Origin of the sequence: Arthrobacter sp. NQ7, assembly GCF_029581595.2 — a bacterium.
Taxonomy (GTDB): Bacteria; Actinomycetota; Actinomycetes; order Actinomycetales; family Micrococcaceae; genus Arthrobacter; species Arthrobacter phenanthrenivorans_B.
Genome location: NZ_JARFXU020000004.1, coordinates 57,672 through 113,293 on the forward strand (window position 1 = coordinate 57,672; position 55,622 = coordinate 113,293).

Below are 55,622 nucleotides of genomic sequence, written 5' to 3' on the forward strand. Positions count from 1 at the left end.
GCCTTGGCCGTGGAGGCCGGAATCCCGACGTTCAGGTGGTGCTGGGCAAGCTCGGCCAGCTCATAGGTGCGCCGGTCGGGCTGGATGAGGTAGCCGGAGATGGAGGTGTCGTCCACCACGCCCTCGAGCTCCAGGCCCCGTACGGTCAAGGCCTTCAGCGCGGCCTTGAAGCCGTGCATCACCTTGGGCGACTCGGGGTCGCGCAGCCAGGCGGCCAGGACGTTCTCCGTCCCGGCGTCCTGGCCTGCGAGGTCGATGTAGACGGCGGCGTCTGCCCTGACGATCGCAATGGCGGCAGCGTCCTCGCCGATGCGGCCCGGCACGAGGTCGACGGCGACGGCGGACCGCTGTCCGGCACCGGCGGCCAGGAAGGCGGCGAGTTCGTCTGCAGTGGCAGGGGTGCCGTAGGCGGGGGTGTCGATGCTCTCACGCTCGGCGGCGGGGGTGTCGGCGTCGCCATAGAGGGCGAACAGCCGCCCGCGGATGGCCTTGAACTCGAGCTGGTCGAAGAGGTCTTCCATGGCAGCCTGGTCGGGCCGGGGCTGGTAGAGGTCCTCCAGGGTGACGGGGAGGTCAAGATCGGTGTGCAGCTGGTTCAGCCGCCGGTTCCGCTTGACGGCGTCGACGTTTTCGCGCAGGGCATCCCCCACTTTGCCGCCGATGGAGTCGAGGTGTTCCAGGACGCCTTCAAGGCCGCCGTACTGGTTGATCCATTTCGCTGCCGTCTTTGGCCCGACCCCGGGCACGCCGGGCAGGTTGTCAGCCGTTTCGCCCACCAGCGCGGCGAGGTCTGAGTAGCGGGACGGGCTGACGAAGTACTTGGCTTCGATGGCGGCGGCGTCCATGCGCGGGATGTCGCTGACACCCTTTTTGGGGTACAGCACGAAGACGTTGTCCGTGATGAGCTGGAAGGCGTCGCGGTCGCCGGAGACCAGCAATACCTCGAAGCCGGCTTTTTCGCCCATGGCGGCAAGCGTGGCCAGGATGTCGTCCGCCTCGTAGCCGGGCATCTTAATGGTCTTGATGCCCCAGGCCTCCATGACCTGCGCGATGAGGTCGATCTGGCCGCTCATTTCACGGGGCGTTTCGTTCCGGCCGCCCTTGTATTCGCTGTACTCGGTCTTGCGGTGGGTCGATTCGTCCGACACATCGAACGCCACCGCGATGTGGGTGGGCTGCTGCTCCTTGATGAGGTTGATCAGCATGGAGGTGAAGCCGTGGATGGCGTTGGTGTGCTGGCCGTTGGCGGTGGAGAACTTGTCCGCCGGGAGTGCGAAGAAGGCACGGAACGCCATGGAGTGGCCGTCAAGGACCAGCAGGCGCGGCTGGCCGGTGATGGGGATGACGGGGGCCTCGGTGGCTGAAACGGACCCACCGGCAGCGGGAGCGGCGGCCTTGGCAGCAGGTGCGGAGGCGGCGGATGAGTGCTGCACGGCAGCTTCCTCATCGATGGCCGGGGACGGGAAGGGGGCCGGTTTGGTTGTTTCACTCACAGGTGCCAGCCTAGTTGCCATGACTGACAATTTCACGCCGGGCGCTTTCACCGACGAGCTGGCTGCTGCCGGTATTCCAGACCACATGCACGGCTGGCTGGGCCGCTTCGGAGTGGGCGCGCTGGTGGTCAAAATGGGGATCCGCTTCCTGGAGATGAGCCCGGAACGCACCGTTGCCACCATGCCGGTGGAGGGCAACACACAGGTGGCCGGGATCCTTCACGGCGGCGCACACGTGGTCCTGGCCGAAACGCTGGGGTCCTTCTCGGCCGGGATGCACGCAGGCCCCGGACGGCACGCCGTCGGGATTGAGGTTAATGCCACACACCACCGGTCCATTGACAGCGGCACGGTGACCGGCACGTGCACCGCGATCCATCTGGGCCGGACACTGGCCACGCACGAAATCGTCATGACGGATGCGCAGGGGCGGCGCCTTTCCACCGCAAGGATCACCAACATGCTCCGGGACAACGCCTAGGGGCAGGCAGCCTCAGGTGCCGTTATCCCCTGCCGCAGGCAGAAGGTAGCGCAACTCAACAACGCCCCTGCCCAGGGTGCGGGATGCAGCCAGCTGGAGCGGCGGCGTCGGACCTTTAAGGGGAAGCAGCCGCTTGCCCTGGCCCAGCACCACCGGGATCATGGAGAGGATGACCTCGTCCAGCAGGCCCGCATCGGCGAACTGGGCGGCGAGGTTGCCGCCGCCCACCACCCAGATGTTCCTGCCGCCGGCGGAGCGCCGGAAATCGGCGATGAATTCGCCCACGTCGCCGCGGACGAAGGTGATGTCGGCGCCGTCGGGGGCCGGGTATTCGTGGTGGGTGAACACGTAGCTGGGCGTCCCGGCGTACGGCCATTTGCCGGGTTCGTGCTCCATCAGCCACGCATAGGTTTCCCCGCCCATGACAATGCAGCCCACGCCGGCCATGAAGCCGTTGTAACTGTCCTCGCCGCCTTCGAACCCGTCGAACTGCAGGAGCCAGTCCAAATCATCCGTGGGCGTGGCAATGAAGCCGTCCAGGGAGGCAGCGACGAAGTACTGGATGCGGGACATGGCCCCATCGTAGCCAACAGCACCACCCGGGCCAACGGCCGGGGTGGTGCTTCGGCGGAGCGCTACTTGGAGAAGTACGGGATAATCAGGTACAGGCCGATGAGGACGGCAATGCCGCACAGGCCAAAGCAGATGTAGGCGAAGGAACGCTTGAGTCCGGGAGACGTCTGCTCGGCATCAGCGGCGATGGCCGTAAAGCGGACGCCCAGCGCGTAAAGGGTTACCACCGTCGCTGCGGCTACCAGGGTGGCGCCCGCGACCGTCAGGAGTTCCAACCACTTCATCGCCGATTCTCCTTAGGCTTGTTGGTCTTGGCGTCTGCCTTGGCTTTTGCCTTGGCCTCTGCCCGTGCCCGGGCCATCGCCTTCTTCTTTGCGAACCGGACCGCCTGGCCGGCTTCCTCGACCTCGACGGCGTTCTGGTGGCTCACGGAGGACTTGCGCGAGTAGAAGAACATGAAGAGGACCGCGGCGCTGCCCGCGATGGCGGCGATGAGCACGCCCACGGCGCCGGTCTTGACGAGCAGGGCCGTCAGGGCTCCGACAACGCCGGCGGCCGGAAGGGTGAAGAGCCATCCCAGCGCGATCTTCCCCACCATGTTCCACCGGACGGTGGTCCCGCGGCGGCCCATGCCGGAGCCGATCACGGATCCGGAAGCCACCTGTGTGGTGGACAGGGCGAAGCCCAGGTGCGAGGAAGCAAGGATGGCGGACGCGGTGCTGGTCTCCGCCGCAAAGCCCTGGGCGGGCTTGACCTCGGTGAGGCCGGACCCCATGGTGCGGATGATGCGCCAGCCGCCGGCGTAGGTGCCGATGGCGATCGCCAGGGCGCAGGCCGTGATCACCCACAGCTGGGGACCGGAGCCGGGAGCCTGGCTTCCGGCGGCGATCAGGACCAGCGTGATGATGCCCATGGTCTTCTGGGCGTCGTTGGTGCCGTGCGCCAGGGCCACGAGGCTGGAGGTGAAGATCTGGCCGGTGCGGAAGCCGCCGCGCTTCTGCGTGAGCTTGGTGCCGGTCTCGGGATCATGCCGCGAGGTCAGGGCATAGGCCAGGCGCGTGCAGACGTAGGCGGCGAGGCCTGCGATCAGCGGCGCGAAGACGGCCGGGAGGATGACTTTCTGGAGCAGTGTCTCCAGGTTCACGGAGTTGAACCCCGCGCCGACCACGGCCGCGCCGATCAGGCCGCCGAAGAGCGCGTGGGACGAGCTGGAGGGCAGGCCCTTGAGCCAGGTGATCATGTTCCAGAGCACGGCGCCCATCAGCCCGGCAAAGATGATGTCCGGGGTGATCTGGACACCGCCGGAGCCTTCCCGGATGATTCCGCCGGACACCGTCTTGGCCACCTCGGTGGAAAGGAACGCGCCCACCAGGTTCAGCACGGCTGCCAGGGCCACCGCGGTCCTGGGCTTGATGGCACCCGTCGCGATGGGCGTAGCCATGGCGTTCGCGGTGTCGTGGAAGCCGTTCGTGAAGTCGAAAAATAGTGCCAGCGCGATGACCAGCGCCACCATGAAGGTGATATCCACCTGTTGCCCAATCTGCAGAGTCGACGTTCAGCAGTTTCTCTTACCAGGCTGCCGTGGACAGCATAGTTCACCAGCTGTTCGCTTGGAATGACTTGCGGCGATGGCGGGGCCGGCGGGAAACCTTATCGATCGTACGCGTCCCGGGCATGAGGTCAAAACACGGGCGGGGCCAGGAAAGCGCGGATCCGGTCAAGTTCCTCGGGGCTGATCCCGCGGCGCGGGTGCGGTGAAACGGTGAGGATGCGCCCGCCCAGGAACCGCGCCCACCGCTGCGCTTCCGCTTCGAACCCCAGCTGGTCGTCCACCCAGGCGACGGTATCCGGTCCGGTGTCTTCGATATCGTCCTGGATGGCGCGGAGTTTCCACCAGCCGCTTCCGCCGGCCGCACCGTCCGCCGCCAGGTAGGGCCAGCTGCTGCCGGCCAGGCCGACGGCGGGACACAGGTATTGCGGGGCCAGTTCCTCCCAGGAGGTGAGCCAGACACAGCGAAGCCCGGGCGTGCGGGCCAGCGAGTTGAGCCCGGCCACCAGTTCAGGAGCGAAGGAAACCGGCAGCAGTCCCGCCTGGGCACGACGCCAGCGGGACCCCCAGCCGGTGTGCCCTTCCGGGCTGAAGGGACAGACAACGCCGTCCACGTCCAGATAGAGCGTGTGCACCGCCCTGCGCCCTCCGGGAGCTTCAGCCCTGGTGGAACTGCGGTGGCCGCGGGCCCGTGTCCAGCTCCGGGGCGAGCTTCTCCTCAAGCGCCGCCAGGGTGGCGTCCGGCAGGACAATGAGCCCATCCAGCTCCCGCCGCGCCCGCTTGTACGCTGCCTGGCGTTCTGCCGGGGTGGCCGCCTCGTTTTCCGCGATCATCAGCAGTTTCCTTGCCGTGGCGAGCCGTTCGCGTTCCGGTCCGGTGAACTTGCTGTCCCTGATCCGCCTCGCTTCGCGCTCGGCAACGTCCAGTGCCACGGCGAAATTGTTGACTGCCTGCCGGTACGCGTCCAGTGCCGCCAAGGATCCCAGGTCCGCCGGCGAGGCGGGGCGCTGGCCGTCAGCTTCCCTTTTGGCCCGGAGGAAAGCCACGGTGAGTGGCTCGCGGACATCCGTCATCAGGGGAAAGTCGATGAGCTTGCCGACGTCGAGTTCGTACTCGAGCCACCGTCGGTTGGTCGCGTCGTGGGTGGCCATCAATGCCTGCACTTCGGCGGCGGAGGCCCTGTCGGCTTCGCGTGCCTGGTTTTTGGCCGTGTACAGTTCCACCCGGCGGCGGTGCCGCCGCTCACCGGCGCGCCGCCAGCCCCCTGCCCAGCGGCCGGCCAACGCCATCAGTGGAAACACCATCCACCATTTGTCGTACAGGAACTCCATCAAGGGCCTCACCCATCAATTTTCGCAGCCCAGGGGTCGGGCCTCAAGGGAGGGACAGGTGCCCGACGGCGGCCCGGGGCGGGTGCAGCGGCAGCCTGTTGCACCCGCCCCTGCTGCCGCGTCATTGCTCCCGTGTCATTGTGCCGGTGCGGCCTGGGCGGAGTTGACGTTGACCAGCCAGGCGACGCCGTAGCGGTCGGTACACATGCCGAAGACGTCACCCCACGGCGACTTCTCCATGGGGACGGTCACGTTTCCCCCGTCGGTGCTGAGCTTCCCGTAGTAGCCGCGCAGTTCGGCTTCATCGTCGCCGCTGAGGGAGATGGAGATGGATGAACCGGGGTGGTATTCCATGCTGTTCGGGGTGTCGGCGCCCATGAGCACCAGGCCCTGGGTGGTGGTCAGCATGCCATGCATGATCTTTCCGGCTTCCGCCGGGTCGTCACTTGCCTGGAAGTCGGCGAAGGTGCTCAATGTCAGCTCGCCGCCGAACACGGACTGGTAGAAGGTCATTGCCTCGCGGGCATTGTCCCGGAAGCTGATGTACGGATTGAGGATCGTGGGCATGACGGGATCTCCTTCACTGGGGCCGGAACTGGCCGGCCAGGACTGGGCAGACAACATCCTGCCCTATCCTGCTGCCGCCGGGTAGGGGACGCCTCCCCTGTTCATCCCGGGTTTCAGGGGACGAAACGGTAGCCGACGCCGGCCTCCGTCAGCAGGTGGCGGGGGTTGCCGGGATCCTCCTCCAGCTTCCTGCGCAACTGGGCCATGTAGACGCGGAGGTAGTTGGCTTCCTTTTGGTAGGAAGGCCCCCAGACGTCGGAGAGCAATTGCTGCTGCGAGATAAGCCGGTTGGGATGGCGGACCAGGATTTCCAGGATGTTCCATTCCGTCGGAGTGAGGCGGACGGGTTGTCCGGAGCGCAGCACCTGCCTGGCGGCGAGGTCCACGGTGAATCCGGCGGACGTGACCAGGGAGCGCGACTCAGGCTGCGGGACCCTGCGCAGCAGGGCACGCAGCCGCGCCAGCAGCTCATCGAGGCCGAAGGGCTTGGTGATGTAGTCGTCGGCACCTGCATCGAGGGCGCCCACCTTGTCCGGGGATCCATGCCGCGCGGAGAGGACCAGGACGGGCGCAGCGCTCCACCGCCGCAGGTCGCGCAGCACCTCCGTTCCGTCCATGTCCGGCAGGCCGAGGTCCAGGACCAGCAGATCCGGAGCCTGCCGGGAGGCAGCAGCAAGGGCTGATCCGCCATCCACCGCCGTGTCCACCGCGTAGCCGTGGGCAGTGAGCGTGATCCGGAGGGCTTTGAGCAGGTGCGGATCGTCGTCGATCACCAGGACCTTCGTCTGGGCCCCGCCGGCAGCCTGGACGCCATTGCCGCTCATGGCTGCATTCCGCCGGCGCCGGGGACGGGATGGGGAGCCGTGGCTGCCGCGGCCGGAACACCGGCGGACAGCGGCAGGCGGAGCACCATGGTAAGTCCGCCGCCTGGGGTCTCCCGGGCCGTGAGGGTGCCGCGCATCGACTCCATGAATCCCCTTGCGACTGACAGCCCCAGCCCTACCCCCGAGGACCGGGATACGTCGTCGAGCCGCTGGAACGGCCGGAACATCTCCACCACTTTGCGGGCCGGGATGCCCGGGCCGTGGTCGATGATCTGCAGCTCACCGCAGGGGTGCCCGTCAAGGATGCCACCGGACTGGCCGCCGGCCACGACCACCCGGGTCCCGGCTCCGTACTTCACGGCGTTCTCCAGGACGTTGGCCACCACTCTCTCCAACAGGCCGGGGTCCGCGTCCACCGGCGGCATGTTCGCCGGGAGTTCCACGCTGACCGCTCCGGCAGGCAGGCCCCGCAGTGCGGCATCCACCACCCCGGCCCAGCGGACGGGGCCCAACAGGGGTTCCACCGACTGCGCCGTGATGCGGGACATGTCCAGGAGATTGCCCACCAGCAGGTCCAGCCGGTCGCTGCAGGCATCGATGGTTTCCAGCAGGTCGCGCTGCTCGGCCGGGGTGTAGGAAACACCGTTTTGCAGGAGTCCCCCGGCAGCCAGTTTGATGCCGGCCAACGGCGTGCGCAGGTCATGGGAGACTGCCCGGAGGATGGCCGTCCGCATCGTGTTTCCTTCGGCCAGCCGAAGCATCTCGTTCCTGGCTGCTGCAAGCTGGCGGCGCTCCAGCTGGGCCTTGACGTGGACCGCGACGGCGGCAAGGAGCCGGCGCGCCCCGGCTGGCACGCCGGGACCCAGGAGCACCAGCGCCGTGTCCTCGTCCACCGGTTCGACCGTGATGTCCGGGGCCTCAATAGTCATTGGATTGGCCGGGGTGTCCGGGAGGCGGGTGATATCACCCGCTGCCGCCACCAGCTGCCAGCAATCCCCGTCCGGGTGGGGTCCGCCCCCGGCAGCTTTTCCAGCGTCCGGGGCAGTTCCGGTCACTTCAGGCCCGGCCGCAGCTTCACCGCCGGCGGAGATGGCGAGGGGTCCGGTCCGGCTGATGACGGCGGCTCCGGACGCGCCGAAAACGCCGGCCGCTTCAGCCAGCAGTCCCTTGAGGTTGTCCTCCTCCCGCGAGGCGGCCAGGGCAAGGTCGGCCAGGGTTGCTGCTTCGGCCCGGGCCGTGGCGGCCTCCTTCGAGCGCCGCGCGGAACGGTCCACGACCCCCGCCACTGCCACCGCGACGCCTGCGAAGACCGCCAGCGAGATGATGTCCTGAGGGTCACGGATGGCAAGGTTGTACAGCGGCGGGGTGGAGAAGTAATTGACCAGCAGGCTGCTCCACAGGGCGCCGGCGATGGCCGGCCACAGGCCTCCCACCAAGGCCACGGCCACGGCACCGGCGAGTTGCAGCAGCGCCGCCGTGGCAACACTGTGGTCAAAGGCAGCCAGCAGCAGCTGCACAACCGGCGGCAGGACCGCGGCGAGGGCAAACCCGGCCATGATCCTGCTCCGGCCCAGTCCGGTCCGCCGCCGTCCGGCCCCGGACCCCGGAGGCTGCGGCACCACCTGCACGTCGATATCTCCGGCCGCACGCACCACCCGGGCTTCGATGCTGCCGCCGGAAAGCAGCGCCGGCCGGCGCCGGCTTTGACCGACGAGGATGTGCGTGGCCCGGGACGCGCGGGCGTATTGGATCAGTGCGGCGGCAACATCGGTGGAGGACAGGGCATGGTAGCTGCCGCCAAGGTCCGCGACCTGCCGCCGCTGGGATTCGAGGGCGTGCGGCGACTCGCCGCGGGATCCTGAGGGCGTGTGGACATGGATGGCCAGCAGTTCGCCGCCGCCGGCCCGCTCCAGCAGCTTGGCGGCCCTGCGCACCAGGAGGTCTCCGTCGGCACTGCCATTGAGTCCGATCACGACGCGTTCCCTGGCCATGAGGCACATTCTTCCACCATCTCGCGGCGGGTGGCGCCAGCCCGCGGCGGCCCGTGTGCGTTGCCTCACAAGGGCGTTAAGGATGCATCAAGATCGCTTGTTCCACCCTCCTCCGCCACGGTCCCGGTGCTACTTTCGGCAGTGCCGCGGCGCCGTGCCCGGCCAGGAACGGAAGGCATCCGATGACGACCATGAGCAGGCCCCCCGCCGATCCCTCGGCACTCCCGCGGGACGGCAGGAGCGCCGTGCGGGACTGGCTGCTCTTTGGGCTGCAAGATGCCAAGGGCGCCCACCAGGGGCCCGGGGGCGTGGTTCCGGAGCGGCACCGGAAACAGCACTGGTGGCAGGTGATGTGCCTGACTGGCGTGGATTACTTCTCCACCCTGGGCTACCAGCCGGCCATTGCGGCGTTGGCGGCGGGGGCAATCTCACCGCTGGCCACGCTGGTCCTGGTGGCCGTGACACTGCTGGGGGCCCTGCCTGTCTACCGACGTGTTGCCGGCGAGAGTCCCCGCGGCGAAGGGTCGATCGCCATGCTCGAGCGGCTGCTGCCACGCTGGGGCGGCAAGCTGCTGGTACTGGTGCTGCTTGGCTTCGCCGCGACGGACTTCATGATCACCATGACCCTGTCCGCCGCTGATGCCACCGCCCACCTCATTGAGAACCCCTATGCCCCGGACTGGCTGCACGGCCAGAACGTCGCCGTCACCCTGGTGCTGCTTGGGCTGCTGGCCGCGGTCTTCCTGCGGGGCTTCAAGGAGGCCATCGGCGTCGCCGTCGTGCTGGTGGTCGCGTACCTTTCACTGAACGTCGTGGTGGTGGCCCGGGCGCTGGTGGAAGCGGTCAGCCATCCAGTGGCTGTCAGCAACTGGTGGGACGCGCTGACCACCAGCCACGGCAACCCGCTCATGGCCGTTGCGCTGGCGCTGCTCGTGTTCCCCCGGCTGGCACTTGGCCTGTCCGGCTTCGAAACCGGCGTGGCCGTGATGCCCCAGATCCGGGGCCGCGACGATGACACCGAAGCCCGCCCCGTGGGCCGCATCCAGGGGACGCGGCGGATGCTGACCACGGCGGCACTGATCATGAGTACGTTCCTGGTGACCAGCAGTTTCGCCACGGTGGTGCTGATCCCGGAGCAGGAGTTCCAGCCGGGTGGGGCCGCGAACGGCCGTGCCCTGGCTTTCCTGGCCCACTCCTACTTTGGCCCGGGCTTCGGCACGGTCTATGACCTGAGCACGGTCGCCATCCTGTGGTTCGCCGGCGCCTCGGCCATGGCGGGCCTGCTGAACCTGGTGCCGCGGTATCTGCCGCGGTACGGCATGGCACCGGCATGGGCCGAAGCCGTCCGGCCCCTGGTCCTGGTCTTCGCCCTGACGGGGTTCCTGGTCACCATCCTTTTCAAGGCCGACGTCGATGCCCAGGGCGGTGCGTACGCCACCGGCGTGCTGGTGCTGATGACATCCGCCGCGGTGGCGGTGACCCTGTCCGCGCGCCGGCTCAGGCAACGGCGGGCAGCAGGTTTTGGCGTCATTGCAGTCATCTTCATGTACACGACGGTGGCCAACATCTTCGAACGGCCGGAAGGTATCCGGATCGCAGGGTTCTTCATCCTGGGCATCATCACCATTTCCGTGCTGTCCCGGGTGCTGCGCTCCTTCGAACTGCACGCCACCCACGTCCGGCTGGACACCCAGGCGCTGGAATTCATGGCCTCCACCGTGTCCGGCCCGATCGGGATCATCGCGCATGAGCCCCTCCGGCAGACCGCCGAAGCGTACCGGCAGAAACTGGCCTCAGCCACGGAGGCCAGCCACTTCCCGGCCGACTTCACCCCGCTGTTCCTGGAAGTCACAGTGGGCGACTCCTCCGACTTCGAGACAGCGCTCGAGGTGCGTGGCGTCCTCCGGCACGGCTTTCCCGTGCTGGAAGTCCAGGGCCCGGTGGTGCCGAACACCATCGCCTCGGTTCTGCTGCATATCCGCGACGTCACCGGCCTGATGCCGCACATCTACTTCCGCTGGACCGAGGGCAACCCGGTCAGCAACCTGCTCCGCTTCCTGGTCCTGGGCGAAGGCGAGATCGCCCCGGTCACCCGCGAGATCCTGCGCGAAGCCGAACCTGAAGTCACGCGCAGGCCATGGGTGCACGTCGGCTGAACGGAAAGGGATCACCGGCCACAACCAACCGCCGCACACCTGAAACCGCCGCGCACCGCAAACATGGTGCAGCGGGGCCCCGGGAACGTAGGCTCGGGGGATGGCCCGATTCTTTGATGTCCATCCCCATGACCCGCAGCCCCGCGCCATCGCGCAGGCAGTGAAAATCATCCGCGACGGCGGCCTCATCGCCTACCCCACGGACTCCTGCTACGCCTTGGGGGCCCAGATGGGCAACCGGGAGGCACTGGACCGTATCAGGAGCATCCGGCACCTGGACGACAAGCACCATTTCACCCTGGTGTGCCGGGACTTCGCGCAGTTGGGGCAGTTCGTGAACATCGGCAATGACGTCTTCCGCAGCATCAAGGCCGTCACGCCGGGCAGCTACACCTTCATCCTGCCCGCCACCCGCGAGGTTCCCAAGCGCCTGCTCCACCCCAAGAAGAAGACCGTTGGCGTACGCATCCCGGACAACCGGGTGGTCCAGGCACTGCTGGCCGAACTGGGCGAGCCGCTGCTGTCCAGCACGCTGCTGCTGCCCGACGAGGAGGACCCGCTGACTGTCGGCTGGGAGATCAAGGAACGCCTGGACCACCAGGTGGACGCCGTGATCGACGCCGGCGACTGCGGCGCAGAACCCACCACGGTGGTTGATTTTTCCAGCGGCGTTGCCGAGGTGGTCCGGCGCGGCATGGGCGACCCGTCCCGCTTCGAATAGGACCGGCGCGGGGCACTTTGGCAGGTGCCGCCGTCGTAATGTCCGACGGCGGGCGGCGGGTCCGTGCCAAAGCGCCCCGGGGCGGGGTCAGTCCTGCTTCTTCGCCCGGCTCGGCTGGACCCTTGGCGGCTCGCCGGGCATCTTGGGATAGTCCGGCGGGAAGGGCAGCTCCCCCAGCCCGGCCTTGCAGTCCCGGTCCCACCATTCGAGCAGGACGTCGATGCTGCCGGGGTTGGCACCAAAATCAGCCCAGGGGTCACCCGCCGTCTTCAGCCGGTCGGGCACGGTCAGGATAGTGAAGTCCTTAGGATCGGCATGCCCGAGTTCGTCCCAGGTGAGGGGACAGGACACCGGGGCATGCGGGAGGGCCCTTGGGCTGTAGGCGCCGGCGATGGTGCGGTCGCGGTTGGCCTGGTTGAAGTCCAGGAACACACGCCGGCCACGTTCTTCCTTCCACCACGCGGTGGTCACCTGGTCCGGTATCCGGCGCTCCACCTCCCGTGCCGCCGCGATGACCGCGTGCCGGACGTCCAGGAATTCGCGTACGGGGTCGATGGGTGCGTAGACATGCAGGCCCCGGTTGCCGGAGGTTTTGATGAACGCCCCGAGCCCCGCCTCGGCCAGGACGTCTTTCAGGACCAGCGCCGCGGGAACGGCGTCACCGAAGTCCGTGCCGGGTTGCGGGTCCAGGTCGATCCGCAGCTGGTCGGGGTTGTCCGTGTTTTCGGCCCGGGACGGCCATGGATGGAAGACCACCGTGTTCATTTGGACGGCCCAGACGGCGGCGGCAGGTTCGTCCAGGACCAGCTGGGGATGGGACCGGGCGCTGGGGTACACCACCTTGACGGACCTGACGAAGTCCGGCGTGCCTTTCGGCGGATTCTTGGAGAAGAACATCTCACCGTCGATGTTGTCCGGGTACCGCTGCAGTGACACGGGCCGGTCGCCGTTTGCGGCGATGAAGGCCTCCCCCACGTCGCAGATGTAGCGGGCGAGGTCGAGCTTGGTCAGCCCCAGATCGGGCCACAGGACCCGGCTGGGACTGGAAATGCGCATCTCGCGTCCGCCGTTGGGACCTGGAACGGTGATGGTGGTCTGTTCACTCGCCATGGGGACAACGTACACCCGGTCACCGGCGCTGACCGGCATATCCTGCCGCCCTCCGGCATGATGGAGCCATGCCCGCATCCGATCAGCAGCTCACCGTCGCCGCCGGTGACGCCACCTTTTCCGCCGTCTACGCCCGCCCCAAGGCACCCACCGCCACCGTGGTGGTGGCGCACGGCGCCGGAGCCGGCATGGAGCATCCGTTCCTCCGCGGGTTTTGTGATGCCCTGAACAGCCTGGGCCTGGCCACCCTGCGCTTCAATTTCCCCTACCGGGAGGCGGGACGTAAATTCCCTGACCGCCCTCCGGTGGCCATTGCCGCGTGGCGTGCAGCAATGGACACCGCCCAGGCACAGGCCGAAGCCAACGGGGACCGCGGGCCGGTCTGGGCTGCAGGCAAGTCGTTCGGCGGACGGATGGCGTCCATGGCCGTTGCCGACGGCATGGCCGCTGCGGGCCTGGTGTACCTCGGCTACCCGCTGCATGCTCCCGGCAAGCCCGAAAAGCTCCGCGACGAACACCTCTACGGGCTGCCCACGCCCATGCTGTTCCTGCAGGGCACCCGCGACCCCTTCGCCACGCCCGGCCTCCTGGCTGGCGTTGTATCCCGCATCGGGCCCAACGCCGTGCTGCAGTGGGTGGAGGGCGGCGACCACTCCTTCGCGGTGGCGGGAATGAAACGGCCCGCCGACGAGGCAGGCGCATCTCTGGCCGCACCCGTGGCCGGCTTCATCGCGGCCCGCGGCGGAGGGCCGGCCTGACGGTTGCAGGCCGGCCCCTTACACGTTGGGGGCCAACGGCGTAGCGTCTGATGTGTGGGGTTGCGGCGGCGCCTCCCTCTGTCCTGACCGTCGGCCCCGGCAACATCTATCGATGGAGGACCGGCGATGGCTGGTTGGAATGCTGACACTGCTGCCGGTCCGGTCGGAGCCGGAAACATCACCCTCGTGGAAGGGTCCTGTTTCTGCATCTCGCTCCCCAACGGGGACATCCACCCCGAGCATCCCCACGGTGTCTTCCATGAAGATACCCGCATCCTTTCCCGCTGGGACCTGCGGGTGAACGGCAAGCCGCTGGAGCCGCTGGCGGCTGACGTGAAGGAGCCCTACCGCGCCCTGTTCATCGGCCGGGTACCCCGGTCGGATGGTTATGCGGACAGCCCGCTGGTCGTGGAACGCCTGCGCGAGGTAGCGGCCGGAGTGTCGGAACGGATCACCATCCGGAACTATTCGTCCGAGCCGGAAAACTGCACCGTCTCCGTCCGGGCCGAATCCGACTTCGCCGACCTGTTCGAAGTGAAGGAGGCGCGTATTCAAAGGACCTGGGAGGAATCCCGCAGCCATGAGGGCGACTCCCTGACCATCAGCGCGGTATGGCACGACGTCCTCAAACGGGTCTTCGTGCATGCAGAGGGCGCCGTCGCCACCCCCGACGTCCTGACCTACGAGGCACTGGTGCCGCCGCACGGGCACTGGAGCAGGCAGCTCAGCGTGGTCCCGGTCAGCGGCGATGAACCGGCCCCGGCGTCGTCGCACCGGCACCCCACGGCGCCTGACATGTCCCCCAGCGACCGCCGGCGGCGGGAATGGGTGGAAAAGATCCCCAAGCTCCACATGGGCAACCGGTCCATCGAAAGGACGCTGCGGCGCAGTTACGACGACCTCGGCGCGCTCCGGATCCAGGACCCCGCCCATCCGGAGCGGATCGTGGTGGCGGCAGGCGCGCCGTGGTTCATGACGCTGTTCGGCCGCGACTCGCTCTGGGCGTCCGAAATGGCCTTGCCCGTGGACCCTTCCCTGGCATTGGGCACGCTGCAGACGCTCGCGGACAGGCAAGGCAAGGTCGTCGACCCGATGAGCGAGGAAGAACCCGGGAAGATCCTGCACGAAGTACGGCTGGGGGTTTCCAGCGGGCTCGCCCTGGGCGGCAAGTCCGTCTACTACGGCAGCGTCGACGCCACCCCGCAATTTGTCATGGCATTGGGCTCGGTGAGCCGCTGGGGCTTCGCCAGGGACACCATTGCCGCCCTGCTCCCCCACGCAGACCGGGCCCTGGACTGGGTCCGGGAGTTCGGGGACAAGGACGGCGACGGGTTCGTGGAGTATTCCCGCCTCAACGACCAGGGCTTGGTCAACCAAGGCTGGAAGGACTCCTGGGACGGCATCAACTTCGCCGACGGCAGGCTGGCCGAACCGCCCATCGCACTTTGCGAGGTCCAGGCCCTGGTCTACAGCGCGCTGCTGTCCCGCGCGTGGATGGCTTACGACGCGGGGGACGAGCCTCTCGCGGCGCAGCTCACCGGCGAGGCCAAGCGGCTGAAGAAGAAGTTCAACGATGAGTTCTGGCTGCCGGAGCGTGGCTACTTCGCTGTTGCCCTGGACCGTGACAAAAAGCAGGTGGATGCCTGTGCCTCCAACATGGGTCAATGCCTGTGGCACGGCATCGTGGATGACGACAAGGTTTCCGCAGTGGTGGAGCGGCTGATGTCGCCCGAGATGTTCAGCGGCTGGGGCATCCGGACGCTGGGAACCGACATGGGCGCCTACAATCCGGCGAGCTACCATAACGGGTCGGTATGGCCCCACGACAACGCCATCATCGCTGCGGGGCTGCTGCGCTACGGGTTCGTGGAAGAGGCACAGCGGATCTCCACCGCCCTGCTGGAGGCCGCCGAATTTTCCGACGGCCGGCTGCCTGAGCTCTTTTGCGGATTCAGCAGGGAGCAGGTCAGTGAGCCGGTCCCCTATCCCACGGCCTGTTCCCCCCAGGCGTGGGCGGCGACCACGCCCATCATGCTCATCACCAGCCTGATGCGGTACGACGCGCACGTGTCACGGGGCGGTTTCTGGCTGGACCCCGTCCTGCCCGAATCCTATGGGGACGTCCACCTGACCAACGCACCCATCGCCGGAAGCCGGATGACCATCGATGTTGTCGGCTCGGAGGCCACGGTGCAGGGGCTTCCCGAGGGCATCACCTTCCACCGCGAACACCGGCCCTGGCTCACCGAACTCATGGCGGAAACGGGGCTGCTGGGGTAGCGCCGGGACCGCCGGCCGCTAGGCGGCGTCCTCGAGCCACCACCCTTCCCACGCGGCGGAGGTGAGGCGCCCGGCCGGGAAAGCCTCCGGGGAAGTGTCTTCCCGGGCCCGCCTGTCCTCGTCATGGCGGCCGTCCAGCAGCAGGTTCAGGGTATTCAAGGGAAACATGTTCGGTCCTTCCTGGGAGGGGGTGGACAACACCGTCCACGTGGGAAGGAGCCTAGCCAGCCCATGTTTCATCGGGGGCACGTGAGGTTTCGGCCGTGTATCGGTTAACTCACGTGCCGGCCCACCACCTGGCAGGATCGGCGGAGTACAGCTATTTCCGCTGCTTGGTCCGTGCGGTGGCCGGCGCCGACCACGGATCCTCGGGCCAGGGATGCCTGGGGTAGCGGCCGCGCATTTCCGCGCGCACCTGGCCATACGGGCCGGACCAGAACGAGGTCAGGTCATCCGTCACGGCGAGCGGACGCCTGGCCGGGGACAGGAGATGGAACAGGACCGGCACGCGGCCGTCCAGCAGCCTCGGCGACTCGGCCAGTCCGAAGCACTCCTGCAGTTTTACCGCCACCACGGGTGCTGCACCGCCGTCGTCCGGGTCCGGGTAGTCGATCCGGACCGTGGAGCCACTGGGAACCGCCAAGGCTTCAGGCGCGAGCTCGTCCAGCCGGACCGCCTCAGGCCACGGCAACAGCCGGCGCAGGGGGTTTGCCAGGTCGATCGAGGAAACAGGTTTGCCGCCGGCAAGTTCTTCCAGCTCAGGCCCCAGCCATTCATCCAGCCGGTCCAGCAGGGCTGCCGCGGACACATCAGGCCACGGCTCCCCCAGCTCCCGGTGCAGGAACGCGAGCCGGCGCCGGAAGGCGTCCGCCGCCGTCGACCACGGCAGTGCCGCCAGCCCTCCGGACCGCAGCGCGGCCGCCACGGCCTGCCTGCCCTGTTCGGCCGAGGGGCGCACCGGGGTGGAGGAGAGCACGATGGATCCCAGCTTCCTGGTCCTCCGCGCTGACAGCCTGCCATCGGTGAATTCCGCGTCCACCGCGTCCACCAGAAGATGGGACGCCGCCCTTTCGGCGGTGCCGGGCGGAATGGGGGCGGCGGCCCGGATCACGGCACCGGTTCCGGCCGCATCCCGGCTTTCCGCCCGGGACACTTCGGCCACGGCAAGCCACTCGTGGCCCGACAGGCTGCTGCCGGCAGGCAGCCCGGCACGCGTCCCTGACGCCAGCAGGTACTGCCCGGCGTCCCCGCCGCCGGGGACGCGGCGTGCCACCCGGTCCGGAAAGGCGAGGGCGACGACGGCGCCCACCGCCTCCGCGTCTGTGCCGGCGTCGGCGGCAACCGGGCCGGCGCCGGCCTGGTGCCGGCCCGCCAGGGCAGCGAGCCGCCTGGTTTCTTCCGCCCAGCGCTGTCCCGCCTGGCCGCCGGCCCGGAGCTGGGAGAGCAGGCGGGGCAGGTCGGCGCCCGGTGCACGGTGGTCTCCGGAGAGTGCCGCCACCACCCCGGCGGCAAACCGGCCCCCGGCGGAGGTGCCGCCGTCGAGCAGTGCGCGGGCAAGCCGCGGATCCGCGGGTATCCCGGCAAGGGCTCGTCCCGCTGCCGTCACCTGGCCATCGCCGGATACCGCACCGAGCTCCCGGAGCACTTCCACAGCGTCCGCCATGGCCTGGCGGGGAGGCGGGTCCGGCAGGACAATCCCCTTCCCGCCCGGGGCGCCCCAGCAGGCGAGGGTGAGGGCGGCGCCGGTCAGGTCCGCGACGTTGATTTCCGGAGTGACGTGCGCGGGTGCGGCCCCGTACGCCTGCTGCGAGTAGCAGCGCACCACTTTCCCCGGGCCCTGCCGCGCGGCACGCCCCGCGCGCTGGTCGGCCGACGCCCGGGAACAGGAAACAGTGACCAGGCCGCTCATGCCCCGGCCGGAGTCCCTCCGGGGTTCCCTGGCCAGCCCGGAGTCGATGACCAGCCGGACCCCCGGCACCGTCAGGGAGGATTCGGCGAGGTCGGTGGAGACGATGATGCGGGGGCGGTCCCCGGGCCCGCGCCCCGATACCGCCCTGTCCTGCTCGGCTGCCCCCACCTGGCCATGCAGTTCCAGGACGTCAGCGTGGCTGCCCGGGTTGCTGCGCAATGCCCCGGCAACAAGGGAGACCTCCCTGGCGCCCGGCAGGAAGACCAGCGCATCCACGGAGCCGTCAGTGCGAAGAGCCCGGGCATGGGCGTCCGCGGCCGTGGCGGCGACAAAGTCAAGGAAACCGCGCGCCACTCCCCTGGCGTCCAGCCGGGGAGCCGGAGCGGGGAGCCACTGCACGTCCAACGGATGGTTCACGGAAGGACAGTCGACGACGGGCGCCGGCTGGCCGCCGTCGGGATCCCCCAGCAGGGCCGCGAAGCGGGGCGCGTCCAGCGTGGCGGACATGGCGACGACGGCGAGGTTGCCGCGCAGGGCACGGACCTCGGCGAGCATGCCCACCAGGAGATCTGTTTCCAGGCCCCGCTCGTGGACTTCGTCCAGGACGACGGCGGCAGTGCCGTCGAGCCCCGGGTCGGCCAGCAGGCGGCGCACCAGGATGCCCGGGGTGACGAATTCAATCACCGTCTCCGGCCCGGCCTGCCGTTCCCCACGGACCGTGTAGCCGACGCGGCGGGCAGCATTACTGCAGTCAAGCGCAGAGAGGCGCCGGGCGGCTGCCCGGGCGGCCACGCGCCGCGGCTGGGTGACCACCACACGGCCGGACCGGCCGTAAAGATTTGCGAGCAGCGGAGGGACCAGCGTGGTCTTGCCTGTTCCCGGCGGGGCCTGGACGACGGCGGCGCCAGGCGAACCGCCTCCCCGGAGGGCCGCTTCCAGGACACCAAGGGAGTTTTCGAAGGCGAGCCCGGCACCGATCGCCCCGAGGTCGAAGCCGTCGCCGGAGGTGCCGTCAGGAGGAATCATCCATCCATTCTGCCCTGACCACTCCCCCCGGGCGGCAGTGGCCCTGCAGTTCCACCCGTTGCGGGAGCCGGCCCTTTCCGCCTCGGCCAGGGCTTCGGTCAGGGTTTGCCCTGGCCTTTGCCCTTCCCCTTGGCTTCCTTGGCCACGTCCTGCCCCTGGGAGCCGTCCTGCGCCTGCGAACCCGGGCCCTGCGGGGCAGGCGCCGGTTCCGGTGCTGCGGCAGGAACCTCAGGTGCAGCGGGAGCGGGATTGGTGCCGGCGGTCTCGGCCAGTGGAGGAGCCGCCCCGGCAGCGTTCGGTGCCGTGGCGGTGGGCGCCGCCGGCGCCGCAGCCGCCACCTGGGTGGCGATGTCAGCCCGGACCGCGGCGAGGGCAGTCTCGATGCCGCGGTATCTCGCAGCAGACAGGCGGCCGGCCGCCGCTGCCTCGTTCAAGTCCTTCTCCAGGGCCTGGAGTGCGGCCAGCGCCCCGTCCATCCTGTTCTCCGCCGCGGCCTGGCTGATGCTCAGCACCCGGACCTGGAACCCCCGCAGCACACTCTCTTCACTGACGCCGGGACGGAACCCTGCCGCGCCGGCCACCAGGAGCCCTGCCAGCAGGGCACAGCACAGGATGACGACGCCGCGGACGCCGCGACGGGGACCGGCTGTTGGATGTGCGGTTGCGGACAGCAGCACCGGTGCCCCCTGGACACTGTGCGGTCCCGTAGGCACTGCCGGTCCCGTAGGCACTGCCGGCCCTGTGGGCACTGCCACCTCAGGCTGCATGCCGGCCCCGCAGCGGTATGGCGGACGCGGAACGGACGGGCAGAACTGTCACCGTGGCAGGAGCGGCCGGCTCCAGCCGGGCGTTCCGGGCCCGGGTTGCCTGCCGTGCGAGCAGCATCCGGGCACCTGCGCGCAGGACGGTGGCCGCCAGCAGGCCAATCCCCAGTCCAAGGAGAACGTGTCCGGCCAGGCGGTATTGCCCGCCCGCGGCTGCGGCTGCTCCGCCTACGGTCAGCATGACTGACAGGGCCGTACCGAAAATCGCTCCCATGGCTCCTGCTCCCATCCGGTTTAATCAGCAAGCTTACTAGTAATGCTCAGCAAGCTTACTACCTGATGGCTTCATGGCAAGGGCATGACGGGCGGCGTCGAACGGACGGGCTGCGGTGGTGGCCGGATTCAGCCCGCCGCTTCGAGGAGACGCTGCGCCGGGGCGAGGCCGGCGTACTGCCCCTTGAAGAACAGCAGGGGGTGCGCGTCGTGCCGGGCATCAAGGTGCCGCACGGCCGCCACCACGATGGTGTGGTCACCGCCGTCGTACTCTGCGTGCACTTCGCAGTCGATCCAGGCCAGCGCCTGGTCCAGCACCGGGTTGCCAAGCGGCGAGGGCGCATGGCTGACGCCTGCGAACTTGTCCGCCCCGGACCGGGCGAACTGCCCTGCGAGGTGCTGTTGTTCCGCCGGGAGGATGTTGATGGTGAACGAGCCGGCGTCGCGCAGGGCGGGCCAGGTGGTTGAGGTACGGGCCGGGCTGAAGGTGACCAGCGCCGGTTCCAGAGACAACGACGCGAACGACTGGCAGGTGAATCCGGCGGGACCGCCGGGCGTCGAACCCGTGATCACCGTCAGGCCACTGGCGAAGGTTCCGAAAATATCGCGAAGCCGGCGTGGTGCGAGATCTGAAGTAACTGTCATGGAAAGGCCTCTCGTCTGGATCGTTACCTCACCAAACCATCACCAAATCCGCCGGTTCAACCCGCCTGACATGGGCCGACGCGGACCGAAACGCAGTGTCATTCCCGGACATCCGGCGTCATCCGCTTCCCGTTCCCGAAGCACTTTTGTGTCACTGCTTAACGCACCCTGGACCCTCGCTGGAGGCGGGAAAAGTGCTATCCAAGCGAATCCAGCGCGGCGAGCAGGCGCCGGACGGAGCCGCCGAGGTTCCAGTCGACGGCAAGCTGCTCCAGCTCGGTGCGCCGCCCACCTGTCACGGGACGCAGCTGCGCGCCCGCTTCCTCCAGGGTGGGCAGCTCAAGGTTGCGTACCAGGCGCACGACGGCGGGCGCTGCTTCAAGATACGGGCCCGCCGCTGACAGTTTGGCCCGGACAGGCGCGGCGACGCCGCCGCCCGGGTCATCGGCCGCCGCGAGCAGCCGCTCGAGGGTGCCGTACCTGAGCAGCAGGGACGCTGCCGTCTTCTCGCCGATCCCGGCAACACCGGGCAGGCCGTCCGAGGCGTCCCCCCGGAGGGTGGCGTAATCGGCGTACTGCTGCGGCAGGACCTTGTATTTGGCCACCACCGTTTCCTCCGTGATGACCTCAAGGTTCTTCATCCCGCGGGCTGTGTAGATCACGCGGACCGCACGCTCGTCGTCGCAGACCTGGAACAGGTCGCGGTCGCCCGTGACGACGTCCACGGGACAGCCTGCGTGGCTCGCATAGGTGCCCACGACGTCGTCGGCCTCATGACGGGCCGCCCCGACGATGGCGATCCCCGCCAACTCCAGCACGTGGCGGATCATGGGCAGCTGTGCCTGGAGGCCCTCGGGCACCACCTCGATGTCGGCGCCGTCCGGAACCGCCTCGGCCACCCGGTGGGCTTTGTAGGTGGGGAGCAGGTCCACGCGCCACTGCGGTCGCCAGTCATCGTCCCAGCAGGCCACCAGGTGGGTGGCGTGGTAGTCGGCGCTGAGACGGGCAATCATGTCCAGCAGGCCGCGGACGGCGTTGACCGGCGTTCCGTCCGGGCGCCGGATGGTGTCCGGCAGGCCGTAGAAGGCACGGAAGTACAGGGACGCAGTGTCGAGCAGCATGAGGCGCTGGGGCATACCTTGATCCTGACACGGAAGTTGGGTCCTGGCACGGAAGGTGGCCACGGTGCGGCAGGAACCGTGGCCCGTGTCAGCCCGGAAAGAGGCCGAGGTGAACCCCAGGCCGGGCAGGCCCAACGGCGGCCCGGGTCCGGACCGTTGTTCACGTACTTTAGGCGGGTCATCAATGCAACAGCTTCCGAATGCAGCGGTGCCCGGATACCGGTTTCCCGTTGACCCGCCGCCAAAGGTACGTGACGATGTCGGAATGACATCCAGCCTTGACGGCGGACGTGCCGTGCCCGCGCAGCCGACCATCATCAACGACAACGGCGCATGGTGCTGGTTCCAGGACGAACGCGCCCTCGTGGACCCGGTCAGCAACACGCTGCTGGTGGGATCTGTGGCCGCTCCGGAAGGTCCCGGCGGGGACAGCCGGGGCGGCAACATAGAGCTTTCGGTGCTTGACCTGGCCTCCGGGCAGAGCAGCGTGCACGTCCTGCACCACAGGCTGGAGCCGGATGACCATGACGCCCCGGCCTTGCTGATCAGGCCTGACGGGCGCTACCTGGCCATGTATGCCAGGCACAAGACGGACAACTATTCCCGCTGGCGGGTCTCTGCCCGGCCGCACGACGCCTCGGAATGGAGCGAAGAACAATGCTTCGACTGGACCGGGCTGGCCGGCGGCCGTGGCGCAACCTACTCGAACCTGCACCGGCTGGATGCCGAGGCCCGTGTTTACAACTTTGTCCGCGCCATCAACGACGACCCCTGCATGCTGGTTTCGGACGACGACGGAAGTACCTGGCAGTATGCAGGCAAGCTCTTCACCCGGCCCAAGGTGGGCTACGTCAACGGGTACACCCGGTACGCCGGCAACGGCTTGGACCGCATCGACCTCATCACCACCGATCATCATCCCCGCGACTTCAACAACAGCATCTATCACGGATTCATCCGGGGTGGGGCGCTGCACGATGCCGAGGGAAGGGTGGCCGGCAAGCCGCTGGTCGGTTCACCGGGCGTCAACCAGGACGCCCTGACCACCGTCTTCCAAGCCGGCACCGAGCTGGGCGGGGACGTCCTGACACATGGCTGGACGGTTGACCTCCGCGGCCAGGGGGCCCGGCTTGCGGCGATCATCAGCTGCCGGGCCAACGATGTGAACGGTGCCCTGGAGCGGGAACAGAGGCTCGACGTCGATGACCACCGGCTGCTGTACGCCCGCTTTGACGGCGTGCAGTGGAACCTGTCCCACCTCGCCGTCGCAGGCCCGGGCCTGCTCCCGCATGAGCAGGACTACACCGGCCTCGGGGCCGTGGACCCCTACGACCTGGACACCGTGTGCGTCTCCACGCCCGTCGATCCGCGGTCCGGGGAAGCCACCGGCCACTACGAGATCTACCGCGGACGGACCCGGGACGAGGGGCGGACGTGGGAATGGGAGGCAATCACGTCGCAATCCCGGGAGGACAACCTCCGGCCGATCGTTCCGCCCGGAGACCCGGACGTCCACGTGGTGTGCTGGTTCCGCGGCAGCATGCGGTCATCCCAGGCCTACCAAACCGAGGTCGTGGTTCTGCAACAGGCCCGGTGACCCACACCGGGACGCCAGCGCCGTGTTACTCCGCGCCGCCGCGGGGAGGACCGTCGATCACCCGCGGGACGTACTCCAGCAACTGCAGACGGCCGTCAAAGGTCCTGCTGTCCACCATGTCCAGGGCGACATCGGGGTAGCCTTCGAAGATCCGTTCACTTCCGGTGCGCCCGGTGATCAAGGGGAAGACCACCAGCCGGAACCGGTCCACCAGGCCGGCGGCCACCAGTGACCGGCACAGGCTGAGGCTGCCGAGGGTGCTGAGCAGCCCCGGGTGCTGCTGTTTCAGGCGCCCCACGGCCTGGACGGCGTCCCCGGCCACCAGACTCGAGTTCGGCCACTGGAGCGGCTCCGCCAGGCTGGACGAAAACACCATCTTGGGAACGGCGGCAAGGCCCGTCAGGGAGGCGCTTTCGTTGTCCGAATATTCCCCGCCTGCACCCGCGGCGTCGGCGGACATGCCGGACATGAGGCGGTAGGTGTTGGCTCCCATCAGGTATGTGCGCTCCCGGCCTGCCTCCTGCTCGAGCCAGGCCAGGTACTCCGGCCCCTCCAGGCCCCACCAGCCCGGCCACCCCTCGCCGGAAGCGCAGCCGTCCAATGTGATGATCAAATCCACCATCAACTGACCCATGCCGGCCACCTTATGCCCGGAAGCTGCCTAGAACCAGTCCCCGTCGGCGTAGGCGCTCCGGACGTGGGCGCGGAGATACTCGCCCACCACCGCGGCGCCCAGGTCGCCCACCTCCGGCGCTACCACACGGCCATCCACGCGCCGGGCCATCCGCTGGATGAACCTCTCGAGGCCGGGGTCGTTGCCCAGGCGGAAGAATGTGGTGTGGACGCCGGACCGGCCCAGCCGGTCCAGCTCGGCAACGGTGGCGCGGATGGTCTCCGCATCGGGCGGCCAGTTGAACCAGGAGTCTCCGTCAGGCAGAAGATGGGCGGTGGGTTCACCGTCGGTCACCACCAGCAGGACGGGCTGCATGGACGGGTGCCGGCGGAAGAACCTGCCGGCCAGCAGCAGCCCGTGGTGCAGGTTGGTCCCCTGTTCGCGGAGCGCGGGCAGCGCCGTGAGCTCGCCGATGTCCATGGACTGCGCGTAGCGGCCGAACGTGATCAGCTGCAGCCGGTCGCCGCGGAAACGCGTGGACACCAGGTGGTGCAGGGCCAGCGCGGTCCGCTTCATCGGCACCCACCGGCCCTCCGCCGCCATCGAGAAGGAAACATCCACCAGCAGGACCACCGCGGCCTGGGTTCGGGCCTCCGTTTCGGACACTTCGATATCGTCGACGGCCAGGCGCAATCCCCGGGCCGGGTCGCCGCCGTCGGCCATGGTACGCCGGATGGCATTGGTCATGGTGCGGGTGACGTCCCAGGGTTCGGCATCCCCAAACTCCCACTGCCGGCTGGAGCCGGTCTGCTCACCGGCTGCCCCTGCCGTCCTGGTATCCCGGTTTCCCTGCCGTCCGGACAGCTGCCGCGCCGTGTCGCGCAGCAGCGACTTCCCGAGCCGGCGCATGGCCTGGGGCGACAACCGCAGGTCACCGTCGGCACCCCGCCGGAGGTACCCGCCGTCCTGCATGGCCCGCTCGATCTCCGCCAGGGTGCGGGCACTCACGGCCGCATTTTCCCCCAGCTGGCGGGCAAGGGCGTCCAGGTCCAGGTCATCGAGCCTGGAGCCGTTATAGGACTGGGAAAGCTGCTCGGACAGTTCGTCGAGCTCGGCGAGGTCCTGCAGCACCCCGGTGCCGTCGCCCAGGCCCAGCCCCTCCTGTCCTTCAAACCGTTCCGAGCCCGTCCAGTCCTCGCCCGGGCGCAGGGCCTGGAGGGTGGCGTCGAGCTGGCTGAGCTGGTCCATCAGCTCCGGCGAACCAAAGGCCTGCGCGGACAGCCGCATCAACTCATCGCGCTGCTCAGGGGACATCGACTGCAGGAGACGCTGGGCGGCCGCGGCGCGCTGGGCAAGCGCGTCCACCAGTTCCTCCACCGACTGCGGATTCTCCGGAAAGAACTGGCCATGCTTGGCCATGAATTCCTGAAAATCGGCATCGGTGTCTTCCCCGCGCCGGTGCTTCGCCAGTAATTCGTTGAGGTCCCGCAGCATGGCGTTCACCGCTGCACGGTCCTCGTCCGTGGCGGACTCCAGCGCCTGCTTCATCCCGGCAAACCGCTGCTCGAGGACTTCGCGGCCCAGCAGGTCCTTGATCCGGTCGTAGGCTTCCCGGGCCGTGCCTGACTGCCAGTCGTAGGATGCCAGTTCGTTGACCGCCGCGGCCGTGGAAGCCGGCAGGTTCTGCAGCTGCATCTCCCGGAAGGCACGGTCGGTGTTGTCCATCATGGCGTCGCGGGCCAGCTGCTTGCGCTCCTCCAGCACCGCGGTGTCCAGGAGCTTCTTCACCTCGTCCAGGGTGCCGTCCAGGCGGTGCCGGCTGAGCAGGTCGCGCCGGCGCTGCTGGACCCGCCGGGCAAGGTCGTCCAGCCCGTCCCGGTTCCGGCCGCCGCGCCGCAGGAACTCCTGGAGGGCATGGCGGGGCGAATAGCCTGCCATCACGTCTTCGGCGACGGCGTCGAGCGCCTCGGCCAGGTCTACCGGCGGGGCGAGCGGATCGGGTCCGCCGGTGTAGCGGCCGTACCTGGCGGACCGCTTGTGGATGGCCATGCTGCCTCCCGTGCCTAGCCGTAAATGGTTTCCTCGTCGTCGGATTCCTTGGAGATCCGGCGGCCGAGGTAGAGGCCTTCGAGGGCCAATTCGACGGCGGCCGCCAGCTGTCCCTCATTCGTTGCACCCAGGCGCCGGCCTATTTCGTCGTAGAGGCCGGAGCCGTTCAGCGAGGGCAGGTTGCCCAGGAATTCCTGCGCCGTGACCTGTTCCCCGGTGGTGACGGTGCGGTGGCCGTCCAGGGCGGCCACGAGCGGACCCATGTCAAGGCCTTGGAAGTGGGCCCTGACCGCTTCCGCGGTAGCGGTGCGCAGGAGGTGGTCAAGGATTCCCTGTTCGCGGCCTTCCTCGCCGGATTCGAACTCGATTTTGCCGGTCAGGACTTCCACGGCCGGCTCCAGGTCGATGATCCGGGCCACTGGCTGGTCCTCGCCCCGCAGGCTTGCGCGGCGCAAGGCGGCCGCGGCCACCGTCTCCGCACCGGCAATAGCGAACCGCGCGGACACGCCGGAAGTCTGGTTGATGGCCGGGGACTGCCGCAACGCCCTGGTGTAGCGTGCCAGGATTTCCAGGATGAACGGCGGTACGTCCGCCACCAGCTGGCCTTCCTGGCGGATGACCGACACCTCGTCCTCCAGCTCGATCGGGTAATGCGTCCTGATCTCGGCTCCAAACCGGTCCTTCAGGGGCGTGATGATGCGGCCGCGGTTGGTGTAGTCCTCCGGGTTGGCCGATGCAACCACCAGCACGTCCAGCGGCAGCCGCAGCACATAGCCGCGGATCTGGATGTCCCGCTCCTCCATGACGTTGAGCATGGCCACCTGGATGCGTTCGGCGAGGTCGGGAAGTTCGTTGATGGCAATGATGCCGCGGTTGGAGCGGGGTATCAGCCCGTAATGGATGGTTTCCGGGTCTCCCAGGCGGCGGCCCTCAGCCACCCGCATCGGGTCGACATCGCCCACGAGGTCGGCCACGGAGGTGTCGGGGGTGGCAAGCTTTTCGACGTAGCGTTCGGAACGGTGCCGCCAGGCGATCCGGAGCCGGTCACCCTCGGTCAGCACGCGGGCGCGGGACTGCTCCGTGATCGGATCGAACGGGTGCTCATTCAGCTCCGAATCCTCGATCACCGGCGACCACTCGTCCAGCAGCCCCGCCAGGGTGCGGAGCAGGCGGGTCTTGCCCTGTCCCCGCTCGCCCAGCAGCACAATGTCGTGCCCGGCGATGAGGGCCCGCTCGAGTTGCGGAATCACGGTCCGGCTGAAACCGAAGAGGCCCGGCCACGGGTCCCTGCCGGCAGACAGGGCGGCCAGGAGGTTGTCGCGGATTTCGTGGCGCAGGTCCTTCTGGACGTGGCCTGCCGCACGCAGTTCACCAACGGTATAGATATCGGGGCGATCAGTCACTCCTCTACCGTAAGCCCGGTCCTGCGGCTAATCGATAGATTCCTCCAGATTCCCCGCAGCGCATTTGAGGGAACGACGGCGGCCCGGCAGCTTCCGCCGCGGACCCCACTCCCCGACGCGCACATCCACCTGTGACGCGCATCCGACTCCCCGACACGCGCCTCCACCTGTGACGCGCACATTCCTTTTCGCGACCCACATATAGTGCGCGCCAGGGAATCTGCGCCGCATAGATGCCTCGCGGCTACCGCTTGCCGCTCCCCACACCCCGCAAGCTCGGCACGGGGCCCCCTCGCGGCTACCGCTCCCCGCTCCCCGCACCCCGCAAGCTCGGCGCGGGGCCCCCTCGCGGCTACCGCTTGCCGCTCCCCGCACCTCGCAAGCTCGGCACGGGGCCCCCTCGCGGCTACCGCTTGCCGCTCCCCGCACCCCGCAAGCTCGGCACGGGGCCCCCTCGCGGCTACGCTTAGACCCGATGACACAGAACACGCTGATCCTCCTGGTGCGGCACGGTGAGACCCCCACTACGGGAAAGGTCCTGCCTGGCCGGGCCCCCGGGCTGCATCTGTCCGAGCGCGGACGCGCGCAGGCCGACGCCGTTGCCGGCCGCCTTTCCGGTCTTCCGGTGGACGCCATCTACTCCTCGCCGCTGGAACGCGCCAGAGAGACCGCGGAGCCGGCCTCCGCCCGCTCCGGAGTGGCGGTCACGGAAGAAGCCGGGCTCCTGGAATGCGACTTCGGCGATTGGACCGGAGCTGAGCTCTCCGGCCTCGGCAGCCTGCCGGAGTGGCAGACAGTGCAGCACAACCCGTCGGTCTTCCGGTTTCCCAACGGCGAATCGTTCTCCGGAATGCAGGCCAGGATGGTCAGCACGCTGGAGGACCTCCGCGCCGCCCACCGGGGCGGGGTGGTGGTCTGCTTCTCGCACGCCGACCCCATCAAAGCGGCCGTTGCCCACGCCCTGGGCACCCACCTTGACCTCTTCCAGCGGATCTTCATCAGCCCGGCGTCGGTCTCTGCGATTTCCTACGCCGATGGCCAGGCGCCCGCCGTGCTGACGGTGAACTCGACGGCGGACCCGTTGAGCGGGCTGAGGCCGGCATGACGCCTTACCTGCCGGTGCCGGACGGATGGACGAGGCGCTCAGCCGCCGGGGGCGCGCGGTGTCCGGCCGCGAACTGACCCTCCTCACTGAGGGCCGCGTCGAGTTGCTGGGGCGCATCGTGACCGGCAGCAATGCCACCTTCCTTGCCGAAGTGACGCGCGGCGACGATTCAACCTGGGCGGTGTACAAGCCGGAGGCAGGGGAACGGCCGCTGGCGGATTTCGACGCCGGCCTGTACCGCCGGGAGCGCGCCGCTTACCTCCTCAGCGAAGCACTCGGGTGGGGCATTGTGCCGCCCACGGTAGTCCGGACGGACGCACCCCTGGGCGTCGGATCGCTGCAGTGGTTCATCGAGGGCGACCAGCAGGAGCATTACTTCACCCTCTACGCGGATGCTCCGGAAACCCACTCGGCGCTGGCCCGGATAGCCCTGTTTGACTACGTGGCGAACAACACCGACCGCAAAAGCGGCCACGTCCTGCGCGGCGCCGACGGGCATATCTGGGGCATCGACCATGGACTTTGCTTCTCCGCCCCCTTCAAGCTGCGCACCGTGATCTGGGACTTCGCCGGCGATCCCGTTCCGGAGCCCCTCCTTGAGGACATCAGCCCGCTCGCCGTCGAGGTTCCGCTGGACGTGGCCGCGCTGCTCGACCCTGCCGAAGCGGCGTCCCTGCGCCGCAGGGTCCAGCACATACTGGAGGACAAGACCCTTCCCGTCGACCGGACCGGGATGCGCTACCCCTGGCCGCTCGTCTGAGGTATCTGGCCTGAGCTATCTGGCCTGGGGAAGCGGCCTCACTGCGCTTCCGGGTGCCCCTTGGCGGCGGCAGCCGCCGGAGCCACCTGTTCCAGGTAGGCCCCGATGTGCTCCAGCAGGTAGTGCTGTCCCAGCACCGTGGGGTGGTCGCCGTCGGGGCCGATCAGGTCGTCGAAGTCATCGCTGATCCAGCCCTCGGCGATGGGGTCCACGAACTCACCGCCCGCCTCCCGGGCCGCGGACTTGAGCTGCCCGCTGATGTCCACGAGCGCGGGGTCAGGGTCTGCAGAGTACGACGGCGGCCCCACCACGATGATCTTCGCTTCGGGCGCCAGGGCCTCCGCACGGTCCATCGCCGCCAGGGCGGCCTCGCCCACGTCCGAAGGCGCATAGCCAAGGTCGTTTTCAGAGCCGAAGAACACAACGATGCCGGTGTCCGGGGTGACGAAGTCTTCTACTTCGGTGCCGAACGTACCGTCGAAATCACCGGGGCTGAGGTAACCGCTGCCGTTTTGGGCGGCGTTGACGACCTCCAGGCCGGCGCCCAGCGGGTCCTTCCGGATCAAAGCCGGCCACGCCTGCTGCGGTGAGGTGCCGTGGCCGGTGCTGAGCGAGTCCCCCACGACCACGACGCGGACCGGCGGCGCGGCAGCGGCAAGTGGCGGGGCCTGGGCGGTGCTTCCCGACGTGACGGCGAGCGCGAGGCCAACGGCACCCGCGGCCACAAGCCGGCCGGGATGCCTGTGCAGCAGCACACTGTGTTGCATGGTGCCGCCTCCTGCCTGGAATCATCGAAGGTCCCGCGGCGGCCGGCGGCCGCCAATCTGTCCTTTGTCCCTGTCCCATCGTAGGCAATGGTGGAAATACTTTATGGCTTGGGCGGCCAGGATCAAAGGATCCACAGCGACTGCACAGGAATTTCCGCTCCAGGGACGCTCTCGGGGGCCAAAGGTCCGGGAGGCCCGGTTCGCGGCGGGCTACCCTTGACGGGTGCAGCGGCAAACCATCGACTGGAACCCCGAAACCAACGTCTCCGAACCGGCACCCGGTGTCTACTTCGTCGAGGGGCCGGCCTCCAACTGGACCGTGGTCCGGGCCGGATCGGACTTCATTCTGGTCGACAGCGGTTACCCCGGGGACCGCGAACACGTCCTGGCGTCGCTCCGCTGGCTGGGCCTGGAACCGGCGGCCGCCGCTGCGCTGCTGCTTACGCACGGCCATGTGGACCATACCGGCTCTGCGGCCTTCTTCTCGGAATCGTTTGGAACCCCGGTCCTGTGCGCGCCTGAAGAACTGGCCCATGTCCGGGGGCAGGAAAAACACCAGGTGACTTTTGGCCAGGTCCTCTGCCGGGCGTGGCGCCCCCGCGTGCTGCGCTGGATGGTCCACGTCATCCAGGCGGGGGCGCTGTCGGCGAAGCCCGCAACCCGGGCCGAGGCATGGGACACGGCAACCCTCCGCGCCCTCCCCGGCCACCCGGTTGCCATCAGCCTGCCGGGCCACACACCCGGCAACGCGGCACTCTTCTTCCCCGCCGCAGGTGCCATCGCCGTCGGCGACTCGTTCGTCACCGGACACCCCATCAGCCCGGAGTCCGGTCCGCAAATGCTGCACGCCATGTACCACAGCGATCCGGCCGGGGCGTTTGCCGCACTGCGGAACCTGGCGGGCATGGAGGCATCCGTCATCCTTCCCGGCCACGGTCCTGCACTGCATAAGCCGCTGGCCGACGCACTGGCGGACCTGGACGTCCAGGAAGGGGCCGCGCCGCGAGGATCGGGAGACCGAGGATCAGGGAACCGACCACCAGGGAAGCAGGGATAAAGCCCAGCGGGGGCCGTACCTAGAACTTTCCGTACCGGGCCCGCGCCATTGAGTACACGCCGTAGCAGATGAGCCCGGCGGCAATGGCCGCCAGGAGGAAGACGCCATAGGGCTGTGCACCAAGCGTCTTCAGGCCGCCGTCCAGGCCGGAGGATTTGGAGGGGTCGGCCGTTGCGGCCGCCACGATGATCAGGACTCCCACGACGGCGAGGACCACGCCCTTGGCCGTGTACCCGACGACGCCGAGCCACTCGACGGCCGTGCGGGCACTGCCTGGGTCCTGCAGGTCCTTCATGAACTTCCGTGACACACCGCGATAGGCGTAAAACACCCCGGCGCCGATGATTGCCAGGCCTATGGCGATCAGGAGGACCACCCCCGCGGGGGCTCCCATGAGCTTTGCCGTGAAATCACTGGCCGACTGGCTGGAGTTCTTGCTGCCGCCGGAGGCAAAGACCGCAAAGGTGAAGGCCAGGAACCCGAAGACCACCGCTTTGCCGGCGGCACTGGCGGCCGCCTTCAGCTTCTTCTTGGAATCGGTTTCGGCACGGGCCCCAAAGAACGCCTCGCTGAGCATCCACAGGGCAAGCGCGGCGCAGGCCACCGCCCCGACCCACAACAGGATGCCGCCGCCGGGCTTGGAGGCCAGGGTTCCGATGGCCCCGGATTGGTCGGCTTCCCCGCCCTGGCCCCTGTCCAACTGCAGGGCGATGACGCCGATCAGGATATGGACCAGGCCGATGAAGACAAAGCCGGCCCGGGCCAGGATACGGACGGCCGGGCTGCGGCTCGCCGACGCGGCCTCGGATACTGCCCTGTTCGCTCCCTGCGACGCGTTGCCCATGGCCGGCCCTTCCACCTATGTAGTTGATCGTTGGTCCCGCCGGGTGGCACCTGCTGCCTGCCGTCCCTGCGGGATGATTCAGTGTAATTCCGTCCGCCCCGTCCCGACAGATCCCTGGAGTTCGGGCCACAGCCGGATGGCGGCTAGAGTCGAAGCGGTGCATGCCGAACAGAACCTTGACGACCTGACCGCCCTGAACCTGCAGATGCCGGGCCTGCCCGCAGAGGCCGGCGGCCACGGCGAAGGCGGCTTCGTCCGGGTGCGTGGCGCCCGCGAAAACAACCTCAAGCACGTCAGCGTGAACGTACCGCGGGACGCAATCGTGGCCTTCACCGGGGTCTCCGGCTCCGGCAAGTCGTCCCTTGCCTTCGGCACCATCTACGCCGAGGCCCAGCGCCGCTTCCTCGAATCCGTCGCACCCTACGCCCGCAGGCTCATTCAACAGGGCCACAACCCCAAGGTGGAACAGATCACGGGGCTGCCGCCCGCCGTCGCACTTCAACAGCGCCGCGGCACGGCCAGCACCCGCTCAACTGTAGGAACGGTCACCACGCTCTCCAATTCGGTGCGGATGCTCTTTTCCCGCGCCGGCAGCTACCCCGCCGGGGCCCCGCCGCTGGACTCCGATGCCTTCTCCCCCAACACTGCGGCCGGCGCCTGCCCGGAATGCCACGGCCTGGGCACCGCCCACACTGTCACGGAAGCGTCGCTGGTTCCGGATCCGTCACTGAGCATCCGCGAAGGCGCGATTGCTGCGTGGCCCGGCGCCTGGCAGGGCAAGAACCTGCGGGACATCCTGACGCACCTGGGGTACGACGTGGACATCCCCTGGCGGCAGCTGCCGCGGAAAGACCGCGACTGGATCCTCTTTACGGAGGAGCAACCCGTAGTAGAGGTGACGCCGCAGCGCGACCGCGTGGCCAAGCCGTACAAGGGCCGGTTCTGGAGTGCCAGGAGCTATGTGATGCACACACTGCTCGACTCCGGCAGCCCTGCCATGCGGGAAAAGGTGCTGCGGTTCATGGACACCGGGCCGTGCCCGCGGTGCGGCGGAACAGGGCTCCGGCTCGACGCCCTCGCGGTGACGTTCGCCGGGCACACGATCGCCGGGCTCAACGCCCTGCCCCTGACCGACCTGGCTGGGATCATCCGCCCCACCACCCTGCTGGCCACACCGGGCACCGCCTCACGGAAACAGTCATCCGAGTCGAACGAAGTGGCGGTGGCCATCACCCGGGACCTCCTGCAGCGCATCACCGTCCTGCTGGAGCTCGGCCTCGGCTACCTGGCCCTCAGCCGGGCCACGCCAACACTCTCCCCGGGCGAAATGCAGCGGCTCCGGATCGCCACCCAGCTCCGCTCCGGGCTCTTCGGAGTGATCTACGTGCTGGATGAACCGTCGGCGGGCCTGCACCCCGCAGACGCCGAACCGCTCCTGGCGGTCCTCGACCAGCTGAAGGCCTCGGGGAATTCCGTATTCGTGGTGGAGCACAACATGGATGTGGTGCGCCGCGCCGACTGGCTGGTGGACGTCGGTCCCCGCGCCGGGGAAGATGGCGGCCAGGTGCTCTACAGCGGCCCGGTGCGGGGCCTGGACGAGGTGGAAGGGTCCGTGACCCGGCCGTTCCTGTTCCCTGGCGGCCACGCAGGACTCAGCGCTGACGGCGGCACCGGCAATGACGGGCCGCGGGAAGCTGCCGGGTGGCTGGCCCTGCACGGGATCACCCGCCATAACCTGAACAACCTGGACGCCGCCTTCCCGCTCGGCGTCCTGACAGCCGTGACCGGTGTTTCAGGCTCGGGCAAGTCCACGCTGGTCAGCAAGGTACTGGCCGATGCCGCCGGTGCGCGGCAGGCCGCGGAGGACAGCCCGGGAGGGTCCGGCGAACCGGGCAGGAGCGACGGCGACGGCGGCCCGGGCCGCGTGGGGCAGGTGTCCGGGCTGGAGGGGATCGACCGGACCGTCACGGTGGATCAGAAGCCGATCGGACGCACGCCCCGGTCCAACCTGGCCACCTACACAGGATTGTTCGACGCCGTCCGGAAGGAGTTCGCCGCCACGGACGCGGCGAAAAGCCGGGGTTTCGGGCCCGGGCGCTTTTCCTTCAATGTGGCCGGTGGACGCTGCGACACATGCCAGGGCGAGGGCTTCGTCGCCGTGGAACTGCTCTTCCTGCCCGGCAGCTACGGTCCGTGCCCGGAATGCAACGGCTCGCGCTACAACCCCGAAACCCTGGAGGTCACCTACCAGGGCAGGAATATCGCCGAGGTCCTTGGCATGACAGTCAATGCGGCCGCCGGCTTCCTTGCCGGAATCCCCGCCGCTGCGCGTTCCCTCCGCACCCTCCAGGACGTGGGCCTGGGCTACCTCCGGCTGGGCCAGCCTGCCACCGAGCTGTCCGGCGGCGAGGCGCAGCGGATCAAGCTGGCCACGGAGCTGCAGCGGGCCAGGCGCGGCCACACCCTGTACCTGCTGGACGAGCCCACCACGGGACTGCACCCGGCCGACGTCCAGCTCCTGGTGGCGCAGCTGAACCGCCTCGTGGACGCCGGCAACACAGTGATCGTGGTGGAGCACGCCATGGACGTGGTGGCCGGGGCGGACTGGGTGATGGACCTGGGCCCGGACGGTGGGGACGCCGGCGGCCGGATTGTCGCCGCCGGCAACCCGGCCGCCGTCGCGCGTTCCCGCACCAGCCGCACCGCCCCCTACCTTGCAGCCGCGCTCAAGGCCCGGTCCGGCACCCGCAAAAGATAGCAGGCCACGCACTTGCCCTCCTCCCCGCCGGCGCGTATCACTGAGGAATGCGTTCCCGGACGCCGGCAGCCCGGCACGACCAGCTTCGGGGCCGGGTGGCGGTGGTCACCGGCTCAAGCCGCGGGCTGGGGTTTGCGATGGCAAGGGAGCTGGGCCTGCACGGTGCCGCCGTGGTGCTGGCGGCACGATCGGCCGACGCCGTTGCTGCCGCCGTCGAACGCTTGCGGGCCGAGGGCATCACGGCGTCAGGACGGCGCTGCGATACCGGCGTACTGGCCGACGTGGAAGCGGTCCGGGACGAGGCCCTCGCCCGCGGAACGCTGGACATCTGGGTGAACAACGCCGGGACGTCAGGGGTGTTCGGACCGACGGCGTCCACGCCCGTGGACGACTTCACCCGCGTGGTGCGCACCAACATCCTTGGCACGTTCCACGGGGCGAGGGTCGCTTTGCCGGTCTTCCTTGCCCAGGGCCACGGCGACCTGGTGAACCTCTACGGCCAGGGAGACCAGGGACCCGTAGCCCTGCAGAACGCCTATGCCTCGAGCAAGCGGTGGGTGCGGCAGTTCACCGAAACCCTGCGCCTGGAAACCAAGGGGACCGGCGTACGGGTGCACGGCATGAACCCCGGGCTGGTGGAAACAAATCTCCTGGGCCGGGTGTCATCACAGGCCGGGTACGAGCAGCGGCTCGGGGCCCTGCAGGTGGTGGTGGGGCTGTGGGGCCAGGATGCACGCGAAGCAGCCCGGCCGATCGTTGGGCTGGTCACCGGCGATGCACCGGAATACCGGTTCCTGACCAGGCGGAGGCTGGTGACGCACGGACTGCGCAACGTCCTGCGTGGCCGCCTCCGCCGGCGGAACCGGATGCCCCTGGACGTCACGGTGGTGGAGGGACACTCCGGGAATTGACGACGCTACGGGATTCCCGGCCTGGCCGGCCTTACCGTGGTGGCTGCGTCCCTTGCCAAGGCTCCCTTGGCCCGGGGCAGGAAGATCAGCGCCAGCATCGCGATAACGCAGCAAAGGATGATGTAGAGCGAGATCGAGGTCGAATTCCCGTAGCTGGCCAGCAGGGCCGCGGCAATCAGGGGCGCAGGGCCGCCGGCAACCACGCTCGCCAGCTGGTAGCCGAGCCCGGCACCCGTATACCGGATGTCCGTGTCAAAGCTCTCGGCAATCAGCGCGGCCTGCGGCCCGTACTGGATATCGTGCAGGACCAGGCTCACCACGATGGCGACACCCACCCACAAGGCGTCACGGGTGTTCAACAGCCCGAAGTACGGGAACGCGAAGAGTGCCGTCAGCACGATGCCGGTCCCGTAGACGCGGCGCCGGCCAAACCGGTCTGAAAGGCGCCCGAACAAGGGAACGCTGACCAGCCCCAGGGCCGCTGCAATGAGGGTGTCGTCAAGAATCGAGTTGCTGTCCAGTTTCAGCTGCTTGGTGGCATAGGTGATGACGAAGGTAATGAACAGGTAGAACGGAGCCTGCTCGGAGGTCCGTACCAGGGCGGAAAGAAGGATTTCCCTGGGCTGGCGCCGGATCACCTCGATGATCGGGGCCCGCACCACCTTGTTGGACTTGCGGACTGCATCAAACTCCGGGCTTTCAATGACGCGCAGCCGGACGAAGAGGCCCACTCCGATCAGGATGATGCTCAGGATGAACGGGATCCGCCAGCCGTATGCCAGGAAGCCGTCCGTTCCGGTTGCGGCGGTGGTGATCCGGACGACGCCGGTGGACAGGACAAGTCCCAGCGGCACCCCGATCTGTGGCCAGGACGCCGACAGTCCACGGCGGTCCTGGTTGCCCCATTCCATGCTCAGCAGGACGGAGCCGCCCCACTCACCGCCGACGCCGATCCCCTGGATGATACGGAGCAGGACCAGCAGGACCGGGGCGGCCACGCCGATGCTCTGGTAGGTGGGAAGGCAGCCGATCAGTACCGTACCGAAAGCCATGAGGAAGAGCGTGGCCATAAGCGTTGTCTTGCGGCCGATCCGGTCGCCGAAATGGCCAAAAATGGCTGCACCGATGGGCCGGGCAACAAAGCCGACAAATTGCGTGCCGAATGCCGCCAGTACGCCGGCAAAGGCTACCTGCCCCGGGAAGAACAATTGCGGAAACACCAATGCAGCGGCAGTGCCATAAAGGAAAAAGTCATACCACTCAATGGTCGTTCCCACCACGCTGGCCACGGTGGCCCGCCGTACGGCCTGTTCCCGGGTCACTTCTTGAATACTCATCATCACTCCATTGGTCTGATGCAGTAGAACGCCCGGCTTGGCTTCGAAATACAGCGACATGGATTGTGAAGCCAGGCCCTGGACCCGCAATGCGGATCCTCCTTTCATGGTGCGAGGGTCGGTTGCCTGTGTCAACGGTCCGCGGAAGGGCCCGGCGGGCCCGCAGCCGGGGCCGCCGTCGGACGCCTGTCTTGGTTGCTGCAGGCAAATATCAACCGGGCTCTGGACTCTTGGCCGGGGCCCGATCAGACTGTCTACAACAGCTGGCCGGGCGCGGCGGAATTGACGGTACTTTGATGGCCTGGTGCATGGACGGCTGCATTTATTGGGGCTTTACCGTGATGCCTGTTTCACGGCATTGAAAGGACCTGGTCATGCCGGACTTCGCACCGTTCTATCCGCTTATTGCCATCATCCTTGGTGTGCTCGTTGCCATCGGGTTTATCTGGGTGGCAACCAAGCTGATGTGGAAAGTGGCTGAACCCAATGAAGCCCTGATCATTTCGGGCCTGACGCGGGGAACCCTCGAAACGCGGGCAGGAATGGATTTCAAGATCGTCACCGGCAAGGGCGCCCTGGTCCTGCCAGGTCTCCAGACGGTACGGACACTGTCGCTGACACTGAATGAAACCGAACTGAAGGTTTCCTGCGTGACGTCCCAGGGCATCCAGGTGATTGTTGAAGGCGTGGTGATCTACAAGATCGGTGATGCACCGCCGTTCATTGCCAACGCGGCCCGGCGCTTCCTGGGCCAGCAGCCCAAGATGGAAAGCCAGGTGTACAACGTCTTCGAGGGCCACCTCCGGTCCATCATCGGCAGCATGACCGTGGAGGAGATCATCCGGGAACGGGACAAGCTCGGTTCCCAGGTCCGCAGCGCCAGCGGGGTGGAAATGGAAAAGCTGGGACTGGTGGTGGATTCACTGCAGATCAAGGACCTGCAGGACCCCACCGGATACATCCAGAACATCGCAAAGCCGCACATTGCCCAGGTGAAGATGGAAGCCCGGATAGCGGAAGCCACGCGGAACCGGGAAGCGGCGGAGAAGGAGGCGGAAGCGGCGGCGCTGATTGCGGACGCCCAAAGCGTCTCGGCGATCCGGCAGTCGGTGGCGCAGGCCAATGCGGAGCGCGCCAGGGCGAACGCCGCCCAGGCCGGGCCGCTGGCCGAGGCGACCGCGCGGCAACAGGTGGTGGTGCAGGAAACCGAAGTGGCCAAGCTCGAGGCGGACCGGGAAGAGCAGAAGCTGCAGACGAGCATCCGCAAGCCCGCAGACGCGAAGGCTTACGCGAAGCGAACGGACGCTGAAGGCCAGAAGGCTGCTGACATCAGCGCCGCCGAAGCGCTGGCCCGCCGCACCGAACTCGAGGCGCAGGCGAACGCACGCCGCACCGAGCTGCAGGCCCAGGCAAATGCGACGGCCGCGGCTGCCGCCGCCGGTGCAACGAAGGTCACGGGCGAGGCCGAGGCCGCCGCCACCAGGGCGAAAGGCGACGCCGCTGCATCCGCGATCAAGGCCAAGGCACTGGCGGAGGCGGACGGCATCAAAGCCCGGGCGGAGGCACTGGGCACGAACCAGGACGCCGTCATCTCCCAGCAGCTTGCGGAGAACATGCCCGCCATCATCGCCGCAGCAGCGGAGCCGTTCTCGCACGTGGGCAACATGACGGTGCTGAACGGCGGCGAAGGCGTCAACAAAATGCTGGGCGGCATCCTGGCCCAGGCCGGCGATTACCTGCCGGCCCTCGCGTCCGCGCTGCGCAAGGGTGAGGACACCAAACGGCCCCCCAAGGCTCCCACCCCCTAAAGGCAGGCCAATGCGAAAAGACGTTGACCGGAGCCTGACGGGCAGGATCGGCCGGGTGACCGGGCGGATCGGACCGGGCACCATCGGCGAAGTCATGCTGCCGTATCTTGGCGGCATCATGGCCTTCCACGCCCACCCGTTCGACAAGACCAGCGTCTTTCCCGTGGGCTCCGAGGTGCTGGTGATCTACTTCGACCCGCCCCAGACGGTCTACGTGGACGAGCTGCCGGACGTGTTGCGGCACGCCGATTAGTGGCCCTGCGTCCGCCCGTGCCGGTGGAGCTACCGGCCGCCCTCCATCTTGCGGCTGCGCTGCTCCTGCGCCATGGGTCCGTAGGGGTACACCCCGGCCTGGGGCCGGCTGGCCAGGGTGAGCCGGTCAACGTCCTCGGCGCTGAGCTGCAGGTCAGCGGCGGCGAGGTTGTCGGCGAGCTGATCAGTGGTCCTCGCGCCAAGGATCACGGAGGTGACGGCCGGACGATCCGCCAGCCAGGCCAAGGCAACCTGTGACGGGCTCACGCCATGGGCTCCCGCGATGTCCTCGACAGCGTCGATCACGTCCCACGTGCGCGGATTGTCATTGCGCGCCTTCCAGGCCTCCATGCCGCGTTCGGGATTCTCCCCCAGCCGCGTGGCTCCGGACGGCTGCTGGTCCCGCTTGTACTTGCCGGACAACCAGCCGCCGCCCAGGGGCGACCACGGCAGCAGGCCGATCCCGGCGTCGAGGGCCGCAGGAACGATTTCGAATTCGATCTCGCGGACCAGCAGGCTGTACTGGGGCTGGAGGCTGACCGGCGGGTTCCAGCCGTGGCTCCGCGCCACGTGGACGGCCTTGGTGAGCTGCCAGCCCAGGAAGTTGGAAAAGCCGTAGTAGGCGATCTTGCCCCGCGACACGGCGTCCTCAAGGAAGCGCAGGGTTTCTTCCAGCGGCGTGACCGGATCCCACGCATGCATCTGGTAGAGGTCGATCTGTTCCACGCCCAGGCGGCGGAGGGAATCATCCAGGGCCCGGGTCAGGTGCCGGCGGGAGGTTCCGACGTCGTTCGGCGCCGTTCCCATGGGGAAGCGCCCCTTGGTGGCGATCACCGCGGTGTCCCTGAGCGCGGGCCGCGCGGCCAGCCAGCGGCCAATGATTTCCTCGGACACCCCGCTGCTGTAGACGTCCGCGGTGTCAATGAAGTTGCCGCCTGCTTCGAAGTAGCTGTCCAGGATGGCGTGGGAGGTTTCCTCGGTCGCTTCTGCGCCGAAGGTCATGGTGCCCAGCGCGTAATTGGTGACGACGGTGCCGCTGTGGCCAAGGGTTCGATGCTGCATGGATTTCCTCGCGATCAGTGGTGGTTGGATTCCAGGTACCGGGCTGCCGCGTCGGTCGTGGCACTGCGGATCCGGTAGAGGCTGGTGGTGGCGGTGATGTAGACGTCCTGCCCGTCGGGACCGCCGAAGCACAGGTTGGATACGGTTTCCGGTACGGCGACGGTATGCAGGAGGTCGAAGGACGGCGTGTAAACCCGGACCGACGGACCGGCCGAGGTCCAGATCCTGCCTTCGACGTCCACCCTCAAGCCGTCGGCGGCGTGGCCGTCTTCCAGCGTGAGAAGGCCTGACCGCGGGCCGCACAGGCCGTCCCGGACAGGGTAGGCGGCAATCCGCAGCGGCACGCCGTAGCCGGGGCCGGCCGTGTCCGCCACGTAGAGGATGGATTCGTCCGGCGAGAAGGCCAGCCCGTTGGGGTGCACCAGGTCGGTGACCACCGCCGCCAGCGCCCCGGAAGCCGGATCGAAACGGAACACGTGGCAGCCCCCGTATTCCTGCTCCCCTTCGTGGCCTTCCCTGGTGCCGGGCAGGATGCCGTAGGGCGGGTCCGTGAACCAGATGCCGCCGTCGCCCGCCACCACCACGTCGTTGGGTGAGTTCAGGCGGTGGCCCTCAAAGGTATCCACGATCCCGGTGACCGTGCCTTCCCGGTCGCGTTCCAGCCGGCGCCGGCCGTGGCTGCACTGGACCACGCTGCCGTCGGCATCCAGGGTCCGGCCGTTGGTGTATTCCACGCCAACGGCATAGTCGCGGGTACTCCCGGTGGCTGGGTTGAATTCGAGGATCCTGTTGTTGGGAATGTCGCTCCAGCGCACGGTGCGCGAGGACGGCACCCACAAGGGGCCTTCCGCCCACACGGCTCCCGTGAAAAGGCACTCCAGCGGGCCCGTGGTCAGATCGTTGCCCATCAGCGCTCCTTTGCGGTCCACGTCCGGCCGTGCCGCTGTCCGCCCTTTTGGCGGCACCGTCCCGCGGCGGCACGCACAGGCACCACCATAGCGCGGGCCCGGATCACGACGGCGGCACCCCACCGGAGATGCGGAAAGTCAGGAGCTGTGGAGCTGGCGCTGGGCGTCGGGGACGGTCAGGCTGCCGTATCTTTCCATCCGGTGCCAGCGGAGGTGCACGCCGGTCACTGCCGTGACGACTGCCTGGATAACGACGAGATACATGAGCTGCCGGTAGACGAACTGCTGGAGCGGAAGCGTCCACAGCGGGCCCAGGGGCTCCTTGTCGAGCCGGAACGCGTATGCGGCCATCAGCATCTGCACGGCCAGGAAAGCGAGCCAAAGGGCCGCGATGCGCAGCGGGTCGAGGAAGACCAGGCCGTAAACGGCGAAGACGTCGACGATGGGAGCGAAGAGGGGAAGCAGGACCTGCAGTACCAGCAGGTAACCAAGTCCGCGCCGGCCAAGCTTGCCCGCGGCACCGTCCTGGATCACCGCGCCGCGGTGCTTCCACATCGCCTGCAGGGTGCCGTAGCACCAGCGGTACCGCTGCTTCCACAGGGCGCCGAGGGTGGCTGGAGCCTCTGTCCACGCCCGTGCGTCCTCCTGGTACACCACGCGCCAGCCGTCCCGGCACAGGGCCATGGTCAGGTCGGTGTCCTCTGCCAGGGTGTCGTCGCTGACGCCGCCCACGTTGCGGAGGGCGGTCAGGCGGAAGGCGCCGATGGCACCCGGGACGGTGGGCATGCATTCGGCCACGTCGAACAGCCGCCGGTCAAGGTTGAAGCCGACGACGTATTCGATGTGCTGCCACGCACCCAGGATCCCGCCGCGGTTGGCAACCTTGGTGTTTCCCGAGATGGCCCCCACCCGGGGATCGGCGAAGGGTTGAAGCAGCGCCCGCACCGTGTCGGGCTCGAAGACGGTGTCGCCGTCGACCATGACCACCAGGTCGTAGCTGGCAGCCAGGATCCCCGCATTCAGCGCAGACGGCTTTCCGCCGTTCTCCTTCCGGATGACCCTGACACCCGGCAGGCCGAGCGCCTCGACGATGTCCGCCGTTCCGTCTGTCGATCCGTCATCCACCACGATGACCTCCACCGGATGGGAGGACGCTGCGATGGACCTGACGGCAGCTTCGATGCCTGCCGATTCGTTGTAGGCAGGGACGATCACGGTCGCCGGTTCGGTGATCACAGGCCTGTGCACCGCGTCCACCCGCCTCCTGCCCCGGCCCTGGCGGCCGGCGCGGCGGGCCGCCCGGCTGTGGCGGGCGGCGAAGAACATCACCAGGACGGCGCGGACCAGCGTGACAACGCCGGCGGCGACGAGGGCCCAGGAGATGGCCGTGACCACGAAGTCGCTGACGCGGATACCCCAGACGAGCGCAGAGCCTCGTGCCTGCTCCAGGCCTGAGGCGGGACGCATGGTGTCCACGCCTGCCGCGCCACCCACTGTGGTGACGCGGTAGCCCTGATCGGAGAATTGCGAGAGGGCCTGGTCCAGGGCGGCGACGGTCTGTTCCCTGTCACCGCCGCCGTCGTGCATCAGGACCACCTGGCCCTGCGGTCCCTGCGGCTTGAGGCTGTCCGCAATCGCCTGGACGCCTGGCTGCTGCCAGTCCTTGCTGTCCACGCTGCTCAGCACCGTGAGGTAGCCCTCGTCCCCCAACCCCTGTATGGCGGACCACGTACTGTCGGTGATTGCTGCGTTGCCTGAAGTGTAAGGGGGCCGCAGCAGGGAGACGGACTGGCCGGTGACGCCCACAATGGCGTCCTGGCCCCCTTGCACCTCAAGCCCTCGCCGCCACTGCCCGGCCGCACCCAGGTCCGTATGGGTCAGGGTGTGGACGCCGATTTCGTGGCCTTCCGCGACGATGCGGCGCACCAGGTCCGGGTGGTCCACCGCGGCAGAGCCGACGACGAAAAAGGTTGCGTGGACGTGGTGTTCCTTCAGCACGTCCAGGATTCGCGGGGTCCACTGCGGGTCCGGTCCGTCGTCGAAAGTGAGTGCCACGGTACGGTCCGGCGGCCTGACGGAGCGCACGGCTCCCCCGCGCGAGTCGATGACCGGTCCGCCGCCGGAGACGGCCGCGGGGACATTGCCTGCTGCTGCGCCGGACGGAACGGCGTCCGCTCCGATGCCGCCCAGATGGTGGATGTAGCCCTGCACGGCAAGGGCCAGCCCCAACGCGGCCAGGGTTGCCAGGAGGATGAACCAGTGGGCGGTGACCTTGGCGGGGACGGCGGACGGGGCCGGCCGCGGCGCTTTGTTCCGGTATGCCATATCAGGGGCGGGCCGGGGCGGTGGGCCGGGTGGTCTGGCCGGGTGCAGCGCCGTTGGCCCCCGGTGCGCTGGCGCTTCCGCCGGGCGCAGTGACGCTCGATCCAGGCGCGGTGCCGCTCATGCCGGGAGCCGGCGCTGCCGTGGTGGGTGCCGCGGGAACCCCGGCGGCAGGTGCCGCCGGCGCGGGCGCGGGCGCAGGAGGCAAGGCTGGGAGGGCCTGGGGCGCGGCCGACGGGGACTGCGCAACGATGGGCACGGCAGCGGACGACGGCGTTCCCGCCGCTTCCGTCCCGGCTGCCTGGGCAGCGGCGTCGGAAGGGACCGGCGCAGCGGTCCGGGACGGTGCCGGCTGCGGCCCTGCCGCGGCCGGAAAGGGGAGGAACGGCGCAGGGCCGCCGGAGCCGCCGATGAAGGCGGCGACGAGCAGGACCACGTAGCCGGCCACGAGTCCCAGGACTCCCAGCCCTATCAGCCGGACCCTGCGGAAGCGCCGGCCGGAGGCGTCAACAAAGATGGGCCCGCGCGCCGACTTCGGGCGCGGCTGATCGGAGGTCTTCTCAGGGGCTTTCATCGAGCATCAACCATAGAGGCTTAAAAATCGCTAGCACAAAACGCCCCCGGGGCGGCAGGCTGTAGCTAAGATCGAGCAACGGTCAGTCAGTTGAGGCCCTGGAGCCCGTCATGCCGGGCGTGCGACAGGTGAGCAGGGAGGCCACCATGGACACCAGCCGGTCCGAAGAATATCCACTCGACCCATTCCCGCACTATGAACAAATGCGGTCCGTGGCCCCCGTCCTCCAGGACGAGCAGACGGGGAGCTGGCATGTGTTCCGCTACGACGACGTCCAGCGGGTCCTGTCGGAACACGCCACGTTTTCGTCGCGGATTGGCGGTGACAATCCCTCCGGGTCCGGCCAACTGTTCGCGTCAAGCCTGATCACCACTGATCCTCCGCGGCACCGGCAGCTGCGCTCGCTGGTCACCCAGGCGTTCACTCCCAAGGCCGTCGACGCGTTGGCTCCAAGGATCGCGGAACTGGCCAACGGGCTTCTGGATGAATTTGCGGCAGCCGGGAGCGCAGACCTGATCCGGGAACTGGCCTACCCGCTGCCGGTCATCGTCATTTCCGAGCTCCTGGGCATCCCCGCCGAGGACCGCGGGCGCTTCAAACACTGGTCGGACGTCATTGTCAGCCAAACTCGTACCGGGCCGGCCAACACCGAACAGGATTCCACCACGTCAGAGATGATCGGGTACTTCCTGGCCCTGATCGATGCCCGGCGGAACCGGCCGGGCAGGGACCTGATCAGCACCCTGCTTGCTGCCGAGATTGACGGCCAAAGGCTGACAGTGCCGGAACTGCTCGGTTTCTGCAGCCTGCTGCTGGTTGCCGGGAATGAAACCACCACCAACCTGATTGGCAACGCCGTCCTGTGCCTGGCCGAATCGCCGCGCACCCTCGGGCGTGTCCTGGAGGATCCCTCACTGCTTCCCCAGACCCTCGAAGAGGTGCTTCGATTCCGGTCCCCGGTCCAGTCCATGTACCGGGTAACGGCGGTCGAAACGACGTTGGGCGGCAAGACGCTTCCCGCCGGCGCCCCCCTCGTGGCGTGGATTGGGTCGGCGAACCGGGACGAGCGGCAGTTTGAGCGGCCGGCCGAGTTCGACGTGGACCGCGCCCAGAACCGGCATCTGGCGTTCGGCCACGGGATCCACTTCTGCCTTGGGGCCCCGCTGGCACGGCTCGAGGCGAAAATCGCCATGGAGGTGCTGCTGTCCCGCCTGCCCGGACTGTCCCTTGCCCCGGGGACACAGCTGGAGCGGATGCACAGCAGCATTGTCTATGGGCTGAAGACCCTCCCCGTTACGTGGAACGCGCCCTAGGAGCACTGCGGTCAGTCCACGGTCCCGGCGGTTCTTCCCCGGTTCCCGCCTGCCACGGCTGCGCCCCTGGGTACCATCAGGCATGGGCAGGAAGAACTTCCTCATCGAGGGCGGCTCGGGCACGGGAAAAACTGCGGTGTGCCATGAGCTGCGGCGGCGCGGCTACCAGGCCATCAACGGGGACCGGGAACTGGCCTACCAGGGAGACCCGGAAACCGGCAGCCCGGTGCCGGGAGTGACGGGCACCGCCGTGCACCACCACCACATCTGGGACGTGGACAAGGTGAAGTCCCTCGTCGCGGACCGGACTGAGGCCCTGACGTTCTTCTGCGGCGGGTCGAGGAATGCCGGCAGGTTCATCGGGCTTTTCGACGCCGTCTTCGTTCTTGAGGTCGACGCCGAAACCCTGGCAACGCGGCTGGACGAACGTCCGCTTGACGAATGGGGCGGGCGGAAGGAGGAGCGCAGGCTGATTGAGCAGCTCCATCAGACGCGGGCGGAAATCCCGTCCGGCGCCATTCCGATCGATGCCACCGCGCCCCTTCCCCGCGTCGTGGATGACATCCTTCGGCGCGTCCAGGCAAGCGGCGGGGCATAAGGCCCTCCCGCCGGACACCCAAGGGCCCGGTGGACGGCAGCGCGCTGCCTCCGTTCAGCCGGCCCCACCCGCCTTTGCCGCGTAGCTGGTTGCCTGGTCCCGTACCTTGCGTATGTAGGCGTCGGACTGGTTGTAGGCGTAGATGGCATCCGTCCAGCCCTGCGCGGTGGTCAGGTCCCGGCCCCGGGCACAGAGATAGGTGGCTGCGCTGAGAGCGGCGTCGTCGATATTGAACGGGTCCGCCGTTCCGTCCCCGTTTCCGTCCCGCCCCACCAGCCGCCATGTGGAGGGGATGAACTGCATGGGCCCGACGGCGTGGTCCCAGTTGGCGTCGTGGTCCAGTGCACCGCCGTCCGTGTCGTCGATGGCGGCAAAACCATCACCATCGAGGCTGGGGCCCACGATGGGGCCGCTCGCCTGGCCCAAGGCATCGAGGCGCCCGCCGCCGTACGTCCCGTGGGCTGATTCGACAAAGCCGACGGCAGCCAGCGTGTTCCAGCCGATGCCGCAATCCGGATGGGAACCCCTGGCAGCCACGGCTGCCGTGACGTAGGCCCGCAGCGCCCTGGCCGGGATGCCCGTCTGGCTGGCAGCCGAGGACAGCCATTGGGCATCCGGGCTGCGGGTCACGTTCACGGCAGTAGTGATTCCGCTGGGTGCCGCCGCAAGTGTCACTCCCGCCTGCGGCGGTGGCGGCAGGAGGCGCGCGCCCGGCTGCCGGACAGCCCAGAACGAGAACGCGGTGATGGCACAACCGAGAACCAGGCTAAGGACAAAAAGGCGTTTGAGGCGGAGCACTGACCAATCAAACCATCCCGCCTGCTAACGGGTTGGATCGACCATCGTCATGCCCGCAACGTTGGCCGTGTCCATTCGTGGAAGCAGTTCGGCGGCCTCGTCCAACCCAATAATGCGCTCGATGAGCTTCTGCGGTTCGAGTGCCCCGGATGCTATGAGGGAGAGCATCCCCGGGTAGTCAGCGGCGGCCATCCCATGGCTTCCCAGGACTTCAAGCTCCCACGCGATGACCCGCGCCATGGGTACGCGGGGATGGCCGTCAACCGGTGGCAGGAGGCCCACCTGCACGTGCCGGCCGTGACGGCGGAGACTCAGGAGCGCGTCAGCACAGGTCTGCTCGCTGCCGACTGCGTCCACGGAGACGTGGCTTCCTCCGGTGATGGCGTGCACCTGGGCGGGGATATCGGACCCGTCCGCTGTCAGGATGTGGTCGGCGCCGAGGGAGGCAGCCATCGACAGGGCGGCTGGATTGCGGTCGACGGCGACGACTTTCGCCCCGAGCGCCTTGGCAATCATGACTGCACTGAGGCCCACGCCACCGGCGCCCACGATGGTGACCCACTCGTTGGGAGTGAGCCGGGCCCGCCCGGTCAGCGCCCGGTAGGCCGTTGCGAAACGACAGCCAAGGCTGGCCGCGGCCTCGAAGCCTACGGCGTCCGGGATGGCTATGAGGTTCGTGTCCGCGGCATGGATCACCACCTGTCCGGCGAAGGAGCCCCAGTGGGTGAACCCGGGCTGTTGCTGCTGGGGGCAGACCTGCGCATTGCCGCCCAGGCACCATTCACAGGCGCCGCAGCCTTCCACGAACGGTGCTGTCACCCGGTCACCGGCAGCCCACTCTTCCACGTCCGGGCCAACGGCCGCGATGACGCCGGCGAACTCATGGCCAGGCACATGAGGCAGAACGATGTCGTCGTGCCCGGCCCAGGCATGCCAGTCGCTGCGGCAGAGGCCGGTCGCGACGACGTTGATGACCGCTCCCCCCGCGGGCACGGCCGGCACAGCCACCTCCCGGACCGCCAGCGGTCCTGCGATCCGGTCCATGACGATTGCACGCATCACGATCCTCCTTTGTTTGCTCCCATCGGGAGACCGGGCACACCGGCAGCTTAAGGCCTCCCCAAATCCTAAGGCAGCACATGAGGCGCCAGCGGTGCATTGGCACGGCCACGTTTCGCTCATCTTGTGCCGGCAGGTGCCGGGGGTACTCCATGCCCCGTAGCGGCCGCCGGGTCTTACCCCCGGAACTGGTCCAGACACTCTTGACGAACTTTCTGAGTAGGCTCATAATTGAGTCAACTCAACTGGAAGGAATTCCATCATGAAGGCTTTCGTCATCAGCAAATACAAGACCCCCCTGCAGCCGGCGGAGCTGGCTGAACCTGCAGTGGGCGACCATGATCTGCTTGTCCGCGTGGAGGCGGCCGGCCTCAACCAGCTCGATGAGAAGATCCGGCTTGGCGGGTTCAGGCAGATCCTTCCCTATGACCTGCCCCTGGTCCCCGGCCATGACGTGGCGGGAACAGTCCTCCAGACCGGCACGAAGGTGCGGCGCTTCAAGCCCGGCGATGAGATCTTTGCCAGGCCCGGCAAAGAACGGATCGGCACCTTCGCGGAACGGATCGCCGTGGCCGAATCCGATGTGGCCCTCAAGCCTGCATCCATCAGCATGGCCGAGGCCGGGTCCCTTCCGCTGGTGGCTTTGACGGCCTGGCAGGCCCTGGTGGAGCGCGGCAAGGTGCAGCCGGGGCAGAAGGTCCTCATCCATGCAGGCGCCGGCGGCGTGGGTTCCATCGCCGTGCAGCTGGCCAAGTACCTTGGTGCCTCCGTTGCCGCCACGGCCAGCGCCGCCAACGCTGAGTTCGTCCGGGGCCTGGGCGCTGATGTTGTTATTGATTACCGAAATGAAGACTTCGAGGAGATCCTCAGCGGATACGACCTGGTGCTCGACAGCCTCGGCGGACGCAACCTGGAGAAATCATTGCGCGTCCTCAAGCCGGGGGGCACCGCGATTGGAATCGCAGGGCCGCCGGACCCCGATTTCGCCCGGGAACTCGGCCTCAACCCCGTACTCCGCCTCGCCATCGGAGTCCTCAGCCGGAGCATCCGCCGCCAGGCGCGCAGGCTCGGCGTGCGCTACGAATTCCTGTTCATGCACGCCAGCGGCAGCCAACTCGGCCGCATCGCAAGGCTTGTCGACGACGGCGTGCTGCGTCCCGTCGTCGGACGTGTCAGCCCCTTTGCCCAAACGCCGGACGCTTTGAAAGCCCTGGGAAGCGGAGGCCTGCGCGGCAAGGCCGTCGTCATCAATCCCCCAGGCGGCATGGACCGGATCCAGGCAGCTGGCCGGCAGCAGCTTGGGGAACAGCCATGAGTCCCGCCAGCATCCCCGAACCGTCTTCCTACGCGCAGGCACCCACCCGTACCATCACAGCCGGCGACGTCAGCTATGTGTACCGCGAACTGGGGCCCAGAGGGGGTATTCCCGTCGTCTTCTTCCTCCACCTTGCCGGCAACCTGGATAACTGGGACCCGCGCGTCATCGACCCGATCGCCCGGGAACACCACGTCATCACCTTCGATAACCGCGGACTCGGCGGAACCACCGGTGTGGTGCCGGACAGCATCGAAGCGATGGCTGACGACGCAGTTGCCTTTATCCGGGCCCTGGGCCTGGACAGGATTGATGTCTTCGCCTTTTCCCTGGGCGGCATGGTGGCCCAGGCCCTCATCGGGAAGCACCCGGACCTGGTCCGGAAGCTCATCCTTGCCGGCACGGGTCCGCGGGGCGGGAAGGGCATGGACAGGGTTGCCCGGGTAACGTACCTTGACATCCTGCGGGCCGCCCTGCTCCGGTCTGATCCGAAGGAGTTCCTGTTCTTCAACCGCAACGCCGCCGGCAAGCGCGCTGCAAAGGATTTCATCGGGCGTCTCCAGGAGCGCCGTGCAGGACGTGACCGACCGGTCCGTCTCCGGGCGTTCCGCACCCAGCTGAAGGCCATCAAAGACTGGGGCCGCGCGCAGCAGGCCGACCTGTCTGCAATCAGCAACCCCACCCTGATCGCCAACGGCGACCATGACCGCATGGTTCCTACCGGCCTGTCCACGGACCTGCACCGGCGAATCGCAGGCTCGAAGCTGGTCATCTACCCCGACTCCGGCCACGGCGGCATCTTCCAGTTCCACGAGCAGTTCGTTCCCGTTGCCGTCAAGTTCCTCCAGGGCTGACGCCGGTGCCCGCGCCATTGGCTACACTCGAAGTCAGCCCAGCCCCATGACCGTCCCGGAGGACATCCCGCCATGCAACTTGCTTCCCAGCCCGTCTCCCGGCGGGAACGGAACAAGCAGGCCAAGCTTGACCGGATCACGGCGGCAGCCCGCGAACTTTTTGCCGAACATGGCATTGACGAGGTCACCACCCAGCAAATCGCGGAGAAGGCCGACATCGGCGCGGGCACCCTGTTCCTGTATGCCAAGAGCAAAGGTGAACTGCTGCTGCTCGTCCAGAACTCGGCCTACGCCGACGCCCTTGCCAAGGGCAAGGCGGCCGCCGCGGAGATCAGCGCACCGCTCGAGGCCGTCATGGCCATCATCCGGCCGGTGGTGGAATGCAACCGGACCCAGGTCGACAACGGACGCACCTACCTGCGGGAAATGGTGTTCGGCGACCCGACCGAACCCCACCACCATGCCGCCCTCACTCTTGCCGCCGGTACGGAGGCAGCCATCGCCGCCGTGCTGCAGCGGAACGGCCGCACTTCCGCCAAACCTGCGGCTACCCTTGCCCGCGCCGTCTCCGCCATCATGTTCCTCACCATGGCAGCCGCCACCAACGCCTCCCGGTCCACGGACGAACTGATCCTGGACATCCGGGAGCAGGTAGCGGCCATCCTCCCGGCCTGAACGGCAACCCGCCGCCGGTTGTTGTCCGGAGAACGGTACCCCTCTGCCGGTGCCTGCGCACGTGTCCCTGGGCAGGACCCGCTGCCCGGCGAATCCCCCTCACCCTGCGCCCAGTTCCGGCGCGACTTCCTCGAAAGGCACATAACCATGACTTCCCTTAACGGAGCAACCGTCCTCGTCACCGGCGCAAACGGCGGCATTGGCACAGAGTTCGTCCGCCAGGCCCTCGTCCGCGGCGCCGCCAAGGTCTACGCCTCCGCGCGCCACCCCCGCGCCTGGGGCGACGACCGCATCGTGCCCCTCACCCTGGACGTCACCGACCCCGCGTCCATCCAGGCAGCGGCGGAATCCGCAGCCGACGTCACAGTGCTCATTAATAACGCCGGCGCCTCCCCTGCCAGCGCCAGCCTGCTGACCCTGCCGGACGAAGACATCCGCTCCATTATGGAGACCAATTTCTTCGGACCGCTCAACCTGGCACGCGCTTTTGCGCCTGTGCTTAAAGGGCAGGAAGCAGCCGCTATGGTCAATATCCACTCGCTCCTGAGCTGGTACGCAACGGCCGGTGTCTACAGCGTCTCCAAAGCCGCCCTCTGGTCGGCAACGAATGCCCTGCGGCTCGAGCTTGCCCCGGAGGGCGTCCAGGTCCTCGGCGTGCACGTCGGATGGGTGGATACCGCCATGGCCGCCCACACGGCTGACGCCAAGCTTCCGCCGGCAGTCCTGGTAACGCGGGTGTTCGATGGCCTGGAAGCCGGGGACCATGAAGTGCTTGCGGACGAGGCCTCGATAAACATCAAAGCGGGCCTTGGCGCCGGAATAGAGGAACTCTACCCGCAGCTCAAAGCCCTGTAACCGCTGCTACCTGGGGCGCGTGGCGAGGTCCGCATCGACGTTGGGATTCGATCCGCCGGCTTCCTGCTCCTGGCTGCCTGATGTTGCTTCCGTGCGCAGGGAGGCCTGCCGGGAGCGCCATACTGCTGCACCGGCAGCCAGGGCAACGATTCCTGCGATCCACCACCAGGTCTTGGACGTCCGGTTGGGGGCGGGAACCCGCTTCCCAGCCCGGGCAGACGGGTTCGGTCCGACGCGCCCCAGTTGCTGCCGGACCTTGGGAGTGAAGGTTGCCACTCCGGCGGCAACGTCGTCCGCCAACTGCCGCAGGATCGCCTGGAGCCGCGGGGAGGCGGTCTCAATTCCGGCGTCCAGGCCTGCCACGGCCCGCTGGAGCGCCGCCTGGACGCCCGGAGTGGCCCACTCCCGGCCCCTGGCCACATGGCCCAGGAGGTTCCCGGAAAGGCCATGGGCCTGCATGGACTCCATCGCTTCTTCTGCTGTCCGCATCAGTGCCTCCTTCTGGTGGTGGTGAAGACAGGTTAGGTCCGGCGGAACGGCGCGGACAGGGCCTTTGGGACCGGGATGAGGCTCTGGCGCGCTCTTCATCACCGTGCCAGCCACTGCGCCTGCGGCAGCCCTGTCAGGAATGTGGCTATGACATTCGGGGACGGCGGTTGGCTGCGAGTGCGGCGAGATCACGGATCAGCTGCTGGACCTCGTGTTCCCTTCGGGCGGAACGCGGTGGTTGCGCTGCTGCCCGGGGCCTGGCCAAGCGGGTCCGCGGTGGAGCAGGGAGGGGCACGGTGCGGCATGGTTGCGCCGGCAGAGTTGGTCCGTTGCCCGTGCTGGGATTGCTTGTGCTCATGCGTCCCCCTTGCCCTGTTCGTGTAGGAAGATCCGGCCGCCGTCTTTGTAGAGACACTTTAGGGAGGCGACAGGATCAGGGGGAAGATGCTTTGTCCACCATCGGGACTTATTGTGTCAATCTTGAGATTCGGGGCGATCAGACCCGGTGCCCCGGTTCCGCGGCAAGGCGGTGGAGGAGCTGGCGACGGCTGGGGGAGGTATCCGTGGTCTCAGACGAACACCCTCGCCGCCAGCTCCGGTAACGACTTTACGTGCGATCTTCCCCCATGCGCCCGAGTAACTGGTACGCGTTTCGCGGAGGCCCGGTACTTGCCGGCGGCTGCAACGCCGGGGCGGCCGGAATCCCTGGCCGCGGCCGTTGACGCTTTCAGGCCGGAATACCCTAAAGCGACTGCCGCCGGCCGTGTTCAGTTGGGGGCATGGGAAGAACTCAGTTGGCCCTTCGCGGCGTTAAGGCGTTTCATACAGCGGCCTGGTTCAGTATCGAGGCCTGCATGGTCTATCTGCTGTATGCGGGATTCCGCGGGAGAAGCGACAAGCGGGCAGCGGCGGCAGCAGCGGTTGTCGCCGGTGAAACACTGGTCTTCGTCGGCAATGGCTTTCATTGCCCGCTGACCCCCTTGGCGCGGCGGCTTGGGGACCCCACCGGCTCTGTCACAGACATCTACCTGCCCCGCTGGTTTGCCCATAACCTGCCCGCAATCCACGTTCCCCTGCTCGTCCTCGCCATAGTCCTGCACCGGCGGAATCTTAGGAGACGGAACCCCAGCCCCGCACGGCAACTGCCCCGACCAGGGAATTCTTCCTGACAGCGCGCCGAAGCGACGCCGACAATGGCCTTCCCAACGCCGCTATGTGGAATAATCCGAGCTAGTGGTCCTTACCGGACCGCTCCAGATTAAGGAGGGCTCGATGCCGGCCATGTCAGGGAGTACGGCGCATGCGCCCAATGCGCACATCAACAACTCCCAGGTGCCCAAGCATGAGCAGCTCCGGCTCATCATCCTCAAGCTTGCCAAAGAGGAGTTGGAGCCGGGGGCCCGGCTTCCCAGCGAACGCACCCTCATGGATTCATATGGCGTCAGCCGCATCACCGTCCGGGCCGCAATCGGCCGCCTGGTCAACGAAGGGCACCTGGTCCGCGTTCCGGCCAAGGGCACCTTCGTTGCCGACTCACCCGTCCAGTCCACGCTGCATCTGGCCTCCTTTACCCAGGAAATGGAAGCGATGGGGCACGTTCCCAGCACGGTGGTCCTGGTGGCCGAGCGTCTTGAAGCGCCGGATGACACCGCAGAGGCGCTCGGCCTCGCACCGGGCGCCGAGGCCTACCACCTGAAGCGGCTCCGCCTGGCGGACGGGCGGCCGGTAAGCGTCGACGACGCCTGGTACAACCCGCAGCATGCGCCCGGACTGCTGGGCATCGATCTCAGCGGCTCCGTCTACAAGGCCCTGGCCGGGCAGTTCGGGCACCAGATCGACCGGGCCCGCCAAAGCGTCAGGTCCGAGGGCGCCCCGGCCGACGTCGGGGCGCTCCTCGGGACGGGAACGGGGGCACCGGTGCTTGCCTTTGACCGCGTGTCCTATTCAGGCGACCTGGCCATCGAACATTCGCGTTCCTGGTACCGCTCGGACCGCTACTCCCTCACCATGGAAGTGCGCCTGTAGCAGTTCGCCTAGCCGAGCGTAAACAGCAGGTCGCCCGCGGTGACGCTGCCGGCGTCCACCAGCGTGGCGCTGTCCGGCTTGGTATCCAGGACGACGACGGGACTCACCATTGAGTAACCCGCCGCCACCGCCGCCGTGGGATCCACGTGCATGACCGGCTCTCCGGCCTTGACCTCATCACCCTGGCTGACGAGCACCTTGAAGCCGTCACCCTTGAGCTTCACCGTGTCGATGCCCACGTGCGTCAGGACGCCCCGTCCGGATGGCTCAACCACCACGAAGGCGTGCGGCAGCATCTTGACCACCTTCCCCGCAACGGGGGACACGACGTCGAACGCCACGCCTGCGGGTGGTTCCACGGCCGCGCCGGAACCCACCATCTGCCCCGCGAACACGGGGTCGGGAACGTCGGCCAGCGGAATGACCGCACCGCCAATCGGGGCATGAACCGGCAGGGACTGCGCCATTAGAGGAGGTCCTCGATATCTTCGGCCAGTGTGTCCGCCTCGGGTCCCACAATCACCTGCACGGCGGTGCCGGCAGCCAGGACGCCATGGGCACCGGCGGCCTTGAGGGTCGCTTCGTTCACCAGCGAGGAATCCTTGACCTCGGTGCGCAGCCGCGTGATGCAGGCCTCGACTTCCACGATGTTGCCGGCCCCGCCCAGGCCTTCAATGATTTTTTCTGCTTTGGACATGGCTGCCCTTTCTGACGGTGCCCGCTCGGAGCACATCTTCGAACACCGGAGCCGGCGGCTGCGGTACGACCAATGATGGCTTCTTTTGCCACCGGCGGCCTGTCCCGGAGGAGATTTTCCTTCCTTGACACCGACGGTGGGATGAATCACACTGAACTGGTCATAACCAGACAGTACCGGCTGGAACCCTTCTTTCACAAGCCCCCCACCCAACCCCACAGAGGTGCACACCATGTCATCCGAGACCACCGCCCTGGCAGCTGAAAAGAAGCCAAACCGGGCCTTCGCCACCCTCCAGCGGCTGGGCCGCTGCCTGATGCTCCCCATCGCTGTCCTTCCGGCCGCCGGCATCCTGCTGCGCATCGGCCAGGCCGACCTGCTCGGCGCCATTCCCGGCTTTGAAGGGGGCGCCGCCGTCATCTCGGCCGCCGGCAACGCCGTCTTTACCTGGCTCCCGCTCATCTTCGCCGTCGGCATCGCCGTGGGCTGGGCCAAGAAGGCTGACGGGTCCACGGCACTCGCCGCGGTTGTGGGCTACATGGTGATCGACGGCGTCTTCAAGGCCATGTCGCCGCTGGTTCTCGACGGGCAACTGGACCCTGGCGGGAAGCCGGCCATGATCAACTACGGCGTCCTCGCCGGCATCGTGGTGGGCCTGTTGTCCGCCGGGCTCTGGCAGCGGTTCTACCGCACCAAGCTGCCGGACTTCCTGGGCTTCTTCAGCGGCCGGCGCCTGGTGCCCATCCTGACCTCCGTCACCAGCCTGGTGGTCGGCGTCGTCATGGCCCTCCTGTACCCGCTCTTCAACGCAGGCCTTTCCGCCGTGGGCGAGTTTGTGGCGGGCAACGCCGTACTGGGCGGCGGAATCTACGGTTTCGCCAACCGCATGCTGATCCCTGCGGGCCTCCACCACATCCTGAATTCGGGCGTATGGTTCCTCATCGGCGACTACACGGACGCGTCCGGCCACCTGGTGCGCGGCGACCTTAACCGCTTCTTTGCGGGCGACCCCACCGCCGGCACCTTCATGACCGGCTTCTTCCCCATCATGATGTTCGGCCTTCCGGCCGCTGCCCTGGCCATCTGGCGCCATGCCAAGCCCTCCCAGAAGAAGATCGTGGGCGGCATCATGCTCTCCACCGCGCTCACGGCGTTCTTCACCGGCATCACCGAACCGCTTGAGTATTCGTTCATGTTCGTTGCATTCCCGCTCTACATCGTCCACGCAGCGCTGACCGGAACCT

52 protein-coding genes (2 of these 52 cut by a window edge) are annotated in these 55,622 nt (G+C 67.9%); 21 read left to right on the forward strand and 31 right to left on the reverse strand.

Features of this window, described 5'->3' with window-relative positions:
* On the reverse strand, positions 1 to 1,295 hold the 5' portion of the coding sequence (gene polA, locus PUN71_RS06485; RefSeq protein WP_502860241.1) for a DNA polymerase I. Its footprint begins 1,348 nt before the window's first position; 1,295 of the gene's 2,643 nt are visible here — the first part of the coding sequence; it begins with the start codon at positions 1,293 to 1,295; its stop codon lies off the left edge, out of view.
* Positions 1,296 to 1,512: 217 nt separating this feature from the next.
* Here polA and PUN71_RS06490 point away from each other — a divergent pair, with 217 nt between their 5' ends.
* Positions 1,513 to 1,974: a hotdog fold thioesterase gene (locus PUN71_RS06490; RefSeq protein ID WP_277797753.1), complete on the forward strand. Its 462-nt coding sequence runs from the start codon at positions 1,513 to 1,515 to the stop codon at positions 1,972 to 1,974.
* Positions 1,975 to 1,986: 12 nt separating this feature from the next.
* Here PUN71_RS06490 and PUN71_RS06495 read toward each other — a convergent pair whose 3' ends face one another.
* From PUN71_RS06495 to PUN71_RS06530, 8 genes are all read right to left on the reverse strand, one after another.
* Positions 1,987 to 2,547, reverse strand: a complete 561-nt coding sequence (locus PUN71_RS06495) for a dihydrofolate reductase family protein (RefSeq protein ID WP_277797754.1) — start codon at positions 2,545 to 2,547, stop codon at positions 1,987 to 1,989.
* 62 nt (positions 2,548 to 2,609) lie between these two features.
* On the reverse strand, positions 2,610 to 2,831 hold the full coding sequence (locus PUN71_RS06500) for a hypothetical protein (protein ID WP_043454827.1): 222 nt from the start codon (positions 2,829 to 2,831) through the stop codon (positions 2,610 to 2,612).
* Positions 2,828 to 4,075 carry an inorganic phosphate transporter gene (locus PUN71_RS06505; protein ID WP_043454828.1) on the reverse strand — a complete coding sequence of 416 codons (1,248 nt, stop codon included), beginning with the start codon at positions 4,073 to 4,075 and terminating at the stop codon, positions 2,828 to 2,830. Before PUN71_RS06505 ends, PUN71_RS06500 begins: the two co-directional genes overlap by 4 nt.
* 152 nt (positions 4,076 to 4,227) lie before the next feature.
* Positions 4,228 to 4,731 (reverse strand): HAD domain-containing protein, encoded by a 504-nt coding sequence (locus PUN71_RS06510; RefSeq protein WP_277797755.1) that lies wholly within the window; start codon positions 4,729 to 4,731, stop codon positions 4,228 to 4,230.
* 22 nt (positions 4,732 to 4,753) lie between these two features.
* Positions 4,754 to 5,440, reverse strand: coding sequence for a hypothetical protein (locus PUN71_RS06515; RefSeq protein ID WP_277797756.1), 687 nt, complete (start codon positions 5,438 to 5,440; stop codon positions 4,754 to 4,756).
* A gap of 123 nt (positions 5,441 to 5,563) precedes the next feature.
* The gene (locus tag PUN71_RS06520) at positions 5,564 to 5,995 is read right to left on the reverse strand and encodes a VOC family protein (protein WP_043454831.1); all 432 of its coding nucleotides are present in this window, start codon (positions 5,993 to 5,995) and stop codon (positions 5,564 to 5,566) included.
* Between the two features lie 113 nt (positions 5,996 to 6,108).
* Positions 6,109 to 6,819 (reverse strand): response regulator, encoded by a 711-nt coding sequence (locus tag PUN71_RS06525; RefSeq protein ID WP_277797757.1) that lies wholly within the window; start codon positions 6,817 to 6,819, stop codon positions 6,109 to 6,111.
* On the reverse strand, positions 6,816 to 8,810 hold the full coding sequence (locus PUN71_RS06530; protein WP_277797758.1) for a DUF4118 domain-containing protein: 1,995 nt from the start codon (positions 8,808 to 8,810) through the stop codon (positions 6,816 to 6,818). Before PUN71_RS06530 ends, PUN71_RS06525 begins: the two co-directional genes overlap by 4 nt.
* A gap of 182 nt (positions 8,811 to 8,992) precedes the next feature.
* On the opposite strand from PUN71_RS06530, the gene PUN71_RS06535 reads away from it, so the two are divergent.
* Both PUN71_RS06535 and PUN71_RS06540 read left to right on the forward strand, forming a co-directional pair.
* Positions 8,993 to 10,966 (forward strand): amino acid transporter, encoded by a 1,974-nt coding sequence (locus PUN71_RS06535; protein ID WP_277797759.1) that lies wholly within the window; start codon positions 8,993 to 8,995, stop codon positions 10,964 to 10,966.
* A gap of 100 nt (positions 10,967 to 11,066) precedes the next feature.
* Positions 11,067 to 11,687 (forward strand): L-threonylcarbamoyladenylate synthase, encoded by a 621-nt coding sequence (locus PUN71_RS06540; protein ID WP_043454834.1) that lies wholly within the window; start codon positions 11,067 to 11,069, stop codon positions 11,685 to 11,687.
* An 87-nt stretch (positions 11,688 to 11,774) separates the two neighbouring features.
* On the opposite strand, the gene ligD is transcribed toward PUN71_RS06540, so the two are convergent.
* On the reverse strand, positions 11,775 to 12,797 hold the full coding sequence (gene ligD / locus PUN71_RS06545; protein WP_277797760.1) for a non-homologous end-joining DNA ligase: 1,023 nt from the start codon (positions 12,795 to 12,797) through the stop codon (positions 11,775 to 11,777).
* A gap of 68 nt (positions 12,798 to 12,865) precedes the next feature.
* On the opposite strand from ligD, the gene PUN71_RS06550 reads away from it, so the two are divergent.
* Both PUN71_RS06550 and PUN71_RS06555 read left to right on the forward strand, forming a co-directional pair.
* A complete protein-coding gene (locus tag PUN71_RS06550) occupies positions 12,866 to 13,555 on the forward strand; it encodes an alpha/beta hydrolase family protein (protein ID WP_277797761.1) in 690 nt (229 codons plus the stop codon).
* 126 nt (positions 13,556 to 13,681) lie between these two features.
* Positions 13,682 to 15,835 (forward strand): amylo-alpha-1,6-glucosidase, encoded by a 2,154-nt coding sequence (locus PUN71_RS06555; RefSeq protein WP_277797762.1) that lies wholly within the window; start codon positions 13,682 to 13,684, stop codon positions 15,833 to 15,835.
* A gap of 18 nt (positions 15,836 to 15,853) precedes the next feature.
* Here PUN71_RS06555 and PUN71_RS06560 read toward each other — a convergent pair whose 3' ends face one another.
* The 6 genes from PUN71_RS06560 to PUN71_RS06585 form a co-directional block, all read right to left on the reverse strand.
* Complete coding sequence (locus PUN71_RS06560; protein ID WP_167562179.1) at positions 15,854 to 16,003, reverse strand: hypothetical protein; 150 nt, start codon at positions 16,001 to 16,003, stop codon at positions 15,854 to 15,856.
* Positions 16,004 to 16,154: 151 nt separating this feature from the next.
* Positions 16,155 to 18,770 carry an ATP-dependent helicase HrpB gene (gene hrpB, locus PUN71_RS06565; RefSeq protein WP_277797763.1) on the reverse strand — a complete coding sequence of 872 codons (2,616 nt, stop codon included), beginning with the start codon at positions 18,768 to 18,770 and terminating at the stop codon, positions 16,155 to 16,157.
* A gap of 98 nt (positions 18,771 to 18,868) precedes the next feature.
* A complete protein-coding gene (locus PUN71_RS06570; RefSeq protein WP_277797764.1) occupies positions 18,869 to 19,447 on the reverse strand; it encodes a hypothetical protein in 579 nt (192 codons plus the stop codon).
* A 79-nt stretch (positions 19,448 to 19,526) separates the two neighbouring features.
* Positions 19,527 to 19,808, reverse strand: a complete 282-nt coding sequence (locus tag PUN71_RS06575; RefSeq protein WP_277797765.1) for a hypothetical protein — start codon at positions 19,806 to 19,808, stop codon at positions 19,527 to 19,529.
* Positions 19,809 to 19,936: 128 nt separating this feature from the next.
* A complete protein-coding gene (locus PUN71_RS06580) occupies positions 19,937 to 20,452 on the reverse strand; it encodes a flavin reductase family protein (RefSeq protein WP_043454844.1) in 516 nt (171 codons plus the stop codon).
* Positions 20,453 to 20,649: 197 nt separating this feature from the next.
* Complete coding sequence (locus tag PUN71_RS06585; RefSeq protein WP_277797766.1) at positions 20,650 to 21,588, reverse strand: 5'-3' exonuclease; 939 nt, start codon at positions 21,586 to 21,588, stop codon at positions 20,650 to 20,652.
* Positions 21,589 to 21,838: 250 nt separating this feature from the next.
* Here PUN71_RS06585 and PUN71_RS06590 point away from each other — a divergent pair, with 250 nt between their 5' ends.
* A complete protein-coding gene (locus PUN71_RS06590; RefSeq protein ID WP_277797767.1) occupies positions 21,839 to 23,170 on the forward strand; it encodes a BNR-4 repeat-containing protein in 1,332 nt (443 codons plus the stop codon).
* Between the two features lie 25 nt (positions 23,171 to 23,195).
* On the opposite strand, the gene PUN71_RS06595 is transcribed toward PUN71_RS06590, so the two are convergent.
* The 3 genes from PUN71_RS06595 to PUN71_RS06605 are packed head-to-tail and all read right to left on the reverse strand — an operon-like array spanning position 23,196 to position 27,235.
* Positions 23,196 to 23,804 (reverse strand): dihydrofolate reductase family protein, encoded by a 609-nt coding sequence (locus tag PUN71_RS06595; RefSeq protein WP_277797768.1) that lies wholly within the window; start codon positions 23,802 to 23,804, stop codon positions 23,196 to 23,198.
* A gap of 27 nt (positions 23,805 to 23,831) precedes the next feature.
* Entirely contained in the window at positions 23,832 to 25,832 is a 2,001-nt protein-coding gene (locus tag PUN71_RS06600) for a vWA domain-containing protein (RefSeq protein WP_277797769.1), read from the reverse strand.
* A gap of 14 nt (positions 25,833 to 25,846) precedes the next feature.
* On the reverse strand, positions 25,847 to 27,235 hold the full coding sequence (locus PUN71_RS06605) for a sigma 54-interacting transcriptional regulator (protein ID WP_277797770.1): 1,389 nt from the start codon (positions 27,233 to 27,235) through the stop codon (positions 25,847 to 25,849).
* 475 nt (positions 27,236 to 27,710) lie between these two features.
* Here PUN71_RS06605 and PUN71_RS06610 point away from each other — a divergent pair, with 475 nt between their 5' ends.
* Together PUN71_RS06610 and PUN71_RS06615 are read left to right on the forward strand one after the other, a co-directional pair.
* The gene (locus tag PUN71_RS06610) at positions 27,711 to 28,340 is read left to right on the forward strand and encodes an MSMEG_4193 family putative phosphomutase (protein ID WP_043449682.1); all 630 of its coding nucleotides are present in this window, start codon (positions 27,711 to 27,713) and stop codon (positions 28,338 to 28,340) included.
* Positions 28,341 to 28,365: 25 nt separating this feature from the next.
* Positions 28,366 to 29,100, forward strand: coding sequence for an SCO1664 family protein (locus PUN71_RS06615; protein WP_277797771.1), 735 nt, complete (start codon positions 28,366 to 28,368; stop codon positions 29,098 to 29,100).
* A 38-nt stretch (positions 29,101 to 29,138) separates the two neighbouring features.
* Here the strand turns inward: PUN71_RS06615 and PUN71_RS06620 are convergent, their stop codons facing one another.
* Positions 29,139 to 29,867: an SGNH/GDSL hydrolase family protein gene (locus PUN71_RS06620; RefSeq protein WP_277797772.1), complete on the reverse strand. Its 729-nt coding sequence runs from the start codon at positions 29,865 to 29,867 to the stop codon at positions 29,139 to 29,141.
* Between the two features lie 223 nt (positions 29,868 to 30,090).
* On the opposite strand from PUN71_RS06620, the gene PUN71_RS06625 reads away from it, so the two are divergent.
* The gene (locus tag PUN71_RS06625; RefSeq protein ID WP_277797773.1) at positions 30,091 to 30,924 is read left to right on the forward strand and encodes an MBL fold metallo-hydrolase; all 834 of its coding nucleotides are present in this window, start codon (positions 30,091 to 30,093) and stop codon (positions 30,922 to 30,924) included.
* Between the two features lie 19 nt (positions 30,925 to 30,943).
* Here PUN71_RS06625 and PUN71_RS06630 read toward each other — a convergent pair whose 3' ends face one another.
* Complete coding sequence (locus tag PUN71_RS06630) at positions 30,944 to 31,768, reverse strand: DUF1206 domain-containing protein (protein WP_277797774.1); 825 nt, start codon at positions 31,766 to 31,768, stop codon at positions 30,944 to 30,946.
* 205 nt (positions 31,769 to 31,973) lie between these two features.
* Between PUN71_RS06630 and PUN71_RS06635 the strand changes: the two genes are divergently transcribed.
* Together PUN71_RS06635 and PUN71_RS06640 are read left to right on the forward strand one after the other, a co-directional pair.
* Positions 31,974 to 34,526, forward strand: coding sequence for an excinuclease ABC subunit UvrA (locus PUN71_RS06635; protein WP_277797923.1), 2,553 nt, complete (start codon positions 31,974 to 31,976; stop codon positions 34,524 to 34,526).
* Positions 34,527 to 34,573: 47 nt separating this feature from the next.
* Complete coding sequence (locus tag PUN71_RS06640) at positions 34,574 to 35,437, forward strand: SDR family NAD(P)-dependent oxidoreductase (RefSeq protein ID WP_277797775.1); 864 nt, start codon at positions 34,574 to 34,576, stop codon at positions 35,435 to 35,437.
* 5 nt (positions 35,438 to 35,442) lie between these two features.
* Here the strand turns inward: PUN71_RS06640 and PUN71_RS06645 are convergent, their stop codons facing one another.
* Positions 35,443 to 36,774, reverse strand: coding sequence for an MFS transporter (locus PUN71_RS06645; RefSeq protein ID WP_277797776.1), 1,332 nt, complete (start codon positions 36,772 to 36,774; stop codon positions 35,443 to 35,445).
* Positions 36,775 to 37,148: 374 nt separating this feature from the next.
* Here PUN71_RS06645 and PUN71_RS06650 point away from each other — a divergent pair, with 374 nt between their 5' ends.
* Together PUN71_RS06650 and PUN71_RS06655 are read left to right on the forward strand one after the other, a co-directional pair.
* The gene (locus tag PUN71_RS06650; protein WP_043449672.1) at positions 37,149 to 38,582 is read left to right on the forward strand and encodes a flotillin family protein; all 1,434 of its coding nucleotides are present in this window, start codon (positions 37,149 to 37,151) and stop codon (positions 38,580 to 38,582) included.
* A 10-nt stretch (positions 38,583 to 38,592) separates the two neighbouring features.
* Entirely contained in the window at positions 38,593 to 38,835 is a 243-nt protein-coding gene (locus PUN71_RS06655; RefSeq protein WP_082006948.1) for an NfeD C-terminal domain-containing protein, read from the forward strand.
* A 29-nt stretch (positions 38,836 to 38,864) separates the two neighbouring features.
* Here the strand turns inward: PUN71_RS06655 and PUN71_RS06660 are convergent, their stop codons facing one another.
* The 4 genes from PUN71_RS06660 to PUN71_RS06675 all read right to left on the reverse strand — a co-directional run bounded on the left by PUN71_RS06660 (position 38,865) and on the right by PUN71_RS06675 (position 43,700).
* Positions 38,865 to 39,896 carry an aldo/keto reductase gene (locus tag PUN71_RS06660; RefSeq protein WP_277797777.1) on the reverse strand — a complete coding sequence of 344 codons (1,032 nt, stop codon included), beginning with the start codon at positions 39,894 to 39,896 and terminating at the stop codon, positions 38,865 to 38,867.
* A gap of 14 nt (positions 39,897 to 39,910) precedes the next feature.
* The gene (locus PUN71_RS06665; RefSeq protein ID WP_277797778.1) at positions 39,911 to 40,804 is read right to left on the reverse strand and encodes an SMP-30/gluconolactonase/LRE family protein; all 894 of its coding nucleotides are present in this window, start codon (positions 40,802 to 40,804) and stop codon (positions 39,911 to 39,913) included.
* A 138-nt stretch (positions 40,805 to 40,942) separates the two neighbouring features.
* Positions 40,943 to 43,129 (reverse strand): bifunctional polysaccharide deacetylase/glycosyltransferase family 2 protein, encoded by a 2,187-nt coding sequence (locus PUN71_RS06670; protein ID WP_277797779.1) that lies wholly within the window; start codon positions 43,127 to 43,129, stop codon positions 40,943 to 40,945.
* A gap of 1 nt (position 43,130) precedes the next feature.
* Entirely contained in the window at positions 43,131 to 43,700 is a 570-nt protein-coding gene (locus PUN71_RS06675; protein WP_277797780.1) for a hypothetical protein, read from the reverse strand.
* 146 nt (positions 43,701 to 43,846) lie between these two features.
* On the opposite strand from PUN71_RS06675, the gene PUN71_RS06680 reads away from it, so the two are divergent.
* Both PUN71_RS06680 and PUN71_RS06685 read left to right on the forward strand, forming a co-directional pair.
* A complete protein-coding gene (locus PUN71_RS06680) occupies positions 43,847 to 45,013 on the forward strand; it encodes a cytochrome P450 (RefSeq protein ID WP_277797781.1) in 1,167 nt (388 codons plus the stop codon).
* 82 nt (positions 45,014 to 45,095) lie between these two features.
* Positions 45,096 to 45,611, forward strand: coding sequence for a nucleoside kinase (locus PUN71_RS06685; RefSeq protein ID WP_277797782.1), 516 nt, complete (start codon positions 45,096 to 45,098; stop codon positions 45,609 to 45,611).
* 54 nt (positions 45,612 to 45,665) lie between these two features.
* On the opposite strand, the gene PUN71_RS06690 is transcribed toward PUN71_RS06685, so the two are convergent.
* A complete protein-coding gene (locus tag PUN71_RS06690; RefSeq protein ID WP_277797783.1) occupies positions 45,666 to 46,409 on the reverse strand; it encodes a lytic transglycosylase domain-containing protein in 744 nt (247 codons plus the stop codon).
* A 24-nt stretch (positions 46,410 to 46,433) separates the two neighbouring features.
* Entirely contained in the window at positions 46,434 to 47,468 is a 1,035-nt protein-coding gene (locus PUN71_RS06695) for a zinc-dependent alcohol dehydrogenase family protein (protein ID WP_277797784.1), read from the reverse strand.
* Between the two features lie 262 nt (positions 47,469 to 47,730).
* Between PUN71_RS06695 and PUN71_RS06700 the strand changes: the two genes are divergently transcribed.
* The 4 genes from PUN71_RS06700 to PUN71_RS06715 all read left to right on the forward strand — a co-directional run bounded on the left by PUN71_RS06700 (position 47,731) and on the right by PUN71_RS06715 (position 51,167).
* Positions 47,731 to 48,783, forward strand: coding sequence for an NADP-dependent oxidoreductase (locus tag PUN71_RS06700; RefSeq protein ID WP_277797785.1), 1,053 nt, complete (start codon positions 47,731 to 47,733; stop codon positions 48,781 to 48,783).
* Positions 48,780 to 49,637 carry an alpha/beta fold hydrolase gene (locus tag PUN71_RS06705; RefSeq protein ID WP_277797786.1) on the forward strand — a complete coding sequence of 286 codons (858 nt, stop codon included), beginning with the start codon at positions 48,780 to 48,782 and terminating at the stop codon, positions 49,635 to 49,637. Before PUN71_RS06700 ends, PUN71_RS06705 begins: the two co-directional genes overlap by 4 nt.
* Before the next feature lie 72 nt (positions 49,638 to 49,709).
* Complete coding sequence (locus PUN71_RS06710; protein WP_277797787.1) at positions 49,710 to 50,312, forward strand: TetR/AcrR family transcriptional regulator; 603 nt, start codon at positions 49,710 to 49,712, stop codon at positions 50,310 to 50,312.
* A 147-nt stretch (positions 50,313 to 50,459) separates the two neighbouring features.
* Positions 50,460 to 51,167, forward strand: a complete 708-nt coding sequence (locus PUN71_RS06715; protein ID WP_277797788.1) for an SDR family oxidoreductase — start codon at positions 50,460 to 50,462, stop codon at positions 51,165 to 51,167.
* A 6-nt stretch (positions 51,168 to 51,173) separates the two neighbouring features.
* Here the strand turns inward: PUN71_RS06715 and PUN71_RS06720 are convergent, their stop codons facing one another.
* Entirely contained in the window at positions 51,174 to 51,656 is a 483-nt protein-coding gene (locus PUN71_RS06720; protein WP_277797789.1) for a hypothetical protein, read from the reverse strand.
* 1,272 nt (positions 51,657 to 52,928) lie between these two features.
* Between PUN71_RS06720 and PUN71_RS06725 the strand changes: the two genes are divergently transcribed.
* Complete coding sequence (locus PUN71_RS06725; protein ID WP_043449650.1) at positions 52,929 to 53,681, forward strand: GntR family transcriptional regulator; 753 nt, start codon at positions 52,929 to 52,931, stop codon at positions 53,679 to 53,681.
* An 8-nt stretch (positions 53,682 to 53,689) separates the two neighbouring features.
* On the opposite strand, the gene PUN71_RS06730 is transcribed toward PUN71_RS06725, so the two are convergent.
* Complete coding sequence (locus tag PUN71_RS06730; RefSeq protein ID WP_277797790.1) at positions 53,690 to 54,148, reverse strand: PTS sugar transporter subunit IIA; 459 nt, start codon at positions 54,146 to 54,148, stop codon at positions 53,690 to 53,692.
* Positions 54,148 to 54,378 (reverse strand): PTS sugar transporter subunit IIB, encoded by a 231-nt coding sequence (locus PUN71_RS06735; RefSeq protein WP_043449645.1) that lies wholly within the window; start codon positions 54,376 to 54,378, stop codon positions 54,148 to 54,150. The genes PUN71_RS06730 and PUN71_RS06735 overlap by 1 nt, the downstream gene beginning before the upstream one ends.
* Positions 54,379 to 54,610: 232 nt before the next feature.
* Between PUN71_RS06735 and PUN71_RS06740 the strand changes: the two genes are divergently transcribed.
* A protein-coding gene (locus PUN71_RS06740; RefSeq protein WP_043449731.1) for a PTS transporter subunit EIIC crosses the window boundary here: on the forward strand, positions 54,611 to 55,622 show its 5' portion. It continues 236 nt past the right edge of the window; the window shows 1,012 of its 1,248 coding nt (coding positions 1–1,012); it begins with the start codon at positions 54,611 to 54,613; its stop codon lies off the right edge, out of view.

What these genes read in the sequence shown, in the direction of transcription:
- PUN71_RS06490 (WP_277797753.1), top strand. Translation starts at nt 1,513, where the DNA reads ATGACTGACAATTTCACGCCGGGCGCTTTCACCGACGAGCTGGCTGCT.
- PUN71_RS06495 (WP_277797754.1), bottom strand. Translation starts at nt 2,547, where the DNA reads ATGTCCCGCATCCAGTACTTCGTCGCTGCCTCCCTGGACGGCTTCATT.
- PUN71_RS06500 (WP_043454827.1), bottom strand. Translation starts at nt 2,831, where the DNA reads ATGAAGTGGTTGGAACTCCTGACGGTCGCGGGCGCCACCCTGGTAGCC.
- PUN71_RS06520 (WP_043454831.1), bottom strand. Translation starts at nt 5,995, where the DNA reads ATGCCCACGATCCTCAATCCGTACATCAGCTTCCGGGACAATGCCCGC.
- PUN71_RS06525 (WP_277797757.1), bottom strand. Translation starts at nt 6,819, where the DNA reads ATGAGCGGCAATGGCGTCCAGGCTGCCGGCGGGGCCCAGACGAAGGTC.
- PUN71_RS06530 (WP_277797758.1), bottom strand. Translation starts at nt 8,810, where the DNA reads ATGGCCAGGGAACGCGTCGTGATCGGACTCAATGGCAGTGCCGACGGA.
- PUN71_RS06535 (WP_277797759.1), top strand. Translation starts at nt 8,993, where the DNA reads ATGACGACCATGAGCAGGCCCCCCGCCGATCCCTCGGCACTCCCGCGG.
- PUN71_RS06540 (WP_043454834.1), top strand. Translation starts at nt 11,067, where the DNA reads ATGGCCCGATTCTTTGATGTCCATCCCCATGACCCGCAGCCCCGCGCC.
- ligD (WP_277797760.1), bottom strand. Translation starts at nt 12,797, where the DNA reads ATGGCGAGTGAACAGACCACCATCACCGTTCCAGGTCCCAACGGCGGA.
- PUN71_RS06550 (WP_277797761.1), top strand. Translation starts at nt 12,866, where the DNA reads ATGCCCGCATCCGATCAGCAGCTCACCGTCGCCGCCGGTGACGCCACC.
- PUN71_RS06555 (WP_277797762.1), top strand. Translation starts at nt 13,682, where the DNA reads ATGGCTGGTTGGAATGCTGACACTGCTGCCGGTCCGGTCGGAGCCGGA.
- PUN71_RS06560 (WP_167562179.1), bottom strand. Translation starts at nt 16,003, where the DNA reads ATGTTTCCCTTGAATACCCTGAACCTGCTGCTGGACGGCCGCCATGAC.
- hrpB (WP_277797763.1), bottom strand. Translation starts at nt 18,770, where the DNA reads ATGATTCCTCCTGACGGCACCTCCGGCGACGGCTTCGACCTCGGGGCG.
- PUN71_RS06575 (WP_277797765.1), bottom strand. Translation starts at nt 19,808, where the DNA reads ATGGGAGCGATTTTCGGTACGGCCCTGTCAGTCATGCTGACCGTAGGC.
- PUN71_RS06580 (WP_043454844.1), bottom strand. Translation starts at nt 20,452, where the DNA reads ATGACAGTTACTTCAGATCTCGCACCACGCCGGCTTCGCGATATTTTC.
- PUN71_RS06585 (WP_277797766.1), bottom strand. Translation starts at nt 21,588, where the DNA reads ATGCCCCAGCGCCTCATGCTGCTCGACACTGCGTCCCTGTACTTCCGT.
- PUN71_RS06590 (WP_277797767.1), top strand. Translation starts at nt 21,839, where the DNA reads ATGACATCCAGCCTTGACGGCGGACGTGCCGTGCCCGCGCAGCCGACC.
- PUN71_RS06595 (WP_277797768.1), bottom strand. Translation starts at nt 23,804, where the DNA reads ATGGGTCAGTTGATGGTGGATTTGATCATCACATTGGACGGCTGCGCT.
- PUN71_RS06600 (WP_277797769.1), bottom strand. Translation starts at nt 25,832, where the DNA reads ATGGCCATCCACAAGCGGTCCGCCAGGTACGGCCGCTACACCGGCGGA.
- PUN71_RS06610 (WP_043449682.1), top strand. Translation starts at nt 27,711, where the DNA reads ATGACACAGAACACGCTGATCCTCCTGGTGCGGCACGGTGAGACCCCC.
- PUN71_RS06615 (WP_277797771.1), top strand. Translation starts at nt 28,366, where the DNA reads ATGGACGAGGCGCTCAGCCGCCGGGGGCGCGCGGTGTCCGGCCGCGAA.
- PUN71_RS06620 (WP_277797772.1), bottom strand. Translation starts at nt 29,867, where the DNA reads ATGCAACACAGTGTGCTGCTGCACAGGCATCCCGGCCGGCTTGTGGCC.
- PUN71_RS06630 (WP_277797774.1), bottom strand. Translation starts at nt 31,768, where the DNA reads ATGGGCAACGCGTCGCAGGGAGCGAACAGGGCAGTATCCGAGGCCGCG.
- PUN71_RS06635 (WP_277797923.1), top strand. Translation starts at nt 31,974, where the DNA reads ATGCCGGGCCTGCCCGCAGAGGCCGGCGGCCACGGCGAAGGCGGCTTC.
- PUN71_RS06640 (WP_277797775.1), top strand. Translation starts at nt 34,574, where the DNA reads ATGCGTTCCCGGACGCCGGCAGCCCGGCACGACCAGCTTCGGGGCCGG.
- PUN71_RS06645 (WP_277797776.1), bottom strand. Translation starts at nt 36,774, where the DNA reads ATGAGTATTCAAGAAGTGACCCGGGAACAGGCCGTACGGCGGGCCACC.
- PUN71_RS06650 (WP_043449672.1), top strand. Translation starts at nt 37,149, where the DNA reads ATGCCGGACTTCGCACCGTTCTATCCGCTTATTGCCATCATCCTTGGT.
- PUN71_RS06655 (WP_082006948.1), top strand. Translation starts at nt 38,593, where the DNA reads ATGCGAAAAGACGTTGACCGGAGCCTGACGGGCAGGATCGGCCGGGTG.
- PUN71_RS06660 (WP_277797777.1), bottom strand. Translation starts at nt 39,896, where the DNA reads ATGCAGCATCGAACCCTTGGCCACAGCGGCACCGTCGTCACCAATTAC.
- PUN71_RS06665 (WP_277797778.1), bottom strand. Translation starts at nt 40,804, where the DNA reads ATGGGCAACGATCTGACCACGGGCCCGCTGGAGTGCCTTTTCACGGGA.
- PUN71_RS06670 (WP_277797779.1), bottom strand. Translation starts at nt 43,129, where the DNA reads ATGGCATACCGGAACAAAGCGCCGCGGCCGGCCCCGTCCGCCGTCCCC.
- PUN71_RS06675 (WP_277797780.1), bottom strand. Translation starts at nt 43,700, where the DNA reads ATGAAAGCCCCTGAGAAGACCTCCGATCAGCCGCGCCCGAAGTCGGCG.
- PUN71_RS06680 (WP_277797781.1), top strand. Translation starts at nt 43,847, where the DNA reads ATGGACACCAGCCGGTCCGAAGAATATCCACTCGACCCATTCCCGCAC.
- PUN71_RS06685 (WP_277797782.1), top strand. Translation starts at nt 45,096, where the DNA reads ATGGGCAGGAAGAACTTCCTCATCGAGGGCGGCTCGGGCACGGGAAAA.
- PUN71_RS06695 (WP_277797784.1), bottom strand. Translation starts at nt 47,468, where the DNA reads ATGCGTGCAATCGTCATGGACCGGATCGCAGGACCGCTGGCGGTCCGG.
- PUN71_RS06700 (WP_277797785.1), top strand. Translation starts at nt 47,731, where the DNA reads ATGAAGGCTTTCGTCATCAGCAAATACAAGACCCCCCTGCAGCCGGCG.
- PUN71_RS06705 (WP_277797786.1), top strand. Translation starts at nt 48,780, where the DNA reads ATGAGTCCCGCCAGCATCCCCGAACCGTCTTCCTACGCGCAGGCACCC.
- PUN71_RS06710 (WP_277797787.1), top strand. Translation starts at nt 49,710, where the DNA reads ATGCAACTTGCTTCCCAGCCCGTCTCCCGGCGGGAACGGAACAAGCAG.
- PUN71_RS06715 (WP_277797788.1), top strand. Translation starts at nt 50,460, where the DNA reads ATGACTTCCCTTAACGGAGCAACCGTCCTCGTCACCGGCGCAAACGGC.
- PUN71_RS06720 (WP_277797789.1), bottom strand. Translation starts at nt 51,656, where the DNA reads ATGCGGACAGCAGAAGAAGCGATGGAGTCCATGCAGGCCCATGGCCTT.
- PUN71_RS06725 (WP_043449650.1), top strand. Translation starts at nt 52,929, where the DNA reads ATGCCGGCCATGTCAGGGAGTACGGCGCATGCGCCCAATGCGCACATC.
- PUN71_RS06730 (WP_277797790.1), bottom strand. Translation starts at nt 54,148, where the DNA reads ATGGCGCAGTCCCTGCCGGTTCATGCCCCGATTGGCGGTGCGGTCATT.
- PUN71_RS06735 (WP_043449645.1), bottom strand. Translation starts at nt 54,378, where the DNA reads ATGTCCAAAGCAGAAAAAATCATTGAAGGCCTGGGCGGGGCCGGCAAC.